The organism is Salarchaeum japonicum (assembly GCF_020614395.1).
Classification (GTDB): Archaea; Halobacteriota; Halobacteria; order Halobacteriales; family Halobacteriaceae; genus Salarchaeum; species Salarchaeum japonicum.
In genome coordinates, this window is the sequence record NZ_CP085324.1 from 1,788,078 (window position 1) to 1,842,370 (window position 54,293).

At 68.8% G+C, this 54,293-nt stretch carries 58 protein-coding genes (2 of these 58 cut by a window edge); 37 read left to right on the top strand and 21 right to left on the bottom strand.

Annotation, left to right across the window (positions count from 1 at the left end; translation table 11 throughout):
• Nucleotides 1-797, top strand: partial view of an ArsA family ATPase gene (locus tag LI334_RS10025; RefSeq protein ID WP_227260680.1) — the 3' portion only. It extends 223 nt beyond the left edge of the window; only the last 797 of its 1,020 coding nucleotides appear in the window; the start codon falls outside the window, past its left edge; the stop codon is at nt 795-797.
• Here LI334_RS10025 and LI334_RS10030 read toward each other — a convergent pair.
• From LI334_RS10030 to LI334_RS10040, 3 genes are read right to left on the bottom strand one after another with little or no spacing between them, the layout of a single operon-like run.
• Nucleotides 794-1,612 (bottom strand): SDR family oxidoreductase, encoded by an 819-nt coding sequence (locus LI334_RS10030; protein WP_227260682.1) that lies wholly within the window; start codon nt 1,610-1,612, stop codon nt 794-796. The two genes, LI334_RS10025 and LI334_RS10030, sit on opposite strands and share 4 nt — an antisense overlap.
• 30 nt (nt 1,613-1,642) lie before the next feature.
• A complete protein-coding gene (locus LI334_RS10035; RefSeq protein ID WP_227260684.1) occupies nt 1,643-2,419 on the bottom strand; it encodes an endonuclease V in 777 nt (258 codons plus the stop codon).
• A gap of 1 nt (nt 2,420) precedes the next feature.
• The gene (locus LI334_RS10040) at nt 2,421-3,392 is read right to left on the bottom strand and encodes a rhomboid family intramembrane serine protease (RefSeq protein WP_227260686.1); all 972 of its coding nucleotides are present in this window, start codon (nt 3,390-3,392) and stop codon (nt 2,421-2,423) included.
• A 160-nt stretch (nt 3,393-3,552) separates the two neighbouring features.
• Here LI334_RS10040 and LI334_RS10045 point away from each other — a divergent pair, with 160 nt between their 5' ends.
• From LI334_RS10045 to LI334_RS10055, 3 genes are read left to right on the top strand one after another with little or no spacing between them, the layout of a single operon-like run.
• Nucleotides 3,553-3,978 carry a DUF5788 family protein gene (locus LI334_RS10045; protein WP_227260688.1) on the top strand — a complete coding sequence of 142 codons (426 nt, stop codon included), beginning with the start codon at nt 3,553-3,555 and terminating at the stop codon, nt 3,976-3,978.
• Nucleotides 3,975-5,726, top strand: a complete 1,752-nt coding sequence (gene polX / locus LI334_RS10050; RefSeq protein ID WP_227260690.1) for a DNA polymerase/3'-5' exonuclease PolX — start codon at nt 3,975-3,977, stop codon at nt 5,724-5,726. The genes LI334_RS10045 and polX overlap by 4 nt, the downstream gene beginning before the upstream one ends.
• The gene (locus tag LI334_RS10055) at nt 5,723-6,157 is read left to right on the top strand and encodes a DUF5615 family PIN-like protein (protein WP_227260691.1); all 435 of its coding nucleotides are present in this window, start codon (nt 5,723-5,725) and stop codon (nt 6,155-6,157) included. The genes polX and LI334_RS10055 overlap by 4 nt, the downstream gene beginning before the upstream one ends.
• Here LI334_RS10055 and LI334_RS10060 read toward each other — a convergent pair.
• The gene (locus tag LI334_RS10060; protein ID WP_227260692.1) at nt 6,154-7,002 is read right to left on the bottom strand and encodes a DUF7139 domain-containing protein; all 849 of its coding nucleotides are present in this window, start codon (nt 7,000-7,002) and stop codon (nt 6,154-6,156) included. The two genes, LI334_RS10055 and LI334_RS10060, sit on opposite strands and share 4 nt — an antisense overlap.
• 136 nt (nt 7,003-7,138) lie before the next feature.
• Between LI334_RS10060 and LI334_RS10065 the strand changes: the two genes are divergently transcribed.
• Together LI334_RS10065 and LI334_RS10070 are read left to right on the top strand one after the other, a co-directional pair.
• On the top strand, nt 7,139-7,426 hold the full coding sequence (locus tag LI334_RS10065) for a DUF5789 family protein (RefSeq protein WP_227260693.1): 288 nt from the start codon (nt 7,139-7,141) through the stop codon (nt 7,424-7,426).
• 33 nt (nt 7,427-7,459) lie between these two features.
• The gene (locus LI334_RS10070) at nt 7,460-7,915 is read left to right on the top strand and encodes a DUF302 domain-containing protein (protein WP_227260694.1); all 456 of its coding nucleotides are present in this window, start codon (nt 7,460-7,462) and stop codon (nt 7,913-7,915) included.
• On the opposite strand, the gene LI334_RS10075 is transcribed toward LI334_RS10070, so the two are convergent.
• On the bottom strand, nt 7,912-8,694 hold the full coding sequence (locus tag LI334_RS10075) for a CPBP family intramembrane glutamic endopeptidase (protein ID WP_227260695.1): 783 nt from the start codon (nt 8,692-8,694) through the stop codon (nt 7,912-7,914). The genes LI334_RS10070 and LI334_RS10075 overlap by 4 nt on opposite strands.
• A 44-nt stretch (nt 8,695-8,738) precedes the next feature.
• Nucleotides 8,739-10,031 carry a DNA repair protein NreA gene (nreA, locus tag LI334_RS10080; protein WP_227260696.1) on the bottom strand — a complete coding sequence of 431 codons (1,293 nt, stop codon included), beginning with the start codon at nt 10,029-10,031 and terminating at the stop codon, nt 8,739-8,741.
• Nucleotides 10,032-10,606: 575 nt separating this feature from the next.
• On the opposite strand from nreA, the gene LI334_RS10085 reads away from it, so the two are divergent.
• Nucleotides 10,607-10,756 (top strand): hypothetical protein, encoded by a 150-nt coding sequence (locus tag LI334_RS10085; protein ID WP_227260697.1) that lies wholly within the window; start codon nt 10,607-10,609, stop codon nt 10,754-10,756.
• 7 nt (nt 10,757-10,763) lie between these two features.
• On the opposite strand, the gene LI334_RS10090 is transcribed toward LI334_RS10085, so the two are convergent.
• Entirely contained in the window at nt 10,764-13,250 is a 2,487-nt protein-coding gene (locus tag LI334_RS10090) for a DNA topoisomerase I (RefSeq protein ID WP_227260698.1), read from the bottom strand.
• Nucleotides 13,251-13,328: 78 nt separating this feature from the next.
• Between LI334_RS10090 and LI334_RS10095 the strand changes: the two genes are divergently transcribed.
• Genes LI334_RS10095 through LI334_RS10105 form a run of 3 tightly spaced genes read left to right on the top strand, consistent with a single transcriptional unit; the run spans nt 13,329 to nt 14,776 of the window.
• Complete coding sequence (locus tag LI334_RS10095; protein ID WP_227260699.1) at nt 13,329-13,700, top strand: hypothetical protein; 372 nt, start codon at nt 13,329-13,331, stop codon at nt 13,698-13,700.
• Nucleotides 13,701-13,739: 39 nt separating this feature from the next.
• Entirely contained in the window at nt 13,740-14,108 is a 369-nt protein-coding gene (locus tag LI334_RS10100) for a hypothetical protein (RefSeq protein ID WP_227260700.1), read from the top strand.
• 59 nt (nt 14,109-14,167) lie between these two features.
• Nucleotides 14,168-14,776, top strand: coding sequence for a nitroreductase family protein (locus tag LI334_RS10105; protein ID WP_227260701.1), 609 nt, complete (start codon nt 14,168-14,170; stop codon nt 14,774-14,776).
• A 1-nt stretch (nt 14,777) separates the two neighbouring features.
• Here the strand turns inward: LI334_RS10105 and LI334_RS10110 are convergent, their stop codons facing one another.
• Both LI334_RS10110 and gatB read right to left on the bottom strand, forming a co-directional pair.
• Nucleotides 14,778-15,182, bottom strand: coding sequence for a GNAT family N-acetyltransferase (locus LI334_RS10110; RefSeq protein WP_227260702.1), 405 nt, complete (start codon nt 15,180-15,182; stop codon nt 14,778-14,780).
• A gap of 38 nt (nt 15,183-15,220) precedes the next feature.
• Nucleotides 15,221-16,699 (bottom strand): Asp-tRNA(Asn)/Glu-tRNA(Gln) amidotransferase subunit GatB, encoded by a 1,479-nt coding sequence (gatB, locus tag LI334_RS10115; protein ID WP_227260703.1) that lies wholly within the window; start codon nt 16,697-16,699, stop codon nt 15,221-15,223.
• 110 nt (nt 16,700-16,809) lie between these two features.
• Between gatB and LI334_RS10120 the strand changes: the two genes are divergently transcribed.
• From LI334_RS10120 to LI334_RS10130, 3 genes are read left to right on the top strand one after another with little or no spacing between them, the layout of a single operon-like run.
• A complete protein-coding gene (locus LI334_RS10120) occupies nt 16,810-17,088 on the top strand; it encodes a DUF7518 family protein (RefSeq protein ID WP_227260704.1) in 279 nt (92 codons plus the stop codon).
• 6 nt (nt 17,089-17,094) lie between these two features.
• Complete coding sequence (smc, locus tag LI334_RS10125) at nt 17,095-20,673, top strand: chromosome segregation protein SMC (protein WP_227260705.1); 3,579 nt, start codon at nt 17,095-17,097, stop codon at nt 20,671-20,673.
• Complete coding sequence (locus LI334_RS10130; protein ID WP_227260706.1) at nt 20,673-21,539, top strand: segregation and condensation protein A; 867 nt, start codon at nt 20,673-20,675, stop codon at nt 21,537-21,539. Before smc ends, LI334_RS10130 begins: the two co-directional genes overlap by 1 nt.
• Here the strand turns inward: LI334_RS10130 and LI334_RS10135 are convergent.
• The 3 genes from LI334_RS10135 to LI334_RS10145 are packed head-to-tail and all read right to left on the bottom strand — an operon-like array spanning nt 21,526 to nt 24,093.
• Nucleotides 21,526-22,242 carry a DUF7504 family protein gene (locus LI334_RS10135; protein WP_227260707.1) on the bottom strand — a complete coding sequence of 239 codons (717 nt, stop codon included), beginning with the start codon at nt 22,240-22,242 and terminating at the stop codon, nt 21,526-21,528. The genes LI334_RS10130 and LI334_RS10135 overlap by 14 nt on opposite strands.
• Nucleotides 22,243-22,299: 57 nt before the next feature.
• Complete coding sequence (gene mtnP / locus LI334_RS10140) at nt 22,300-23,154, bottom strand: S-methyl-5'-thioadenosine phosphorylase (protein ID WP_227260708.1); 855 nt, start codon at nt 23,152-23,154, stop codon at nt 22,300-22,302.
• 45 nt (nt 23,155-23,199) lie between these two features.
• The gene (locus tag LI334_RS10145) at nt 23,200-24,093 is read right to left on the bottom strand and encodes a hypothetical protein (protein ID WP_227260709.1); all 894 of its coding nucleotides are present in this window, start codon (nt 24,091-24,093) and stop codon (nt 23,200-23,202) included.
• A gap of 98 nt (nt 24,094-24,191) precedes the next feature.
• On the opposite strand from LI334_RS10145, the gene LI334_RS10150 reads away from it, so the two are divergent.
• Complete coding sequence (locus tag LI334_RS10150) at nt 24,192-24,581, top strand: CopG family ribbon-helix-helix protein (RefSeq protein WP_227260710.1); 390 nt, start codon at nt 24,192-24,194, stop codon at nt 24,579-24,581.
• Here the strand turns inward: LI334_RS10150 and LI334_RS10155 are convergent.
• Nucleotides 24,578-25,279: a phosphoribosyltransferase gene (locus tag LI334_RS10155; RefSeq protein ID WP_227260711.1), complete on the bottom strand. Its 702-nt coding sequence runs from the start codon at nt 25,277-25,279 to the stop codon at nt 24,578-24,580. The genes LI334_RS10150 and LI334_RS10155 overlap by 4 nt on opposite strands.
• Nucleotides 25,280-25,353: 74 nt before the next feature.
• Nucleotides 25,354-25,737 carry a DUF7522 family protein gene (locus LI334_RS10160; protein ID WP_227260712.1) on the bottom strand — a complete coding sequence of 128 codons (384 nt, stop codon included), beginning with the start codon at nt 25,735-25,737 and terminating at the stop codon, nt 25,354-25,356.
• Between the two features lie 81 nt (nt 25,738-25,818).
• Here LI334_RS10160 and LI334_RS10165 point away from each other — a divergent pair, with 81 nt between their 5' ends.
• Both LI334_RS10165 and LI334_RS10170 read left to right on the top strand, forming a co-directional pair.
• Nucleotides 25,819-27,219, top strand: a complete 1,401-nt coding sequence (locus tag LI334_RS10165) for a DUF3887 domain-containing protein (protein WP_227260713.1) — start codon at nt 25,819-25,821, stop codon at nt 27,217-27,219.
• The gene (locus LI334_RS10170; RefSeq protein ID WP_227260714.1) at nt 27,216-28,160 is read left to right on the top strand and encodes a PhzF family phenazine biosynthesis protein; all 945 of its coding nucleotides are present in this window, start codon (nt 27,216-27,218) and stop codon (nt 28,158-28,160) included. Before LI334_RS10165 ends, LI334_RS10170 begins: the two co-directional genes overlap by 4 nt.
• Here LI334_RS10170 and LI334_RS10175 read toward each other — a convergent pair.
• Nucleotides 28,157-28,564 (bottom strand): hypothetical protein, encoded by a 408-nt coding sequence (locus tag LI334_RS10175; protein WP_227260715.1) that lies wholly within the window; start codon nt 28,562-28,564, stop codon nt 28,157-28,159. The genes LI334_RS10170 and LI334_RS10175 overlap by 4 nt on opposite strands.
• A gap of 101 nt (nt 28,565-28,665) precedes the next feature.
• Between LI334_RS10175 and ppsA the strand changes: the two genes are divergently transcribed.
• The 5 genes from ppsA to metG all read left to right on the top strand — a co-directional run bounded on the left by ppsA (nt 28,666) and on the right by metG (nt 35,651).
• Nucleotides 28,666-30,915: a pyruvate, water dikinase gene (gene ppsA, locus LI334_RS10180; RefSeq protein WP_227260716.1), complete on the top strand. Its 2,250-nt coding sequence runs from the start codon at nt 28,666-28,668 to the stop codon at nt 30,913-30,915.
• 40 nt (nt 30,916-30,955) lie between these two features.
• Nucleotides 30,956-32,038 (top strand): tyrosine decarboxylase MfnA, encoded by a 1,083-nt coding sequence (gene mfnA / locus LI334_RS10185; protein ID WP_227260717.1) that lies wholly within the window; start codon nt 30,956-30,958, stop codon nt 32,036-32,038.
• The gene (locus LI334_RS10190) at nt 32,032-32,595 is read left to right on the top strand and encodes a YqaA family protein (RefSeq protein WP_227260718.1); all 564 of its coding nucleotides are present in this window, start codon (nt 32,032-32,034) and stop codon (nt 32,593-32,595) included. Before mfnA ends, LI334_RS10190 begins: the two co-directional genes overlap by 7 nt.
• Nucleotides 32,596-32,634: 39 nt before the next feature.
• The gene (locus tag LI334_RS10195) at nt 32,635-33,309 is read left to right on the top strand and encodes a LiaF transmembrane domain-containing protein (protein WP_227260719.1); all 675 of its coding nucleotides are present in this window, start codon (nt 32,635-32,637) and stop codon (nt 33,307-33,309) included.
• A gap of 302 nt (nt 33,310-33,611) precedes the next feature.
• Nucleotides 33,612-35,651: a methionine--tRNA ligase gene (gene metG, locus LI334_RS10200; protein WP_227260720.1), complete on the top strand. Its 2,040-nt coding sequence runs from the start codon at nt 33,612-33,614 to the stop codon at nt 35,649-35,651.
• Nucleotides 35,652-35,711: 60 nt separating this feature from the next.
• Here metG and LI334_RS10205 read toward each other — a convergent pair whose 3' ends face one another.
• The gene (locus LI334_RS10205; protein ID WP_227260721.1) at nt 35,712-36,041 is read right to left on the bottom strand and encodes a hypothetical protein; all 330 of its coding nucleotides are present in this window, start codon (nt 36,039-36,041) and stop codon (nt 35,712-35,714) included.
• A 186-nt stretch (nt 36,042-36,227) separates the two neighbouring features.
• On the opposite strand from LI334_RS10205, the gene pyk reads away from it, so the two are divergent.
• The 6 genes from pyk to LI334_RS10235 are packed head-to-tail and all read left to right on the top strand — an operon-like array spanning nt 36,228 to nt 41,967.
• Nucleotides 36,228-37,961 (top strand): pyruvate kinase, encoded by a 1,734-nt coding sequence (gene pyk, locus LI334_RS10210; RefSeq protein ID WP_227260722.1) that lies wholly within the window; start codon nt 36,228-36,230, stop codon nt 37,959-37,961.
• 40 nt (nt 37,962-38,001) lie between these two features.
• Nucleotides 38,002-38,145: a DUF7312 domain-containing protein gene (locus tag LI334_RS10215; protein ID WP_227260723.1), complete on the top strand. Its 144-nt coding sequence runs from the start codon at nt 38,002-38,004 to the stop codon at nt 38,143-38,145.
• A gap of 38 nt (nt 38,146-38,183) precedes the next feature.
• Nucleotides 38,184-38,717: an NfeD family protein gene (locus tag LI334_RS10220; RefSeq protein WP_227260724.1), complete on the top strand. Its 534-nt coding sequence runs from the start codon at nt 38,184-38,186 to the stop codon at nt 38,715-38,717.
• A 40-nt stretch (nt 38,718-38,757) separates the two neighbouring features.
• Nucleotides 38,758-39,927, top strand: coding sequence for an SPFH domain-containing protein (locus LI334_RS10225; protein ID WP_227260725.1), 1,170 nt, complete (start codon nt 38,758-38,760; stop codon nt 39,925-39,927).
• Between the two features lie 39 nt (nt 39,928-39,966).
• Entirely contained in the window at nt 39,967-40,560 is a 594-nt protein-coding gene (locus LI334_RS10230) for a winged helix-turn-helix transcriptional regulator (RefSeq protein ID WP_227260726.1), read from the top strand.
• 42 nt (nt 40,561-40,602) lie between these two features.
• On the top strand, nt 40,603-41,967 hold the full coding sequence (locus LI334_RS10235; protein WP_227260727.1) for a lamin tail domain-containing protein: 1,365 nt from the start codon (nt 40,603-40,605) through the stop codon (nt 41,965-41,967).
• Here LI334_RS10235 and LI334_RS10240 read toward each other — a convergent pair.
• A complete protein-coding gene (locus tag LI334_RS10240; RefSeq protein ID WP_227260728.1) occupies nt 41,964-42,215 on the bottom strand; it encodes a DUF7123 family protein in 252 nt (83 codons plus the stop codon). The two genes, LI334_RS10235 and LI334_RS10240, sit on opposite strands and share 4 nt — an antisense overlap.
• Before the next feature lie 195 nt (nt 42,216-42,410).
• Between LI334_RS10240 and LI334_RS10245 the strand changes: the two genes are divergently transcribed.
• Entirely contained in the window at nt 42,411-44,249 is a 1,839-nt protein-coding gene (locus LI334_RS10245; RefSeq protein WP_227260729.1) for a flippase-like domain-containing protein, read from the top strand.
• Here the strand turns inward: LI334_RS10245 and yjjX are convergent.
• The gene (yjjX, locus tag LI334_RS10250; RefSeq protein WP_227260730.1) at nt 44,233-44,739 is read right to left on the bottom strand and encodes an inosine/xanthosine triphosphatase; all 507 of its coding nucleotides are present in this window, start codon (nt 44,737-44,739) and stop codon (nt 44,233-44,235) included. The genes LI334_RS10245 and yjjX overlap by 17 nt on opposite strands.
• 141 nt (nt 44,740-44,880) lie before the next feature.
• Between yjjX and LI334_RS10255 the strand changes: the two genes are divergently transcribed.
• From LI334_RS10255 to LI334_RS10270, 4 genes are read left to right on the top strand one after another with little or no spacing between them, the layout of a single operon-like run.
• On the top strand, nt 44,881-45,843 hold the full coding sequence (locus LI334_RS10255) for a transcription initiation factor IIB (protein WP_227260731.1): 963 nt from the start codon (nt 44,881-44,883) through the stop codon (nt 45,841-45,843).
• A gap of 30 nt (nt 45,844-45,873) precedes the next feature.
• Nucleotides 45,874-46,233 (top strand): hypothetical protein, encoded by a 360-nt coding sequence (locus tag LI334_RS10260; protein ID WP_227260732.1) that lies wholly within the window; start codon nt 45,874-45,876, stop codon nt 46,231-46,233.
• A gap of 24 nt (nt 46,234-46,257) precedes the next feature.
• On the top strand, nt 46,258-46,929 hold the full coding sequence (locus tag LI334_RS10265; RefSeq protein ID WP_227260733.1) for a type I 3-dehydroquinate dehydratase: 672 nt from the start codon (nt 46,258-46,260) through the stop codon (nt 46,927-46,929).
• A 54-nt stretch (nt 46,930-46,983) separates the two neighbouring features.
• Nucleotides 46,984-48,183, top strand: a complete 1,200-nt coding sequence (locus LI334_RS10270; protein WP_227260734.1) for a sensor histidine kinase — start codon at nt 46,984-46,986, stop codon at nt 48,181-48,183.
• Here LI334_RS10270 and LI334_RS10275 read toward each other — a convergent pair whose 3' ends face one another.
• On the bottom strand, nt 48,184-48,636 hold the full coding sequence (locus LI334_RS10275) for an MGMT family protein (RefSeq protein WP_227260735.1): 453 nt from the start codon (nt 48,634-48,636) through the stop codon (nt 48,184-48,186). It abuts the gene before it with no gap.
• A gap of 93 nt (nt 48,637-48,729) precedes the next feature.
• Here LI334_RS10275 and trpC point away from each other — a divergent pair, with 93 nt between their 5' ends.
• Genes trpC through LI334_RS10300 form a run of 5 tightly spaced genes read left to right on the top strand, consistent with a single transcriptional unit; the run spans nt 48,730 to nt 53,640 of the window.
• Nucleotides 48,730-49,482, top strand: coding sequence for an indole-3-glycerol phosphate synthase (gene trpC / locus LI334_RS10280; protein WP_227260736.1), 753 nt, complete (start codon nt 48,730-48,732; stop codon nt 49,480-49,482).
• Nucleotides 49,479-50,738 (top strand): tryptophan synthase subunit beta, encoded by a 1,260-nt coding sequence (trpB, locus tag LI334_RS10285; protein ID WP_227260737.1) that lies wholly within the window; start codon nt 49,479-49,481, stop codon nt 50,736-50,738. The genes trpC and trpB overlap by 4 nt, the downstream gene beginning before the upstream one ends.
• Nucleotides 50,735-51,613, top strand: a complete 879-nt coding sequence (gene trpA, locus LI334_RS10290; RefSeq protein WP_227260738.1) for a tryptophan synthase subunit alpha — start codon at nt 50,735-50,737, stop codon at nt 51,611-51,613. The genes trpB and trpA overlap by 4 nt, the downstream gene beginning before the upstream one ends.
• Nucleotides 51,614-51,637: 24 nt before the next feature.
• Nucleotides 51,638-52,423 (top strand): 2-amino-3,7-dideoxy-D-threo-hept-6-ulosonate synthase, encoded by a 786-nt coding sequence (locus LI334_RS10295; protein WP_227260739.1) that lies wholly within the window; start codon nt 51,638-51,640, stop codon nt 52,421-52,423.
• A gap of 50 nt (nt 52,424-52,473) precedes the next feature.
• Nucleotides 52,474-53,640, top strand: a complete 1,167-nt coding sequence (locus tag LI334_RS10300) for a 3-dehydroquinate synthase II (RefSeq protein WP_227260740.1) — start codon at nt 52,474-52,476, stop codon at nt 53,638-53,640.
• On the opposite strand, the gene LI334_RS10305 is transcribed toward LI334_RS10300, so the two are convergent.
• A complete protein-coding gene (locus LI334_RS10305) occupies nt 53,641-54,111 on the bottom strand; it encodes a universal stress protein (protein WP_227260741.1) in 471 nt (156 codons plus the stop codon).
• A gap of 30 nt (nt 54,112-54,141) precedes the next feature.
• A protein-coding gene (locus LI334_RS10310) for a zinc ribbon domain-containing protein (protein WP_227260742.1) crosses the window boundary here: on the bottom strand, nt 54,142-54,293 show its end. 310 nt of this gene lie beyond the right edge of the window; only the last 152 of its 462 coding nucleotides appear in the window; its start codon lies off the right edge, out of view — the gene reads right to left on this strand; its stop codon occupies nt 54,142-54,144.

Below are 54,293 nucleotides of genomic sequence, written 5' to 3' on the forward strand. Positions count from 1 at the left end.
CCCAGCGGATTCGGGACGACGTGCCGCTGTACGCGGTGGAGATCGACCCCGAGGACGCATTGGAGCGCGCGGGCGTGTTCGGCGGCGGGGGCGAGAACCCGCTCGGCGGGATGGACGCGATGCTCCCCGGCGGCGACGGGGACGACGGACTGGAGGGGATGATGCCGGGCGCGGACGAGGCGGCGGCGATGCAGTTGCTCCTCCGGTACATGGACGACGACCGGTTCGAGCGCGTGGTCGTGGACACCGCGCCGACCGGGCACACGCTCCGCCTGCTCGAACTCCCGGACGTGCTCGACTCGATGATGGGGCGCGTGATGAAGCTCCGCCAGCAGTTCTCGGGGATGATGGAGAACCTGAAGGGCATGATGGGCGGCGACGCGGAGGACGTGGGCGCGAACCTGGACGAACTCGCGGCGCGCGTCGAGCGCCTCCGGCGGGTGCTCCGCGACCCGGCGCGCACGGACTTCCGTATCGTGATGGTGCCCGAGGAGATGAGCGTGTTCGAGTCGAAACGCCTCCGCAGTCAGCTCGAATCCCAGGAGATTCCGGTCGGAACCGTGGTGGTGAACCGCGTGATGGAGCCGCTCGCGGAGGTGACGGACGCGCCCGAGGACGCGTTCGTCACGCCCGACCTCGACTCGTGTGAGTTCTGTCAGCGCCGGTGGAGCGTCCAGCAGGACGCGCTCGCGGAGGCCCAAGACCTCTTCCGGGGGACGGACGTGAAGCGCGTGCCGCTGTTCGCGGAGGAAGTGCGGGGAGAGCGGATGCTGCGGGTCGTCGCGTCCTGCCTCTAGGCGAACTTGGCGGCGAGTCCGAACAGTTTGTCGCGGACGCGGTCGGGGACGAAGCGCGCGAGGACGCCGAGGCGGCCGGCGCGCCCGACGGGGTAGCGCGCGGGCGGGTCGGGGCTGACGGCGGCGTCCACGATGCAGTCCGCGACCTCGCTCGGGTCGCTCGCGCCCGCGCCGCTCACCAGCACGTAGTCCTCGTAGAGCGAGTACACGTGGTCGTAGACGCCCGTCGCGTCGATGTCGTCGAGTTCCGCGGTCGCGCGCTCGCCGAACCCGGTGTCCACGGGCCCGGGTTCCACGACGCAGACGTCGATGTCGAACGCCTCGACCTCCCCGCGGAGCGCGTCGCTCATCGCTTCGAGCGCGAACTTCGAGCCGGAGTACGCGCCCATCCCGGGCGTGCTGACGCGGCCGGAGACGGAGGAGACGTTCACGACGGTGCCGTCCTCGCGCTCGCGCATGTGCGGGAGCGCCGCCCGAATCAGCCGGTGGGGGCCGTAGACGTTCACGTCGAACTGCCGGTGGAGCTTGCGCGTCGGGAGGTCTTCGAGCGCTCCTATCTGTCCGAACCCCGCGTTGTTCACGAGGCAGTCGAGGCGGCCCTCGGTTTCGACCACGTCGTCCACGACGGTCTTGCACTGCGCGGGCTTCGTCACGTCCAACTCCTGGGCGTGACAGCCGTCATGTTCCGCGAGGTCGGCCACGTCGTCGGTGTCGCGCGCCGTCGCGTACACCGTCCACTCCTCGTCGAGGAACAACTCGGCGGTCGCGCGGCCGATGCCCGAGGACGCGCCCGTGATGAGAACGACCTTCGTCATACCCGACTCCTGGGACGGCTCCGAGTTAAGTCATTTCACCCGGTCGGCAGCCGCGTCCGCGAGCCGCGTCGGCTCCGGGAGCTTGTAGCCCGCGCAGAGCGCCTCCACGAAGTCCACGGTCGTCTCCGCGCTCACGCGATGGCCGGGACTGACGATGAGGGGGTTGACGTGCCGCTTTTCGGGGTTCGGGTACTGGCGGGACTGGAAGGCGTGCCCGATGACGGTTCCGATGGGCGCGCTCACGCGGTCGGTCGCCTCGATGGGGATGCGCGTGCCTTCCCGGTAGTAGTCGTCGAGGGAGCGACGAGGGGTGCCGCAGAGGAGGTTCTTCGCGACGCCGAGCGCGGGCGCGTCGAAGACGACGCCGACGTGCGTCGCGATGCCGGCCTGCCGGAAGTGGATGCGGCCGCTCCCGTCCAGCACGAGCAAATCCGCGGGCACGGAGAGCGAGTCGAGCGCGGTCACGATGGAGCGGCCCTCGCGGAACGCGAGCAACCCCGGAACGTAGGGGATTTCGAGGGGCGCGCGCCCCGTCTCGCGCGCCACCACGCGGCCGTCCTGGATGGCGACGACGGCGCTCACGGACTCGTCGTCGGTGAACGCCTGGTCTACGCCCACGACGACCGGCCCGCCGTCCGGGTCGTAGTCGCCCTCGTCCTCGACGGTGTCGGTGAGTCGGAGCGCGTCGGGGTCGATGCCGTGGTCGTCCGCGAACGCCGCGTCCGCCGCGATATCGTCCTGCAGGGCCTCCATCTCCTCGCGCGAGAACGACGGGTCGGGGACGTACTCCGGACGCGCGACCTCCATGTTATCGCCGCCGCCGGCCGCCCATGCCGCCCATGCCGCCGCCCCCGCCGCCGAACCGGAGTTCCTGCGGCGCGCGCTCGCCCTCCCGCTTGAGCTTCACGCCGTACAGCAGTCCGAGCGCGAGCCCGGCGAGGTGCGCGAGCTGCGCGACGCCGCCCGCGCCGATACCGCCCACGCTACTCATCAACACCGAGTATCCAGCGAACAGCAGGGTCGCGACCCAGAGCGGCATCGGAATCACGAAGTACAGCAGGATGCGCAGGTTCGGATTCAGCACCGTGAGCACGCCCATCAAGGCCGCGATAGCGCCGCTCGCGCCGAGCACGGCAGTGGCGTTCGTCAGCCGATAGGTCGTGCCGTCCTGCACGAACAGCATCTCCCGGCCGTACACCTCGGGGTGCTGGAGGAGCGTCGAGCCGACCTGCGCGAACCCCGCGAGCGCGCCCGCCGCGAGGAACAGCGCGACGAGCTTCCGCGAGCCGATGCGGCGTTCCACCACCGGCCCGAAGAAGTACAGCACGATGCTGTTGAACACGATGTGGGTCAAGCCGCCGTGCGCGAACACCGACGTCACCCACGTCCAGACGTACAACGGATGACTCGTGTTCAGCGTGAACAAGTCCAGCCACGCCTGCGTCCCCTGCTCGATACCGAACACGTACGGCGCGACCACGTACTGCACGAGGAACATCAGCCACATCACGCCGAGCAGGATGTACGTCGCGTTCCCCCGGAAGTACGCGAGCACGCCGCCCGGCCCCGTATCCAGACCGAGGACGGACGACGACGCCGACGACCCGCTCACGCTGTCGTCGAACCCCGAATCGAACACGCCGTTCGGGTCGTTCCAACTCTCCAACCCAGCGCAGTCGTGGTTCTCCGGAAGCCGGTGCTCAGAACAGAACGTCCCCCCACACAGCCGACACTGGTAGGGCATCCCCTCTTCCGCTCCGCACCGGTCACACCGAGCCATTACCCGGGATTCGAGCGGCGGGCCGTTAAGCGTTCCGCGGCTAGCACGAGCTGTCTGCGAATACGAGCGGTCGAACCGCGGCGACGAGACCCGAACGCCCGCGGCGGTCTCGGCTCTCGCGGGCCGAAGCGCTTTCCGGAGCGCGTTCGTACGCGGGGGTATGAAGCCGTACGAGCGCAAGCAACTCCTCGAACGCGTGGAGCGTGAGGGGGCGACAGTCGGGGCGTCCATTCCCGAGGAAATCGAGGTGCAGGGCGAGCCGTTCGCGTTGCGGTCGTTCGTGTTCGAGGTGAAGGAGGCGGAGACGGGCGAGCGCGAGCGCGTGCAGGAGGCGAAGAAGCTCCTGCGCCGGGAGCGCCTCGAACGCCTGGAACGCCTGGAGGAGGGCGACATCTCCGTGGCGGAGGGCGAGGCGTTGGTGAACGCCATCGTGGGACTGGACAGGGCGTTGAACGCGCTGGAGTCGCTCGGGTCGAAGAGCGTCGAACAGGAGATGGAGGTGCAGGAGCGCATGGACACGAAGCGCTGGTACTCCTTCCTCTCGGAGGCGCTGGGCTGGGACGACGACCGGGGGATTCGTCGATGAGTCGGAACGCCGAGGTCGCCGAGCGACTGGAGGAGTACGCCGACCTCCTGGAGGCCCAGGACGTGGGGTACAAGCCGACGACGTACCGGCGCGCCGCCTCGAACGTCCGCGACCACCCGGACGCCATCGAAGACCTCGTCGCGGACGGCCAGGACGCCGTCGAGGAGATAGACGGCGTCGGGGAGGCCATCGCGTCGAAAATCGTGGAGTACGTCGAGACCGGGAGCATCGCGGAACTCGAAGACGAACGCGAGAAACTGCCCGTGGACATGGCGGCGCTCACGCGCGTCGAGGGCGTCGGCCCGAAGACCGTCGGGAAGCTCTACGACGCGCTCGGCGTCCAGGACTTGGACGACCTCCAGGAGGCGGCGGAGAACGGCGAGATTCGGGAGGTCGAGGGGTTCGGCGCGAAGACGGAGGAGAACATCCGCGACCACATCGCGTTCGCGCGGCAGGCGGGCGAACGCGACCTCCTCGGGGACGGCAGACCCGTCGCGGACGACATCGTCGCGTTCCTCGAAGGCCTCTCGGACGTGGAGCGCGCGGAGGCCGCGGGGTCGACGCGGCGGTGGCGCGAGACCATCGGGGACATCGACGTGCTCGCGGCGAGCGACGCCGGCGAGGACGTGGGGGAAGCGCTCACCGAGTGGGCGCGCGCGGACGAGACCATCGAGGTCGGGCCGACGAAGACCAGCGTGCGAAGCGACGGCCTGCGCGTCGACCTCCGAGTGGTGACGCCGAGCGAGTTCGGCGCGGCGCTCCAGTACTTCACGGGGTCGAAAGACCACAACATCACGCTCCGCAACCACGCCATCGGCCAGGGGAAGAAGGTGAACGAGTACGGCGTGTTCGACATCTCCGACATCGACGACCCGGATTCCGGCCAGCGCGTCGGCGACCTGCTCGCGAGCGAGACCGAGGAGGGCGTGTACGACGCGCTCGGCTGCGCGTGGATTCCGCCCGAACTGCGCGAAGACCGCGGCGAGGTCGCGGCGGCGGCGAACGACGACCTCCCCGACCTCGTCACGGAGAGCGGCGTTCGCGGCGACCTGCACACGCACACGGACTGGTCGGACGGCGCGAACACCATCGAGGAGATGCTGGCGGCGGCCGAGGAGCGCGGCTACGACTACTACGCGATAACCGACCACGGCGAGGGCCCGGGCGTGTTCGGGGACTCCGGGCTCTCCGGGAGCGACCTCCGCGAGCAGATGGACGAAATCGACGGCGTGCGCGACGACTACGACCTCACCGTCCTGCACGGCGTGGAGGCGAACGTGGACGCGGACGGGAACGTCGTGGACGTCCCGGACGACGTGCTCGCGGAACTGGACATCGTCGTCGCGAGCCCGCACTCCGGACTCGGGGACGACGGCGGCGACCGGACCGACCGCCTCGTCGCGGCCGTCGCGCACGAGCACGTGGACGTGCTCGGCCACCCGTCGGGCCGCCTCATCAACGACCGGCCCGCCATGGAGTATGACGCTGAGCGCCTCGGGGAGGCCGCCGCGGCCGCCGGCACCGCGCTGGAGGTGAACGCGAACTACCACCGCCTCGACCTCCCCGGAAGCGCCGTCAAAACCGCCATCGACGCGGGCGCGACCGTCGTGGTGAACACGGACGCGCACAGCCCGAGCGAACTCGACCAACTGGCGTACGGCGTCCACACCGCCCGCCGCGGCTGGGCCGAACCCGCTGACGTGCTGAACACGTGGACGACGGAGGACGTGCTGGAGTTCCTGGAATGACGCCCGACGACACCCGCCTGATGCTGGACGTGATGTGCGGCGACCTCGCGCGACTCCTCCGGGTGTGCGGGTACGACGCCGCGTACGCGCCCGACCGCGGCCTCCTCGAAGACCCAGAAATCGCGGACGCGGCGCGCCGCGAGAACCGCGTGCTCGTCACGCGGGACGTGGACTTCGCCGACTCGTACGGGGAGAGCGTGCTCCTCGACAGCGTGGACACCGACGAGCAACTGGACGAACTCCGCGACGCCGGCCTCGAACTCGAACTCACCGAGGGCGCGCGGTGCTCACGGTGCAACGGCGAACTCGCGGAAACCGCGGAACGCCCCGAGCACGCGCCCGACGGCGTGGACACGGTCTGGGAGTGCGCGGACTGCGAGCAGTACTACTGGCAGGGCAGTCACTGGCGGCACGTCGAGGAGCGCCTCTAGTTGTTCGGCGTCCACTCCGCGCAGGCCTCCATGTCGTCCATGACCTCGTCGTGGAGGCCGCAGTAGGGCTTGAGGCCGTCGTCCGTGCGGACGTAATCGAAGTGCTCGCAACTCCCGCAGTACTTGTCCTGGGGGTCGTCGAGCGGCGACGTGAGGTCGGCGGTCGCGCCGCCGTCGCTCGCCGACCCGGACGGCGACGCGTCCGTGGTCTGCGTCGGGTGGTCGTCCGTCGGCGTCTCCATGTCGCCGAACACGCCGACGCCGCCGAACGACCCGCCGCCGGAGAGCGCTTCGCGCGCGGAGTCGAGTTGGTCTTCGGGCACCTCGACCGTCCGCGTCTCGCCGTCCCGCGTGATGGTCATCGTCACCGTGCCGCCGGGGTCGTTCCGCGTCTTGAACGTCGCGACGGCCGTGAACAGACACCAGAGCGTCGTCATCACGCCCGCCGAGTAGACGACCACGAGCAGGAAGACCGACGTGCTCGGGACGCCCGGACTCGAATACCAGTTCTCGGGGTACGTCGAGGCGAACAGGAACACGCCGACGGCGGCGAGCACCGCGCCGCCGACCGCCGCCGCGCGCTGGAACCGATTCGCCGGCAGGACGGTGACGATGCCCGTGAACACCGCCGGCAGGCCGAGGCCGACGAAGATACCGGCGAGTTCGCGCGTGCCGAGCACGTCCGCCGCCGAGGGGTTCTCGCCGAGGAGGAGCGGCGTGGTTCCGGCGATAACGCCGAAGACGACCATGAGCGCGCCGACCGCGAACACGGCCGTTCCCGCGTACACGCGACGGCGGCTCACGTCACCCGCTCGCCGCTCGTACGCGTCCGCGAGACTCGTCATGCGCGAGGTATGGACGAGGAACACCAAAAGCACTGCGCCACCCCGTCACGCGCCGCGTCCCCGACCCAGCGTCGGGAGCGGGCGTCCGAGCGGGTCTATCGAAAGAACTACCCACGCGTCCGCCGCAGGGACGCGTATGGCTGACGACGAGGAAGACGAGGGACCCGCCGTCGAACTCGGCGAGGGCGAACCCGTCGAGGGCGCGCCGCTCGCCCGCGTGTCCGCGCGACTCACGTGGGGCGTCGAGAAGAGCGAAATCGTCCGCCGCGAGGGCGACACCACGATTCGGACGCCGGACGGCCCGCGCGAACTCGCGAGCGTCCTGGACGAGGTCGATTCGACGTACTTCTCCTCGCGCAACGACTTCGAGACCGCGGTTCGCGGCGTCACCGGGACGGGCGTCGTGCCGACCGCCGAAGAGTAGACGTTTTTCCCGCTCCCGCCCGAACCACGGGGTATGTCGCTTCCCATCGACCCGTCGCGCATCGACCCCGAGGACATCGGCGAGGAGACCGCGACCCTCCACATGGAACACGCGGAGGCCGTCGAACACGTCCGCGAGGCGTTCAGCGACGCCGGGTTCGGGTTCCCCGCGGAGTTCTCGCCGTCCGACCTGTTGAACGAGAAGGTCGAGGCCGACCGCGACCCCTACTACGTGCTCGGCGCGTGCAACCCCGCGATGGCCGACCGCGCGCTCGACGCGAGCGAGAAGCAAATCGGGGGGTTGTTCCCGTGTAACGTCGTCGTCTGGCAGGAGGAACCGGGCGTCCAGCGAGTGTACCACGTCTCCATCATGCGCATCGCGCGACTCGTCGGTCTCGCGCCGGACGACGACGAGTGGGCGGACATCGTCGCCGACACGGGCGAGTACGTCGCGGACGCGATGGCGAACCTGGAGGCCGTAGACGCCTAGAGACCGAGGAGGCCCGTCGACTCCGGCGCGTACTTCACAGCGAGGTACATGATGCCGAACAGCGTTGCGTTGTAGAGGCCGTGTGCGAGCGCGGGAACGACGAGGTTGTCGGTCTTCTCGTAGGCGTACCCGAACGCGAGACTCGGGATGAACAGGACGGCGATGGTGACGAGGCCGGCCTGGAGGTCGCCGATGAGCGCGGTGATGTGGAGCGGGGCGAACGCGCCGCTCGCGAGGAGGATGGCGGCGGGCGCGGAGAAGTGTTTTCGGAGCGTGCCCTGGATGACGCCGCGGAACAGCAGTTCCTCGCCGGGCCCGATGAGGAGGAAGGACGCGAGAATCAGGAAGGGGACGATTTCGGGGTTCGCGCTCGCGGTCTCGCCGGCGGTGTTCGACGCGGCTTCGAGGCCGAGCGTCTGGATGACGAGGCCGGCGACGATGATGAGCGCGATGGTGCCGATGAACGTCAGGAGCGTCTGCCCGAGTTCGCGCAGGGACGGTAGCTCGTACTGCAGGAAGTCGAGGCCGAGGCCGCGCCGGTGGAGGTAGGTCAGCGAGACGAGCGGGAACGCGAGCCCCTGGAGCGCGATGAGGCTCATGCCGAGCGACGCGACGGCGGATATCTGGTCGGAGCCGGTGGCCGAGAGGTACACGACCGCGATGGCGGTGAGGAAGACGACGCCGACGCCGAACGCGAGCACGGCGAGGGCGTACGTGAGGACGACCGCGCGAGCGCGCGGACTCAACCCCCACTTCGTTTCGGGTTCGATGGTGCTCATCACGGGAACGTTCGGCGAGCAGTCGCTTGAGTTCTGCGACCGCGCTACGAGAACGAGGAGAGGTCGGCCTGGATGCCCGAAATCATCGTGGACTTCCGGCGGAGCGCGTTCAGGCTGACGGGGAGGTGGGGCGTGATTTCGCGGACGGCGTCGTGGAAGGTCTCGGCCTCGCCGTGGTCGTCGGGCTGGTCGAGGTAGGCGGCGTCGGGGTCGAAGGCGTTGCGCACGCTCTCGCGAACCTGCCAGACGCCGACGGGCGCCCAGTAGTCGTCGCTGACCTCGCGGAGGACGAGGGCTTTCGCCTGCCGGCCCCTGTCTCGGAGGTGTTCGAGGACGCCGAGGCGGGCGGCGTAGTACGCGCCCGCGGTCTCCTCGACGTAGCCCGTGCGGCCCTCGTATCCCTCACTCGCGCTCGCCATCCAGAGGTCGCCCTGGGGGTCGGGGTTCCAGATGCTCCCCGGAGATTTCATCTCGACGAGTTCGAACTCCCAGGTGCCGGGCGCGAGCACGACCCAGTACCGGTTCCCCATGTACTCGTTGACGTGGACTTCGACGGTGTCGATGCTGCGTTCGTCCCGAATCTGGCCGCGGAGGAACTGGCCGACGGTGTCGTCCACGGCCGTAATCGACCAGCGCGTGGGGACGAGCCGGCGGTTTTCGCCCTGCCCCAATCCGCCGACGGAGAGCACGCGGTTGATGTCGTACACGTCGAGGCCGCGGCGGTAGAGGTAGGTCATCGCGCCCTGCGCCTGCCAGTCGTCGTCTTCGAGCGTTTTCTCGACGGCGCGGGGGACGTGGGGGTTCTCGGCGAGGTCGGCGGATTCGGCGGTGGCGTTCGGGCCGGTGGGGGCGTTCGCGGCGGGGTTGGCGAACGCGTCCGGGTCGAACTGGGGGGTGTCGGAGAGGCCGAGTTCGACGTTCACGGGCCGGTCGGCGAGCGCGACCTCGCGCTGCACGCCGACGAACCCGTCCCAGACGTCGTTGACGTTCACGTCCGCCGACCGACGGGAGTTCAGTAATCCGGTTCGGTACTGGAGGACGTTCTCGACGCCGAGGCCGCGGTCGTACCAGTTCCCGCTCGTCGCGAAGTTCTCGGCGTCCTCCTCGTCGCCGACGGGGGAGAGGATGCCCGCGGAGACGTTCGGGTACGAGGAGCGTCCGACGAACACGGAGGGGGCGGTCGCGCCGTACAGCGAGTCCCCGGACTTCACGGACTCGAAGCGCTCCTTCGCGCCCTCGACGTAGTCCAGGATTTCGTAGGATTTCTCGCCCGCGAGCTGGCGCTTCCGGGCCTCCTCGTCGGGCGAGAGGTCGTCGATGTACTCGTCGAGACGCATCTATCGGTTCTTGGGCGCGCGCGTCCTTGAACGCTTCTCCCGACCACAGCCCCCGTATTCGAGAACGCCAACCTATGTAGCGAAAACACCCATATTTGGACGTATTTAGGACGGTATGCATCGGTACTAGCACGTATATTAGGTGTTTGGTTGTGTTCTGCCAAAGAGTTAAGTTCGTTCGTGGTATGTGTTAGCATGCAATGGGAGTGACGCAACGTCTCGTCGACCGTGTCGCCGCAGCCAGTTCGCAGAACACTCACGAATGTCCCGTCTGCGGCGCACGCTATCAGCGAGAACCGTTGAACTGCGCCGCGTGCGGGAACACGCAGTTCGACAGGACGTGACGCCCGGCGTAACGAGCGACCGCGTTCGTAGCCGGGCGTCCGGGACGTGAGCGACCCCCGCGAACCGCCGCGGTTCGGCCCGTTCTTTTCCGCCGCCTCAGCGCGCTGACCCACGGCTTTCGCCGCCGGTCTCCCCCTCGCGACCGCGTTCCGAGCGATACGTAGCCCACAATAGCAGTCCGTGCTAGTTGGCAACAAGGTTCTTTGTTCGGGGCGTCGTGGAACTACTCGATGGCCCTCCGTGACACACTCGAACGACTGACCGGACGCACGACCGAACACGACCAGCCATACGAGTGCGAGGTGTGCGGGCTGACGTTCAAGCGCCGGCGCGTCAACTGTCCCGCATGCGGGAGCACGGGCGTGAAGAAGCGAGCGTGAAGAAGCGCTAGTCGGCCTTCGCCTGCCACTCGCGCACGCGGTCGGCGGACACGCCGTCCACCTCGTCCGCGAGCGCCTCCGGCTCCACGTCCGCCAGGTCGCCCACGGAGGAGACGCCGGCGGCTTCCAGTTTCTCCGCGGTCTTCGCGCCCACGCCGTCGAGCGCCTCCAGCCCGCGGTTCTGTTGGCGTTCCTGGTACTCCGCGAAGTTACAGATGGGACACCCGAGCTCCCAGGGATCGTCGCCCTCGTCGTGCACGACGAGCTTCGGGAGGCCGTGCTCGTCGCAGGACTCGTCCGTGATTTCGATGTCGCCGTGCCGGGGGAGTGGGAGCGAGTACTCGCAGTCCGGATACCGCGAACATCCGACGAGACGGTTCCCGTTCCGGAGCGTCTTGATGCGGAGTTCGCCGTCGTGCTCGTGTCCGCACTCGGGACACGGGCCGAGCACGGGCTCGTCGGCGTCGTCGGCCTCCTCGGCGCGGCAGAGCGGACAGCCGTGGACGAACGTGTTCCGGCCGGCGAGCATCTTCACCTCGTGCAGGCCGTGGTCGTCGCACTCCGAATCGAGAACGACGGGTTCGCCCGTGTCCGGGAGGGGGAGCGTGAACTCGCAGTCCGGGTAGCCGTCGCACCCGACGAAGAAGGAGCCCTGACGGCTCTTCCGAATCAGGAGCGTCTCCCCGCAGTCGGGACACGGCCCGAGCGTCTTGTCCGCTTTCAGCGACTCCTGGAGGTGGGTGCCGACCTCCTCGCGGGACTCGCCGAGCGAGTCGAAGATGCGGTCGAGGAGGTCGCGTGACTCCTGGGTGACCTCGTCGTACGTCTTCTCGCCGGACGCGATGGCGGCCATGTCGGCTTCGAGTTCGGCCGTCATCTCCTCGGAGACGAGCATGTCCGCGTACTCCTCGGCGGCCTCGACGACCGCCATCGCGAGCCGCGTGGGTTTCGGCGGGTCGTCCTCGATGTACCCGCGGTCGTAGAGCTTCTCGATGGTGTTGTGCCGGGTCGCCTTCGTCCCGATGCCCATGTCCTCCATCGTCTCGATGAGCCGGCTCTGCCCGTACCGGCGGGGCGGCTGGGTCTGCTTCGCCTCGATGCGGGCGTCGCTCACGTCCAACACGTCGCCCTCCTCGACGGCGGGCACGTGGTTCTCGTCCGTCCCGAAGTAGGGATAGACGGCGTGGTAGCCCTCGTCGAGGAGACGGCGGCCGTTCGCCTTCAATTGGAGGCCCTCGCAGTCGGCGACGACGCGCAGGTGCGCCCACTCGGCGGGGTCGGCGAGCGTCGCGAAGAAGCGCCGCACGACGAGTTCGTACACCTCCCACTCGTCCTCCGAGAGGTCGCCCCTATCGGGCATATCCGCGGTCGGGTGGATGGGCGGGTGGTCGGTCGTCTCCTCGTCGCCCTCCGTCGGCGTGAGGTCGTCCGCGTCGAGGAGCGTCTCCGCGTCGTCCCCGAAGTGGGGGTTCGCGGAGAGCGTGTCCAGCAGTTCCGCGGGGTCGAGGTCGTCCGGGTAGACGGTGTTATCAGTCCGAGGGTACGTGATGTAGCCCGCGGTGTAGAGGTCTTCCGCGATGCTCATCGCGCGCCCCGCGGCGTACCCGAGACTGCTCGCCGCGCGGATGTACTGGGTGGTGTTGAACGGCGCGGGCGGGTCGTCCGTCCGCGTGCGGCGGCGAACAGACTCCACGACGGCGTCCGCGGCGTCCCGGAGCACGTCGAACGCCGCCTCGGCGTCCGCCTCGTTCCAGACGCGCTCGGCCTCGTTGCCCTCGTCGTCGAGGTAGAAGTACTGGGCTTCGAACTCCGCGTCATCCTTCGCGAGGTCGGCGAACAGCTCCCAGTAGTCGTCGGGCTCGAACGCCTCGATTTCGCGTTCCTTGTCCACGATGAGCTTCAGCGTCGGCGTCTGCACCCGACCGACGGAGATGAAGTCGCCGCCGGTCTGGCGGGCGGAGAGCGAGAGGAAGCGCGTGAGCGCCGCGCCCCAGACAAGGTCGATAGTCTGGCGTGCCTCGCCGGCGGCGGCGAGGTCGAAGTCGAGGTCGTCGGGGTCGGCGAACGCCGTCTTCACCTCGTTCTCGGTGATGGAGGAAAAGCGCACGCGCTTGATGGGCGCGTCCTCGTTGACCTCGCGGACGAGCTCGTAGGCTTCCTTTCCGATGAGTTCGCCCTCGCGGTCGTAGTCCGTCGCGATGACCACGTCGTCCGCGCGCTCGGCGAGCCGCTGGAGGACGTTCACGATGTCCTCCTTCGTCGCGGTCTTCGTCACGTCAGCGTGCACGAGCTCGGCGGGTTCCACGTCCCGCCAGTCCGAGTACTCGGCGGGGAAGTCCACGCCGACGACGTGCCCCGAGAGGCCGACGCAGCGCTTTCCGCCCCACTCGTAGACGTTCACGCCGGCGTCGCGCTCCGTCGACGCGCCGCCGTCGCTCAGGATGTCGGCGATGCGGCGGGCCGCGTTGTTCTTCTCGGTGATGATGAGTTCCACTACTGTCGTCGGCTAGGCTGGAATCCCGCCTAAAGGTTTCGTCGCAAAACCTAACCCGGAGAGCGACGATTCACGCGTATGCACGTGTCTTCTCGATGGTTCTCGCTCCTCGGCGGATTCATCCTCGCGGGGGGCGTTCTCGGCCTGCTCTCGGAGACCGGACTGGCGCGCGTCCAGTACGCCTTCCTCGCCGCCGGCGGCCTCCTGTTCATCGTCGGCGGCACCGAAAACCCGATTCGCGAACGCGTCCCCTGGTACCAGCTCGTCGGGCTCGGCGACGTCGCGGTCGGCCTCGGCCTGGTGACGAGCGCGTTCGGCGACCCCTCCGGAACGGTCACGCTCACCCTCCAAACCACGCTCCTCGCCGCCGCCGGCATCGCGCTCGCCGTCCTCGGCGCGGACTACTTCCTCGGCGGCGCGTACCTCGAAGTCCCCGAGGAAGCGCCGTAGGCCGGAACCGTTATCCTCGCGCCGCCGGGAGTTCCGCGCATGCAGTGGCCCGCTCGGTGGTTCGCCGTCGTGGGCGGCGTTCTCGCCGTCGCCGGCGTCGGCCTGCTCGTCGCGTTCACGCCGTCCGGCATCGCTGCCCTCCAGCCACTCGCGCTCGCGCTCGCCGGCGTTCTCATGGTGCTCGTGGGCGTGCCGAATCCCGTCCGCGACGCCGTCGGCTGGCACCGACTCGTCGGCCTGGCGGACATCGCACTCGGCGCGACGCTCGTTCTCGGCTCCCTCCTGAGTGACCCCGTGAACCTGTGGTACGTCGCCATCTCCGCCATTGGGGGCGGGTCGCTCGCGCTCATCGGGTTCGACTACATCCGCGGCGGCCACTGGTTCGACATCTCGACGGACGCCCCGTGAGTCAGCTGACGCCGCCGCGTTCGAAGCCTGTATAGCCGCCCGCGCGCTATCGACAGTCAATGCAGGAAGTGGAATCCGAGCGGTCGCTCCGCGAGGAGGTCGCGGCGAACCGCACGCCGACGCGCGACGTGGATCCGTTGTTCGTGAACCGCTGGTCCGGGTACGCGATGACCGGCGAGCCAGTACCCGAACGGGACTACCTGCCGGTGTTCGAGGCGGCGCGCTGGGCGCCGTCGTCGCGGAACACGCAGCCGTGGCGGTTCGCGTACGCCGACCGGCGGGACGACGAGTGGGAGACGTTCGTCTCGCTCCCGAACGACTGGAACCGTCAGTGGGCGGAGAACGCGGCCGTGCTCGTCGTATTGTTCTCGGAGACGACGGACGAGGAGGGCCGCGAGCGGTCCGCGCACTCGTTCGACGCGGGGGCGGCGTGGGAGAACCTCGCGCTCGAAGCGACCCGACGCGGCCTCGTCGCGCACCCGATGGGCGGGTTCGACCACGACGCCGCGAAGGAAGAACTCGGCGCGCCCGACGACTACGACGCGGAGGCGATGATAGCAATCGGCGACCCCGCCCCCACCGACACGCTCCCCGAAGACCTCCGGGGCGGCGACGAACCGAACGGCCGGAAACCCCTCGACGAAATCGTCTCCCGCGGCGGGTTCTAAGTCACGGCCGATACATTCCCTTCGTCTCGGGCGCGGTGCGCTCGAATCCCCACTGTTCGTAGAAGCCGTCCACGTCCGCGAGGAGGTTCACGTACGCCGTCTCCGACGCGTGCTCGTCGAGGTAGTCGGCGACGGCGTCCATCAGCCGCGACCCGAGGCCGCGGCGCTGGTGGTCGGGGTGGACGGCCATGTCGCAGACGTGGAACACCGTCGCTCCATCACCCACGACGCGCGCCATCCCGACCGTCTCACCGCTGGGTTCGTGCACCATCGTAACGCCGTACAGGCTGTTCGATAGGCCTCGGCGGGCGTCCACGACGGTTCGCGGAGCCATCCCGGCGACCTCGCGGAGTTCGCAGAAGCGCTCCGGCGTCGGCAGTTCCTCCCGGAGACTGTAGTCGCTCATACCCGGGAGAACGAGCGCGAGGACGAAGGCGTGTCGCTCTAGAGGCGCTCGCGGAGGAGTTCGTTCACCTGGCCGGGGTCGGCGCTCCCGCCGGTCTTCTGCATCACCTGGCCGACGAGGAAGTTGAGCGCGCCCTCGTCGCCGGACTCGTAGTCCTCGACCGCGTCCGGGTTCTCCTCGATGGCCTCCTCGACCGCGGCCTCGACCTCGCTCCCCGAGGTCTTCCCGAGGTCGTGTTCCTCGACGACGGTGTCGGGGTCGTGCGCCTCGTCCAGCATCTCGCGCAACACGACCTCGCGCGCGTTCTTCTCCGTAATCTCGTCCTCGGCGACGAGTTCGACGAGGCGCGTGAACTCGTCGAACCGGCCCTCGATTTCCGTGATGGCCATGTCGCGGTAGTTGAGTTCGCCGAGGAGGTTGTCCGCGACCCAGGTCGCGGCGAGCGCGGGGTCGTACTCGGTCGCCACGTCCTCGAAGAAGTCCGCGACCTGCTTCGTGGACGTGAGCTTCGACGCCGCCTCTTCCGACAGTCCGTATTCCTCGCGGAAGCGCTCGCGCCGCGCGTCCGGCAACTCAGGGATGTCGAGTTCCTCCTTCCAGTCCGAGACCTCCAGGGGAGGGATGTCGGCCTCGCGGAAGTACCGGTAGTCCTTCTCTTCTTCCTTCGAGCGCATCGACACCGTCGACCCCGAGCCTTCGTTCCACGCCCGGGTCTCCTGTTCGACCGCGCGTCCGCGCTTCAGGAGGTTGCGCTGGCGGGCGATTTCGTAGGACAGCGCGGACTCCGCGCCCCGGTGGCTGGAGATGTTCTTCACCTCGGTGCGGTTCGCGGCCGCGAGCGCCTCCTCGCTCGGCCGGCCGTCGGCGTCGAACTCGGCGGACTCCATCATCGAGATGTTCGCGTCCACGCGGAGGCTGCCGTCCCGGCCGGAGTCGTAGATGCCGAGGTACTCCAGGACTTCTTCGAGTTTCGCGAGGAACGCCCGCGCCTCGCCGGGTTCCCGGAAGTCCGGTTTGGTGACGATTTCCATCAGGGGCGTGCCGGCGCGGTTGTAGTCTACCTTCGTGTAGTCCGCGGTCTCGATGCTCCCACCGACGTGCTGGAGGCTCCCCGGGTCTTCTTCGAGGTGCGCGCGTTCGAGTTCGATGGTGCGCCGACTGCCCTCGTGGTTGATTTCGAGTTCGCCGCCGTCGCAGATGGGGGCGTCGTACTGCGTTATCTGGAAGCCCTTCGGGAGGTCGGGGTAGAAGTAGTTCTTCCGGTGGAACCGGGTGCGTTCGGGGATGTCCGAGTGGAGGGCTTTTCCGAGTCGGACGGCGGACTCGACGGCCGCCTCGTTGAGGACGGGGAGCGCGCCCGGGAGTCCGAGGCAGACGGGACACGTGTGGGTGTTCGGCTCCGCGTCCGCGGTGTCCGTCGAACACGAACAGAAGATCTTGGTGTCCGTTTCGAGTTGGACGTGGACTTCCAGCCCGATGACGGACTGGAGGTCCGTTTCGGCGGCCTGCGTACTCATTACGCCACGTTTCTGGGTCGCGCGGCTTAGAACTGACGAACGGAGACGTAGCTAGTACTTGATAATTGTCTGACGCCGGTTTTATACAGTCACATGCGGTTCATTGGGGTATGAGTGACGAACGCGTCGAAGAACTCGAAGGCCGCGTGAAGGAACTGGAAGCGACGGTTCGCGGCCTGACGGAGGAACTCGTGGACACGACAGAGCGAGTGCGGGAACTCGAAGAGGAACTCGGCCTGAACGAACCCGCGGAGCGCGCCCGCGACGAGCGCCGGGACGCGGAAGCCGCGGCGGCCGCGGAAGAAGCCGACGCGGAGGCGGAGGCAGACGCCGACACCGAGGACGACCAAGACGAGTCCGGCTTGGGCGACGACATCATCGTCGCATAGGCCACGATGTACATCGACGAAATCGTCCTGGAGAACTTCAAGAGCTTCGGACGCACCACCCGAATCCCGTTCTACGAGGACTTCACCACCATCAGCGGGCCGAACGGCAGTGGGAAGTCGAACATCATCGACGCCGTGCTGTTCGCGCTCGGTCTCGCCCGGACGCGCGGGATGCGCGCGGAGAAGCTCACCGACCTCATCTACAACCCGAGCCACGACGGCGACGAGGACGCCGGCGGGCCGCGGGAGGCGAGCGTCGAAGTCGTGCTGAACAACGAGGAGCGCACGCTCTCGCGCTCGCAGGTCGTGAACGCCGCCGGGAGCGACGACGTGGGCGACGTGGACACGGTGTCCATCCGGCGGCGCGTGAAGCGCACCGAGGACAACTACTACTCGTACTACTACTTGAACGGCCGCTCGGTGAACCTCTCCGACATCCAGGACTTGCTCGCGCAGGCGGGCGTCACCCCGGAGGGGTACAACGTCGTGATGCAGGGCGACGTGACGGGCATCATCAACATGACCGCGGGCGAGCGCCGCGAAATCATCGACGAAATCGCGGGCGTCGCGGAGTTCGACGCGAAGAAGGCGGACGCGTACGAGGAACTCGACGTCGTCGAGGAGCGCATCGACGAGGCCGACCTCCGCATCGAGGAGAAGGAGAACCGTCTGGAACAGCTCTCCGAGGAGCGCGAGACGGCGCTCGAATACCAGGAGCTCCGCGAGGAGAAGTCCGAGTACGAGGGGTACGTGCAGGCCGCCGAGCTGGCGGAGAAACGCGAGTCGCTCGCGGACGCGGCGGACGAGGTCGAGACGTGGACGGAGCGCCGCGACACGCTCCAGGACGAACTCGACAGCCGCCGCGGGCGTGTCGCGCGCCTCGAAGACGAACTCGCGGAGCTGAACGCGGAAATCGAGCGGAAGGGCGAGGACGAACAGCTCGAACTCAAACGCGAAATCGAGGAGGTGAAGGGCGAAATCGGCCGCCTGGAAGACCAGATCGAGGCCGCAGAAGAGCGCGTCGAGGAGGCGGAGTCGGCGCGCCGGCAGGCGTTCGTCGAAATCGACCGGAAGCAAGAGCAGATAGACGACCTCGACGGGGAGATTCGCGACATCAAGGTCGAGAAGGCGTCGCTGAAGACGGACGTACAAGGAAAGCAGGAGGAACTCGCGGCCGTCGAGGACGAAATCGCGTCCGTGGACACGGAGTTCGACGAGCTCAAGGCGGAGTTAGAGGAGAAGAAGGCCGCGCTGGAGGACGCGAAGTCGGCGCGCAACGACCTCCAGCGGGAGAAAGACCGATTGCTGGACGAGGCGCGCCGGCGGTCGAACGAGGTCTCGGAGGTGGAGACGGAGTTGGACGAGGCGCGCGAGTCGCTGCCGGAGTTCGACGCGAAGCTCGACGACCTCCAGTCGGAGCTGGAGAAGGCGAAGAAGAACGCCGCGCAGATAGAGGACGTGGTCGCCGACCTGAAACAGGAGAAATCCGAGTTGCAGGACGACCTCGCGGACGTGGAGGACGACCTCTCCGCGGCCCAAGAGGAGTACGCGCGCCTCGAAGCGCAGGCGGACGAGTCCGGGGACTCCTCGTACGGCCGCGCGGTATCGACTATTCTGAACGCCGACCGGGAGGGCGTGCACGGGACGGTCGCCCAGTTGGGCGGCGTGTCCGGCGAGTACGCGACCGCCGCGGAGACCGCCGCTGGCGGACGGTTGGCGAACGTCGTGGTGGACGACGACAGCGTCGGCCAGCAGTGCATCGAGTTCCTGAAGTCGCGGAACGCGGGACGGGCGACCTTCCTCCCCATCACGAAGATGCAGAACCGCTCGCTCCCCCGGAAACCGAGCGACCCGGGCGTGGTGGACTTCGCGTACAACCTCGTGGAGTTCGACCAGCAGTACGCGCCCATCTTCTCGTACGTGCTCGGGAGCACGCTCGTCGTGGAGGACATGGAGACCGCCCGCGAGTTCATGGGCGACTACCGGATGGTCACGCTGGACGGCGACCTCGTGGAGAAGTCGGGCGCGATGACCGGCGGCAGTCGCTCCGGCAGCCGGTACTCCTTCTCCAAGACGGGGAAGGGCCAGCTGGAGCGGGTCGCCACCCGAATCAACAAACTGGAGGACGAACGCCGGAGCATCCGGGAAGACGTGCGCGACGTGGAGGAGCGCCTCGACGCGGCGCGCGACCGGCAGTCCGACGCGAACGACCAGGTGCGCTCCATCGAGTCCGACATCGAGCGCGTCGAGCGCGAGCGCGAGGAGACCGAAGAACGCATCGACAGCCTCGAAGCCCGCATCGCGGAAATCGAGGACGAGCGCGAGGAGGTGGACGCGCGGATGCAGGAACTCGACGGCGAGTTGGACGAGACGAACGAGGAGATCGCGGCCATCGAGGCCGACATCGACGAACTCGAAGCCGAACTCGCGGACTCCCGCATCCCCGAACTCACCGCGGAGAAGGAGGACATCGAGGCCGACATCGACGAGTTGGAGGACGAAATCGACGACCTCGACGGCGAACTGAACAGCCTCCAATTGGAGAAGCAGTACGCGGAGGAGGCCATCGAAGACCGGCACGACGACATCGAGGCCGCGCAGAACAAGAAGGCCGAGCAGGAAGAGCGCATCCGCGAGTTGGAGGAGAAGATCGACGACCAGCGCGACCTCCTCGAAGAGAAGGAGGCCGCCGTCGAGGACTTGGAGGACGAACTCGCCGACCTCAAGTCCGAGCGCGAGGACTTGCAGGCGGAGTTGACGGAGGCGCAGTCCGACCGCGACGAGTACGCGTCGAAGGTCGAGAACGCGAAGGGCGAACTGGAGCGCGCGGAGAGTACGGTCGCGCGACTGGAAGCCGAAATCGAGGAGCTCGAAGCCGTCGTCGGCGAGTTCGACCCCGAGGACGTGCCCGACCTGGACGAGGTCGAGGCGCGCATCAGCGACCTGGAAGCCGAGATGGAGGCGCTGGAGCCGGTGAACATGCTCGCCATCGAGGAGTACGACGAGGTCGAGGCCGACCTGGACGACCTCCGGGAGAAGCGCGAGACGCTCGTCGCGGAGGCAGACGGCATCCGCGAGCGCATCGAGTCCTACGAGTCCCAGAAGCGCGAGACGTTCATGGACGCGTACGAGGAGATAGACGAGCAGTTCCAGCGCATCTTCAGCCGGCTCTCCGACGGGTCGGGCGAACTCGTGCTCGAAGACGAGGACGACCCGTTCGAGGGCGGATTGACGATGAAAGCCCAGCCCGGGGACAAGCCCGTCCAGCGGCTGGACGCGATGAGCGGCGGGGAGAAGTCCTTGACGGCGCTCGCGTTCATCTTCGCCATCCAGCGGTACAACCCCGCGCCGTTCTACGCGCTGGACGAGGTTGACGCGTTCCTCGACGCCGTGAACGCCGACCGGGTCGGGGAGATGGTGGACGAACTCGCGGGCGACGCGCAGTTCATCGTCGTCAGCCACCGCTCCGCGATGCTCGAACGCTCCGAGCGCGCCATCGGCGTGACGATGCAGGAGAACAACGTCTCCGCCGTCACGGGAATCGACCTCACCGGCCAGCACGCGGAAGCGAGCGGTGACGACTGATGAGTGAGAACCCCGAGGACGCGCTCGCTATCGCCGGCCACGAGGAAAGGGAGCCGCCATCGGGCGCGAACGCGGACGCGACCGACCTGTTCGACGCCGACGAGAGCGACGACGACGAAGTGGAGCCGGTCGAACTGCTCGTGCAGTTGGCGAAAGAGGGCGAGATAGAGCCGTGGGACATCGACATCGTGGACGTGACGGACGCGTTCCTCGAACGCCTCGACGAGGCCGACCTCCGCACGTCCGGCCGCGCGCTGTTCTACGCGAGCGTCCTCCTCCGCATGAAGTCGGACGCGCTCCTGGAGCCGGACGAGCCCGACGAACCCGAGGAGCCGGAGCCCGCGCCGTGGGACGCGCCCGAAGCGACGGACGACGGGATGCCCGGGTTCGACCCCGTGGACGCGCTGGAGGCCGAGATGGATCGGCGGCTCGAACGCAAGGACGCCCGCGGGACGCCCGAGACGCTGGACGAACTCGTGCGGAGCCTCCGGGAGGCCGAGCGCGGGTCGTGGTGGAAGGAATCCCGGACGTACGACACGGACTCCTCCCCGCAGGGGTTCCGGCGGGGGACGCAGACGCTCGACTACCACACGGGCGACGACATGCGGCTGGACGACGAGCCGACCGAGGCGGAGGCGCTCGGCACCGCGCACGAGGAGGACATCGAGGCGACCATCGAGGACGTAAACGACGCGCTCGGCGAGCGGTTTGACCGCGGGCGGGACGAAGTCCTCTACGAGGAAATCGCGGACGCGGGCGGGACGCGGGTGGAGACGTTCCTCGCGCTCCTCTTCCTCGCGCACCGCGGGAGCGTCTACTTAGAACAGGACGAGTTGTTCGACGACCTCTGGGTCAGTCGAGCGTGAGCCACGCGGACTCCAGTCCGGAGTCGTGGAGTCGCCACTTCTGCCGGACGCCGCCGCCCGGCCGGGATTCGGCGTCGATAGTCGCGTCGAACAGGGGTTCGTAGACCGCGAGATGGCGTTCCGGGATGCCGGCGGCGACGTGCGCGTGGAGGATGCCGTCGCTCTCGCGGACGCGCGCCGTCAGGAGTTGGAGGAACCGGAACAAGTCTTCTTCCGTGGTTTCGCCGCCGTCCACCGCGTCGAGGAGCGCGTCGAGCGTGTGGAGGCAGACGCGGAGTTCGCCCGCGCCCGGGTCGCGGGGGAAGAGGCGGTCGATGTGGTCGTCGATGGCCGCGAGCACGTCGGGGAACGCGGTGCGGTCGTCCACGGTGGTGCGCCACGTCTGCGCGGCGTCGGGTTCCGGGAGCGCGGCCGTCGAGCCGCTGGCCGCGACCGCGGAGCGCGTGTACTCGCCGCCGGACGCGTCGACGACGCCGAACTGGTCGCTTGAGAGGTCGCGGCCGTCGCGGACGGTGAGCGCGCGGTCGGCGTCGCTCGTGGAGACGACGACGCTCCGGCGGTCGAGCGAGGGGTCGCCGAGGAGGCGGTCACAGACGCCGTTCGTCCCGCGCGTGTCACCGCGAACGAGAACCGCACAGCCCGTTCGCTTGAGGTCTGCGAGACGGGCGGCGAACGATTCGGCGCGGGTCGCGTCTGATTCCATGACTACCCTAGTGGACGAACGCCACCTATTTAGTTTTTCTGAGCGATTCGGTGAAGATTAGAGGTAGTCGCCGACGAAGATGTCCACGCGCTCCCGGGTCTCCGCGGGGATGGCGTCCGTCGGCGTGTTCACCGTCCCTTCGAGGCTGTGCCCGCAGTCACACTCCCGCGCGTCGGGGAGCGTCTCGATGGCGTGCTCGATTGTCTGCTTGATCGCCGTCTCGTTCGCGGCGGCGTTCTCCAGAACCTCTTCGAGCGTGACCTCGCTGTCCTCCTTCCACACGTCGTAGTCGGTGACGCCGGCGACGGTCGCGTAACACATCTCGGCCTCGCGCGCGAGCTTCGCCTCCGGAATAGCGGTCATGCCGACGAGATCCCATCCCTGCGCGCGGTAGAACTCGGATTCGGCCTTCGTGGAGTACTGCGGGCCCTCGATGCAGACGTACGTCCCGCCCTTCTCCGCGTCGGCGTCCGTCGCCTCGCTCGCGGCGTCGTGCAGGTGGTCGACCATGTGCGGACAGTACGGTTCCGCGAACGGCTGGTGGACGACGATACCGTCCCCGAAAAAGGAGGAGTCGCGGTGCTTGGTGCGGTCGAAAATCTGGTCGGGAACCACGAGCGTCTGCGGCGGCAAGTCCTCGCGGAGGCTCCCCACCGCGTTCGACGCGAGCACGCGCTCGACGCCGAGTTCCTTCAGCGCGTAGATGTTCGCGCGGTAGGGGAGGTTCGTCGGTTCGCGCTGGTGGTCGGGGCCGTGCCGCGGCAGGAACGCGACCTCGGTTCCGGTGTCGCCGAACTCGCCGACGGTGACGGGCGCGCTCGGGTCGCCGTACGGCGTCGATACCTCGTGTTCCGTGACGTTCGACAGGGGGAGGGCCTCGTAGATACCGCTCCCGCCGATGAAGCCTATCATGCTGGGTTCTCGCGCCGGCGCGGACTTAAGCCGTCCGTCATCGCCCTAGAGCACGCCGAGCACGAACCCCGCCCCCATCGCGACGAGCACCACCGCCGAGAACACGGGCAGGTAGGGCGCGTACGCCTCGACGCGCGCCTCGTAGCGCTCGTAGCCCGCGACGAGCAGCATCGTCAGCGTGACGATGCCGACGATGACCGTGAGCGCGTACGCCGTCATCAGTTCGAGGCAGTACGTCGAGCCCGCGCACAGCCCGATGATTTCGAACTCCTCCTCGTGCGCGAACCCGAGCAGGAACGCGAACCACGCGATACCCCACAGCCCCCGGTCGGCCTCCTCCCCGAACCCGTGGTCGTGCGAGTGCCCGCCGCCAACGAACACGCCCCGCACCCGCGACCACACCCGCGACGCCAGCGACCCCGACCCGCCGTCGTCGTGCGAGTGGTCGTGGTGGTCGTGCGAGTGCCCGTGGCCGTCGTGGCCATCCCCGTGCGAGTGACCGTGGTCGTGGTCGTCGTGTGACTGGCCGTCGTGTCCGGGTTCGTCGTGGCTGTGGCCGTGTTCGTGGCCGGCTCCGTGCGAATGGTCGTGGCTGTGTCCGTGGCCGGTGTATTCGCGGACGCCGAGGAGGACGAGGAGGACGCCGGCGACGACGCTGACGGGGCCGCCGATGGAGAACCCGAGGACGGTGAGCGGCTCGTTGACCTGGGTGAGGGAGAAGTAGGACTTGGCGTAGAAGAAGACGGCGACCATGGCGATGCTGGAGACGAGGTGGCCGACGCCGAGGAGGACGCTGGCGGCGAGGCCGTGCAGCCACTTGTTCGAGCGGTCGAGCGCGTAGGACGCGGCGACGGGCCAGCCGTGGCCGGGTTCGATGCCGTGAATCGCGCCGAGCGCGACCGCGCCGACGAGCAGGCCGAGCGCGTCACCGTGGAGCATACGCGAGTCGAGCGACCTCCGAGAGGTAAGGGTTGTTAATACCCGTCGCGGGGTGTCGTCATACGGAGGTTCTTGTGGCGGGCGACCCGACTCCGGGTATGCGGACGAGTTTCAACATCCCGGACGAGGTGGTCGCGGAGTTCGACCGCGTCTGGCAGGACGAGGGGTTGGCGAACCGCTCGCGGGCGGTCAGGGAGGCGATGCAGGAGTACGTGGAGGCGCACGACCGACTGGAGGCGATGACGGGCGAGGTGGTGGCGCTCGTCGGATTCGACTACCGCCACCACGAGGTCATCGAGGAACTGCACGGCGTCCAGCACGAGTACCAGGACGTGATACTGAACACGAGCCACACCCATCAGGGCGAGTGGTGTCTCGAATCCCTGTTCTGTCGGGGGGACGTGGCGCGCGTCCGCGAACTCACCTATCGCTTGCGGGACTTCGACGGCGTGCGCCGCGTGAAACACATGCTGATTCGCGCCGACTAGGCGTCCGCGCGCCGCATCCACTCGTCGTCGCTCGTCTTCACGAGCGCGTCCCGCCGCACCATCTCCTCCAGGACTTCGTCCAGTCGGTCGGGCTGGGCGATCTCCATCTCGATGCGTTCGATGTCGTGGTACTCGGAGAGGTAGTGGCGGATGTCGGCGCGGGAGAACGTGGCGGTGTCGGCGCGCTCCATCACGCCCTCGATGATGTCTATCATGTCCTCGATGAAGTTCCAGGGGTAGACGATCCACGCCCAGTCTTCGAGGCGTTCGCCGACGAAGTCGGGGTCGTACTCGCTCGTCCCGAGGAGCTGGAGGGTCGCGGTACGAACCTCGTTGGCGTTGCGCTCGTCCACGTACTCGTGGGCGCGCTCGATGGAGCCGCCGGTGTCCGCGATGTCGTCGATGATGAGGACGTCCTTGTCCTCGACGGAGCCTTCCGGCATCGGATAGCGGACTTCGGGTTCGCCCGACTTCTGGGCGGTGCCGACGTAGTGTTCCATCTTCAGGCTCGTGAGGTCGTTCAGTCCGAGGAAGTCACAGAGACAGCGACCGGCGAACCAGCCGCCGCGCGCGAGCGCGACGACCACGTCCGGTTCGAACTCGTCGCGCTTGACCTGGTCGCTGACGTCCCGGCAGAGACCGTAGATGTACTCCCAGTTCGTGATAGTGCACTTGAAATCGTCCGGGAGGTCGCTCATTCCGCTCGACTCTCGGTGTCGTCGCCACTTAACGGTTTACAGGCGTAGTCAGGGGCGTGGCGCGTCCGGCGCGGTCAGTCGCGCTCCTGTTCGATGTGGGCGGTCGCGGTGTTCATGAATCCGACGACGCTCGGCGTCACGTCGGTGTCGACGCTGACGCCGTAGCCCGCGTCGTCGGCGACGGGGAGTTGGACGAGGACGGCGTTCGAGAACACGCGGACGGTGCCCGAGAAGTCCCCGAAGAGGCCGAGGTCGTTCGCGGCGTGTTCGCGGCGCGCAAGTTCCACGAGGTCGGGGAGGTCGGCGCGGACGTTACTGCGCCAGGCGTCGTCCTCCTTGAGGTCGGCGCGGAGGTAGTGAACCTCGAACTCGCTTCCGTGGTAGGAGAGGACGCCGCGGAGCGCGCTCCCGACGTCCTCCCGGAGCCATCGCACGAACCGTTGGTCGTTCGGATCCATGCGTAAAATATCACGATTAGAGATGATTAATCTATGGGACGAGGAGAAGCGTTCATTTCGCTGGCAGTCGAGAGAGGACGTATGAGACGACCGACGCGGCGGGACGCGCTCCGCGCGGGCGCGGCGGGACTACTCGCGCTCGCCGGCTGCCAGGGCGACAGCGCGACGACGGCGACGACGACCGACCCGACGGCGACGACCGGGACGAGCGCAACCACGACGGGCGCGACCACGACGACCGACCCCGAGCGCCAGCGCGAGACGGCGGTGCGGTTCGTCAGCCTGCTCGCGGACGGCGCGTACGAGGACGCGCACGGCATGCTGTCGGCGTCGGTGCGCGAGCAACTGTCCGCGGCGGGCCTGCGGTCGGCGTGGGAGCAGACCACCGCCGCGGACGGCGCGTTCGTCGGCGTGGCGGGCGTGACGCGCACGACGAGCCAGGGGTACGACGTGTTGGTGGTGCGCGCGCAGTTCGAGGCCGGCGTCGTCGCGGTGCAGGTGACGTTCGACGCGGCCGACATCGTCGGTCTCTACTTCGTGCCGGTCGCGGGCGAGTACACGCCGCCGGAGTACGCGGACGAGTCGGCGTTCGCGGAGCGCGAGGTCGCGCTCGACAGCCCCGCGTGCTCGCTCGGCGCGACGGTGACGGTGCCGAACGGGGGCGCGGACGCCGGCGTCGTGCTCGTCCACGGGTCCGGCCCGCACGACCGCGACGAGACCATCGGCCCGAACAAGCCGTTCAGAGACCTCGCGTGGGGGCTGGCGTCCCGCGGCGTCGCCGTGCTCCGGTACGAGAAACGGACGTACGCGTGCGACGCCGCGGCGACCGACCTCGACTTCGAGGCGCTCGTCGTCGCGGACGCGCTGACGGCGCTCTCGCGGCTCCGCGCGGAAACCGACGTGTCGCGGACGGCCGTGGTCGGGCACAGCCTCGGCGCGTACGCCGCGCCCCGAATCGCCGCCCGGGACGGGGACGCGGACGCGTTCCTGCTCGCCGCGCCGTCCCGACCGCTCTACGAACTCGTCCCCGCCCAGGTCGCGTACCTCGCGGAGCTCGACGGCACCGTCACGGACGCCGAGCGCGAGCAACTGACCGCGGCCCGCGAGACCGCCGACCGCCTCGCCGCCGGCGACTACGCGGGCGGCGGGTTCTCGTGGAGCGCCGACTTCTGGCGCGCGGTCGCGGACTACGACCCCGTCGAAACCGCGAGCGGCCTCGACGCCGACGTGTACGCGCTCCAGGGCGGCCGGGACTACCAGGTGAGCGCGACCGCGGACTTTCCCGCGTGGCGGGACGCCCTCCCCGAGAACCGCGCCCGGCTCTACGACGCCCTGAACCACCTGTTCATGCCGGGGGAGGGCCCGCCGAACCCCGGCGAGTACGTCGCGGAGGGACACGTCGCGGCGTCCGTGGTCACCGACCTCGCGGGCTGGCTCGGAGGGAAAGACGGAACACGCGCCCGGCGGAACGGACGGGTATGAGTGAGAGCGTGCGGGCGTTCCTCGTGGACGCGTTCGCGGACGAACCCTGCGCGGGGAACCCCGCGGGAGTCGTGCCGGACGCCGACGGGCTGAGTGCGGAGCAGATGCTCGCGGTCGCGTCCGAGTTGGGGGCGAGCGAGACGGCGTTCGTCCGGGAGAGCGAGACGGCAGACCGCCGCGTCCGGTACTTCTCCCCGACGACCGAGGTGGACTTGTGCGGGCACGCGACGATTGCGAGCCACGCCCGGCTCTTCGAGAGCGACCGCATCGACGCGGGGACGCACACGCTGGAGACGAACGTCGGCACGCTCGACATCGAACTCACGGAGTCGGGGACGGTGTGGATGACGCAGAACCCGCCCGAAGTTCGGCAGGTCGCGCTCGACGGCGAGCGGGTCGCGTCGGCGCTCGGCGTCCCGGCGTCGGCGCTCGTGGCCGACCTGCCGTTCGCGGTCGCCTCCACGGGCCTGCCGTTCCTCGTCGTCGGCGTGGAGTTCCTCTCCGATTTGGGGGACGCCAGCCCCGACTTCGACGCGCTCGAAGCGCTCTGCGAGGACGTGGACGCGGAGGGCGTGTACGCGTTCACGTTCGACACGCTGAGCGGCGGCGCGGACGTGCACGGCCGCGCGTTCTGCCCCCTGCTCGGCATCGACGAAGACCCCGTGACGGGCACGGCGAGCGGCGCGACCGCGGCCTACCTCGACCACGTCGGCGCGTTCCGCGGCGGCGGCGAGAGCCCCGCCGCGACGGACGTGTCGCTGGAGGGAGACGGGTTCCCGGACGAACTCGTGTTCGAGCAGGGCCACTTCCTCGACCGCCCCGGCACCGTTCGCGCGACCGTGGACGGCGCGACGGTTCGCGTCGGCGGCACCGCGACCACCGCGCTCGACGGCACGCTCCGCGTGCCGGACGACGAGAGCGACGAGATACTGGAAGCCTAGAACTCGTCGTCCTCGGTCTTGAGGTCGCGGAGTTCGCGGTTCACGGACTGGAGGTCGTGTTGCATGTCGCTGAGCCGGTCGTCGAGCACGGCGACGATGTCGCTCTTCACGTGTTCCGTGTCGAACGTCTCCCCGACCTCCTCCTCGGTCGCGGCGGTGAGCGTCTTGAAGAACGCCCACGCCTTCCCGAGTCGGTAGACGACGAGGCCGACGAGCGCGACGACGAAGCCGGGCGCGCCCGCGGCGAGCGACGACGTGTAGGACTCGGTCGATTCGTAGGCGGCGAACCCCTCCTGGAGGCCGTAGTAGCCGCCAACGGCGATGAGCGCGAACCCGACGACGGCGAACAGCGACGTGAGCGCGAAGTACTTCCCCGCCCAGACGAAGGCCCGTTTTGCGTCCATGGCCGGGCGGAGACGACCGAGCGGCTAAAGTCCTGCGTCACGCGTGACGCGCGCCGCGCGGTCCGGAACCTTCTTTATCGTATTCTCGGACTAGCCACTCGATGGCTGTACGCTGGCTGGCGGACGTACGGGCCGACGACATCGAGAGTGTCGGCGGCAAGGGCGCGTCTCTCGGCGAACTCACGGACGCCGGGCTCCCGGTTCCGCCGGGGTTCGTGGTGACGGCGGACACGTACCGCGCGTTCATCGAGGAGACGGGCATCGAGGAGGAACTGTTCGAGGCGGTGGACGTCGACCCGGAGGATTCGGCGGCGCTCGCGGAGGCGGAGTCCCGCGCGAAGGAACTCGTCCTCGACACGGAACTCCCCGCGGACATCCGCGAGGAGGTGCTGGCGGCGTACGGCGACCTGGACGACGGGGCGGCGTTCGTCGCGGTGCGGTCGTCCGCCACGGCGGAGGACTTGCCGGACGCGAGTTTCGCGGGCCAGCAGGAGACGTTCCTGAACGTCACGCGCGACGACCTCGTGGACAGGGTGAAGCGGTGCTGGGCGTCGCTGTTCACGCAGCGCGCCATCTACTACCGGCAGGAGCAGGGGTTCGAGCACTCGAAGGTGAACATCGCGGTTGTCGTCCAGCGGATGGTGGACGCGGAGAAGTCGGGCGTGATGTTCACGAGCCATCCCTCGACGGGCGCGGAGAAGGTCATCGTCGAGGCCGCGTGGGGGCTCGGTGAGGCCGTCGTCTCCGGGTCGGTGAGTCCGGACAACTACGTCGTCGACCGCGCGACCGGCGAGGTCGAGGACGTGACCGTCGCGGACAAGAAGGTGATGCACGTGAAAGACCCGGAGACGGGCGAGACCGTCGAGCGCGCGGTGCCCGACGAGAAGCGCACCGAGCGCGTGCTGTCGGACGACGAGATTCAGGAGCTCGTGACGCTCGGCGAGCGCGTCGAAGACCACTACGACAGCCCGCAGGACGTGGAGTGGGCGATGGCGGGCGGCGAGACGTACATGCTCCAGTCCCGCCCCATCACGACCATCGACGAGGACGCGGAACCCGAGGCGGCGGCGTCCGGGGACGGCGAGAGCCTCGTCTCGGGACTGGGCGCGAGCCCGGGTATCGCGTCGGGCGCGGTGCGCGTGGTCGGGAAGCTCGACCAGCTCGACAAGGTCGGAGAGGGCGACGTCATCGTGACGGAGATGACGACGCCGGACATGGTGCCGGCGATGAAGCGCGCGGCCGGCATCGTGACGGACGAGGGCGGGATGACGAGTCACGCCGCCATCGTCAGCCGCGAACTCGGCTGTCCCGCGGTCGTCGGCACCGGGAACGGCACGGACGTGTTGGCGGACGACCAAATCGTGACCATCGACGGCGACAAGGGCACCGTCCGCGAGGGCCGCCCCGAGAAGGAGGAGGAGACGGAGCCCATCGAGGAGGCGCGCCCGAAGACGCCCGTGAAGCCGATGACGGCGACGGAGGTGAAGGTGAACGTCTCCATCCCGGAAGCGGCGGAGCGCGCGGCCGCGACGGGCGCTGACGGCGTCGGCCTCCTGCGGATGGAGCACATGATTCTCTCCACGAACAAGACGCCCGATAAGTACGTCGCAGACCACGGCGTCCGCGCGTACGTGGACGAAATCGTGGAGGGCGTGCGCGGCGTCGCGGAGGAGTTCTACCCGCGGCCCGTCCGGGTGCGGACGCTCGACGCGCCGACGGACGAGTTCCGGCAACTGGAGGGCGGCCAGGACGAACCGCACGAGCACAATCCCATGCTCGGCTATCGCGGGATTCGACGGAGTCTCGACGAGCCGGACGTGTTCGAGCACGAACTGGAGGCGTTCAAGCGACTGTACGAGCAGGGGTACGACAACGTCGAAATCATGTTCCCGCTCGTGAACGACGCGAGCGACGTGTACGGCGCGAAGCGCCTGATGGAGAAGGTCGGCATCGACACCGGGAAGCGAACGTGGGGCGTGATGGTGGAGACGCCGGCGTCCGCGCTCACCATCGACGAGATGGCGGACACGGGCATCGACTTCGCGTCGTTCGGCACGAACGACCTCACCCAGTACACGCTCGCCGTGGACAGGAACAACGAGAACGTCGCCGACCGGTTCGACGAACTCCACCCCGCGGTGTTGAAGCTCATCGGACAGACCATCGAGACCTGCCGCGAGCACGACATCGAGACGAGCATCTGCGGGCAGGCGGGGTCGAAGCCGGAGATGGTGAACTTCCTCGTGGAGAAGGGCGTGTCGAGCATCTCCGCGAACATCGACGCGGTGCGGGACGTCCAGCACGAAGTGAAGCGCACCGAACAGCGCCTCATCCTCGATTCGGTGCGCTGAGAACGACACCGCTAAACCACGCGCCCTACTTCTCGAACGTATGGACGCCGCGCCGCAGGACTTCACTCGCGTCCTCTCCTCGATGTGCACGGTTCCGCATCCGGACGCGCGCGACGCGGCAGCGACATTTCTCGCGGACAACCCCGGCGACCCCGCGACCTATCCCGCAGTGTCCGAACTGGAGGACGAGGTCGTGGGGATGCTGGGTGAGATTACGAACCTCGACGACCCCCAGGGGTACGTCGCGTCCGGGGGGACGGAGGCGAACATGCAGGCGGTGCGGGCGGCGCGCGACCTCGCCGACACCGACAGCCCGAACGTCGTCGCGCCGGAGAGCGCGCACTTCAGCTTCCCGAAGGCGGCGGACGTGCTCGGCGTCGAACTCCGCCTCGTGCCCGTGGACGACGACCGGCGCGCGAACCTCGACGCCGTGCAGGCCGCGGTCGATTCCGACACCGCGATGGTCGTCGGCGTCGCCGGGACGACGGAGTTCGGCCGCGTGGACCCGATTCCCGCGCTCGGGGACGTGGCGGCGGATGCGGACGCGCTGTTCCACGTGGACGCCGCCTGGGGCGGATTCTGCCTTCCCTTCGCCGAGTACGACTGGGACTTCGCGGACGCGCCCGTTGACACGATGACCATCGACCCGCACAAGATGGGGCGCGCACCGATTCCCGCCGGCGGGTTCCTCGCCCGCGACGCGTCGGTGCTGGACGCGCTCGCGGTGGACACGCCCTACCTCGAAACAACGGGCCAGGCGACCCTGACGGGCACGCGGAGCGGCGCGGGCGTCGCGGGCGCGCACGCCGCCATCAGCGCGCTCTGGCCGCAGGGCTACCGGGAGAACTACGAGCGCGGAATGGAGAACGCGCGCTGGCTGGTGAGCGAACTCCGCTCGCGGGACTACGACGCGATAGACCCGACGCTCCCCCTGGTGGCGTTCGACCTCCCGCCCGGCGAGTTCGACGCGCTCCGCGAACGCGACTGGCGGATCTCCCGAACCGCATCGGGGGAGACCCGCGTCGTCTGCATGCCCCACGTCACCCGGGAGATGCTCACCGACTTCCTCGCCGCGCTCGACGACGTACGCGCCGGAACCACGGTGAGTGCCCGGGAATGCTAGCGCTGTTCGGCCTGGACTTCGGATGGTTCCAGCACGCCGTCGAAGCCGCGACCGGCTGGGGCGGCATCTTCCTCATCGTCGTCTACTCCTTCCTCATCGCGTTCGTCCTCCCGCTCCCCTCCGAGGTCGTGCTCGTCCCCGTCTGCACCGGCGCGGCGGTCTGCACGGGCACGCTCCAACTCGGCTTCCCGCAACCGGTCGAACTCGCCATCGTCATCGTCGCGTCCGGCGTCGGCAAATCCCTGGGAAGCGTCATCGCCCTCGAAGTCGGACACGGCGCGAGCCACTCCGGCCCCGTCGTCAACACCCTCAAGCGGATGGGGTACGACCCGATGGAGTGGTCGAAACAGCGCGTCGTCGCGCTCGTCCGAAAGTGGGGGTACGCCGGCCTCGCCGTCGGCCTCACCGTCCCCGGGTTCCCGGACACCCTCTCCATCTACGCGTTCAGCGTCATCGAGAAGGACGAACTCAAGTTCGCGCTCGCCACCTTCGCCGGGAGCGTCGGCCGCCTCGTCGTCACCGTCATCTTCCTCAAGGGCTTCACCGCCGCCGTCTGAGACTCAACGCTTATCCGCTCGGACGCGAAACCGCCGCGCATGGCACGCACGTCACGCCGCTGGGGGTCGGCCGGGTTCTTCGTCCTCCTCGGTGCCGTCCTCCTGTTGTTCACCACCGACGCCGTCGAATCCATCGACCTCTGGACGTGGTTTCCCGGCCTGTTCGTCCTGCTCGGCGCGTGGTCGCTCGTCGCGTCCCGCGGCCGCAACCTCACCGGGCCCGTCCTCGTCATCGCCGTCGCCGGCGCGTTCCTCCTCCGGAACCTCGACTACCTCCCCGAGGACACCATCGCCACCTACTGGCCCGCCGTCTTCGTCCTGCTCGGCGTCCTCATCCTCCTCAACCGCGGCCGCCGACACCGCGGACACACCGCGAGCGCGAACGGCGAGTTCACGTCCGTCTCCATCTTCGGCGGCGACTCCCAGCGCATCGGGAGCGACGACTTCCGGGGCGGCGACGTGGTCGCCATCTTCGGCGGCCCCACCATCGACCTCCGGGACGCCACGCCCGCCGAGAAACCCGCCGTCCTCGAAATCGTCTCCGTCTTCGGCGGCGCGGAAATCCGCGTCCCCGAGGACTGGACCGTCAAAACGGAGAGCGTCAACGTCTTCGGCGGCCTCGAAGACAGCCGTCGAACCCCCGGCACCGCCGACGAACCCGACCTCGTCCTCACCGGCGTCAGCGTCTTCGGCGGCGTCGAACTCACCGACTAAGCTCGACTACCCCCCGCTCGCTCCGCTCGCGGGGATGGTCGTCAGACTCGTCGTGTCTGACTGAAAGGTTTTTGCGCGGGGCGCTCCGAGAGGGGAGTGTGACACGAGTGGCGTCGCTGGTGCGGTCTATGCGTCCGCGGTAGCGACGCCGTCGGGCGAACCGGGCGCGGATTCGGCCCTCATACGGCCATGGCGTCCGCGAAACCCACGCCTCCGTTCTCGCTTCGACACGAAACCATATCTTCGAGAGAGATGATTCGGAATCCACGGGCTTTAGGCCCACACGGCGAGGTGTATCACGCATGAGTCACGAGGACTTTCCGACGGAGAACCCCGCGGTGGTGACGTGCGGGCTTCCCTACCCGACGGGCGACCTGCACGTCGGCCACCTGCGGACGTACGTGAACGGGGACGCGTTCAGCCGCGGCCTCCGAAAGCTCGGCCAGGACACCGCGTTGGTCTCCGGGACGGACATGCACGGCACGCCAATCGCCGTGCAGGCCCTTGAGGAGGGCGTCAGCCCGCTCGAACTCGGTCTGGAGCGCCACGAGCAGTACGCGGAGACGTTCCCGGACTTCAACATCGAGTTCGACAACTACGGCCACACCGACGAGGAGACGAACGTCGAACTCACGAAGGAGTTCGTGCGGGCGTGGGAGGAGAACGACCACGTCTACGAGAAGGAGATTCAGGTCGCGTACGACCCCGACGCCGACCAGTGGCTTCCCGACCGGTACGTCGAGGGGACGTGTCCGTACTGCGGCGAGCACGCCCGCGGCGACGAGTGCGACGACGGCTGTCAGCGCCACCTCGAACCGGGCGAAATCGAGAACCCCACGAGCGCCATCACGGGCAACGACGCGGAGTACCGCGAACGCGCGCACAAGTTCCTCCGCCTCTCCGACTTCCAGGAGTACCTGGAGGGGTTCATCAACCGCATGGAGGGGACGAACAACGCGAAGAACCAGCCCCGCGAGTGGATAGAGGGCGGCCTGGAGGACTTCTGCATCACGCGCGACCTCGACTGGGGTATCGACTACCCCGGGGAGGGCGGCGACGACCTCGTGCTGTACGTCTGGGTGGACGCGCCCATCGAGTACGTCGCGTCCACGAAGCAGTACTCGGAGCGCGTCGGCACGGACGAGTTCGACTGGGCGGAGCCGTGGCGGGACGGCGACGGCGAAATCGTCCACGTCATCGGCCGCGACATCATCCAGCACCACACCGTCTTCTGGCCGTCGATGCTCAAGGGCGCGGGCTACAACGAACCGCGCGCGGTCTGCGCGACCGGGTTCGTGAACCTCAACGGCAAGGCGTTGAGCACGTCGAAGAACCGCGCTATCTGGGCGCGCGAGTACCTCGACGAGGGCTTCCACCCCGACCTCTTCCGGTACTACATCGCGACGGCGAGCGGGTTCGAGCGCGACGTGAACTTCTCCTGGGAGCGCTTCCAGGAGACCGTCAACTCCGAGCTGGCGGACGTGGTCGGGAACTTCGCGTACCGCGCGCTGTTGTTCGCGGAGCGGAACTTCGACGGCACGCCCGACGTGGCGCTGTCGGACGACGTGGAGACCGAAATCGCGTCCGCGATGGACGACTACGAGGACGCGCTCAACGACTACGACCTCCGGAGCGCGGGCGAGGTCGCCGTCGGACTCGCGCGGTACGGGAACGAGTACATCCAGTCCGCGGAACCGTGGAAGCTCGACGACGACGAGGCCGCGCCCGTCATCCGGGACTGCGTCCAGCTCACGAAGGCCGTCGCCGTGCTCCTCCAGCCGTTCACGCCCGAGAAGGCCGACGACCTCTGGAGCCAGCTCGGCGAGGACGGGTCGGCGGCGGACGCCACTATCGCGGACTGCCTCCAGGAGCCGCCGGCAGAGTTCGACGAACCCGAGGCGCTGTTCGAGAAGATCGAGGACGAGCGCGTCGCGGAACTGAACGAGAAACTCGAAGCCAGTATCGAAGAAGCGAGTAGCGACGAGGACGAATCGGAGAGCGTGGACGTAGAAGACCTCACCGAGGAACGCATCAGCTTCGACGACTTCCAGGAACTCGACCTGCGGGTCGGCCGCATCGAGAGCGCGGAGGGCGTGGAGGGCGCGGACAAGCTCGTGAAACTCACCGTGGACATCGGCGTCGAGACCCGCCAGATCGTCGCGGGCCTCAAGCAACTCCACGACACCGACGACCTCGAAGGCCAGACGGTCGTGGTCGTCGCGAACCTCGAACAGGCCGAGCTGTTCGGCGTGGAGTCGAACGGCATGGTGCTCGCCGCGGGCGAGCAGGCCGACCTCCTCACGACCCACGGCGACGCCGAACCCGGCACGAAAATCAAGTAACCCCGCCCGGATTTTTCTTCGCCGCCGACCCGGCGGCCACCGAGCGCGTTTCGAGCGCGTTCAGCCGAGGATGTCGTAGACGGTGACGAGGATGAGGGCGCTCCACAGGAAGACGCCGCCCCCGTAGAAGAGGAGGGGAACGCTGACCGGGGTGTCGATACCGGTGTCCGTCCAGCCGCCCTGGGCGTCGAGGCCCTCGGCGTTCTCGAAGCTCCCGCCGTCCACCGGCCCGGTGTTGCCGACGCTGAGGATGACGGCGGTCATCCCGCCCATAGCGGTGAACAGAACGAGGACGCCCGAGTCGGTCGCGACGTACACCGCGCCGACCGTGAGCGCGGCGAGCACGCCCGCGTAGAGGACGAGCGGTTTCGAGAGGCCTGCGACGTTCATGACTGCGCGCTAGAACGACGTGGGCCGCCACGTATGAACGTTTTCCAGGCGACCCGCCGACTTCTACTGGCTCCCATGGTCGGGGCGCGAGCGCTCCGGAGGACTCGATGGACGTACATACGACACGTTCGTTCGTGAGCGACTGACGGCGAGGGTTTTTGCGCCGTCACGCCCAACCGTCTCGTAATGAGGAACGCGAAGATAGTGTGCACGCTCGGCCCGGCGACGAACGACCGGGCGTCGGTGCGTGCGCTCGCGGACGCGGGGATGACGGTGGCGCGCGTGAATTCGAGTCACGGCGAGCGCGACGACCGCCGCGCGCTCGTGGAGACCGTGCGGGAGGTGGACGAGGCGACGGAGAACCCGGTCGCGGCGATGGTGGACCTCCAGGGCCCGGAGGTGCGAACCGCGCCCATCGAGGGCACCATCGACCTCGAAGCGGGGCGGACGGTGCGGTTCGAACCGGGGACGACCGCGGATTCGGAGCGCGTCGGCCTCTCGACGAGCATCGCGGCCGCGGAACCGGGCGACCGGGTGTTGCTCGACGACGGACGCATCGAGACCACGGTCGAGGACGTCGAGGGGGACGCCGTCGTCGCGCGCGTCGAGTCCGGCGGCGAACTCGGGAGTCGGAAGGGCGTGAACGTCCCGGGCGTGAGCCTCGGCCTCGACGTCGTAACGGAGAAAGACCGGAACGACCTGGAGATGGCGGCGGAGCTGGGCGTGGACTTCGTCGCGGCGAGTTTCGTGCGGGACGGCGACGACGTGCTCGACGTGAGTAGCGTGCTGGAGGAGTTCGGCGCGGACATCCCCATCATCGCGAAGGTGGAGCGCGCGGACGCCGTGGAGAACCTCGACAGCATCGTGGAGGCCGCGCACGGCGTGATGGTCGCCCGCGGCGACCTCGGCGTCGAACTCCCGATGGAGGACGTGCCCGTCATCCAGAAGCGCATCATCCGGAAGTGCCGGAACGCGGGGTCGCCAGTCATCACGGCGACGGAGATGCTGGACTCGATGATTCACAACCGCCGGCCGACGCGCGCGGAAGCGTCCGACGTGGCGAACGCCGTGCTCGACGGGACGGACGCCGTGATGCTGTCCGCGGAGACCGCCATCGGCGACCACCCGACGCGGGTCGTGGAGTCGATGGACCGCATCATACGGGAGGCCGAGCGAAGCGAGGAGTACGCCGAACTCCGCGAGCAACGCGTCCCGAACGCGGACGAGGGGCGGACGGACGCGCTCGCGCGGTCGGCGCGCTACCTCGCGCGGGACGTGGACGCGACGGCGGTCGTCGTCGCGTCCGAGTCCGGGTACACGGCGCGGAAGGTCGCGAAGTTCCGGCCCGCGATGCCCGTGGTCGCGACGACGCCGAACGACCGCGTGCGCCGCCAGCTCGCGCTCTCCTGGGGCGTGAACGCGCAGTACGCGGACATCGCGTCCGGGGACGCCTCGGACGTCATCGACTCCTCCGTCAGCGCGGCGCTCGACGCCGGCGTCGCGGACAGCGGCGACACCGTCGTCGTGCTCTCCGGGATGATGACGGAACTCGAAGGCACGGACACCGCGAACACGCTCAAGGTGCACGTCGCCGCGGAGACGCTCGCGGTCGGGCGCGCCGTCGTGGACGGCCGCGTCACCGGGCCGTTCGTCCGCGCGCCCGACGGCGACCTCACTGACGTGCCGGCGGGCGCGGTCATCGGACTTCCCGCCGCGTTCGACGGCGAGTTCGACGGCGACCTCTCCGCCATCGGCGGCATCGTCAGCGAGCGCGCCGGCATGACCGGCTACCCCGCGATGATAGCGCGCGAACTCGACGTGCCGATGGTGAGCGGCGTTACGCTCCCCGACGACCTCGCGGACGGCGACTCCGTCACGCTTGACGGCGAACGCGGCGTCGTCTACGGCGGCCGCCTGTAGCGACCCGCGGGCTTTTGTCGCGCGAACCCCCAGCAGACGTATGAGCGAGTCCGAGGAGTACGACGACCCCGAGATACCGCGCCCGCCGCCGATAGACGTGGAGTCCCCCGACCCAGAGAACGTCGCGTTCTTCCTGCTCGGCGTCGCGCTCGCGGCGCTCGTCATCGCGCAGGTCGCGCTGTAGCGGACAACCGTTTTGGTGCTCCGCGTTCGAGAACCAGTATGGCAGTTGAGACGCTCCCGCTGTTGCTCGTGATCGGCGGCGTCGCCCTGATGGTGATGGAGGCGTTCGCGCCGGGCGCGCACTTCGTCGTCATCGGCACCGCACTCACGGTCGCCGGCGTGCTCGGCATCCTGCTCCCCACCGTGTTCGCCGCGCCCATCGCGCTCGCCGTCGTCGTCCTCGTCGTCGGCGGCGTCTCCCTCTGGGTGTACCGCCACTTCGACATCTACGAGGGCACGGACGAGGGGCAGACCGAGGGGTCGGCCGGCCTCCGCGGGAAGACCGGGTACGTCGTGGAGCGCGTGACCGAACGGGACGGCCGCGTGAAAATCGAGGGCGGCGGGTTCAGTTCGCGGTACGCCGCCCGCACCCGGAACGGCGCTATCGAGGAGGGCACGGAGATCATCGTCACCGACCCCGGCGGCGGGAACGTCCTCACCGTCGAACCGCTCGACGGCCGGGACGATATCGACCGCGAACTCGAACGCGAACGCGATGATGAAGGCGACGACGAACGGGACGGCGAAGCGTAGGGAGGCGAACCTTTATCCGGGAACCGGGAGCAGATAGCGTATGGACATCTCCCCCCTCCAATCGCTCGGCGGGAGTCCCGTCTTCACCGCGGTGGCGCTCCTGCTGCTCGGACTGGCAGTCGTCATCGTCTACCAGATGGTGGAGATCGTGGACGCCTACGAGAAGAAGGCGCTCACGGTGTTCGGCGAGTACCGAGGACTGCTCGAACCCGGTATCAGCTTCATCCCACCGTTCGTCTCCCGCACGTACCCGTTCGACATGCGGACGCAGACAATCGACGTGCCCCGGCAGGAAGCCATCACGCGCGACAACTCGCCCGTGACGGCAGACGCCGTCGTCTACATCCGCGTGATGGACGCGAAGCGCGCGTTCCTCGAAGTCGATAACTACGAGCGCGCGGTCTCCAACCTCGCGCAGACGACGCTGCGCGCGGTGCTCGGCGACATGGAACTCGACGACACCCTGAACAAGCGCCAGGAGATCAACGCCCGCATCCGCGAGGAGCTCGACGAACCCACGGACGAGTGGGGAATCCGCGTGGAGAGCGTGGAGGTTCGGGAAGTGAATCCGTCGCAGGACGTCCAGCAGGCGATGGAGCAACAGACGAGTGCGGAGCGCAAGCGCCGCGCGATGATTCTCGAAGCGCAGGGCGAACGCCAGTCCGCCATCGAGACCGCGCAGGGTGAGAAGCAGTCCGACATCATCCGCGCGCAGGGGAAAAAGCAGTCCCAGATTCTCGAAGCGCAGGGTGACGCAATCTCGACCGTGCTCCGCGCGAAGTCCGCGGAGTCGATGGGCGAGCGCGCCATCGTCGAGAAGGGCATGGAGACCCTGGAAGCCATCGGGCAGAACGAGTCCACGACGTTCGTCCTCCCGCAGGAGCTCACGAGCCTGGTGGGGCGGTACGGCAAGCACCTCACCGGGAGCGACGTGGAGTCCGCGACCGAGTCCCTGGACAGCCTCGACTTCGACGAGGAGACCCGGGAACTCCTCGGGCTGGACGACATCGACCAGATTCTGAGCCAGCTCGACGAGGAGGCCGACATCGACACGGAGAAACTCGAAGAGAAGGCGGAGGAAGTGATGGCGGGCACGGACGCCGGTATGCAGGACGCCGAGTCCGTCATCGAGGAGATGGACCAGGAGTTCGAGTCCGCGAACGACTCCACGAGCGGGTCGGCGGACGAGAACGACGAGCAGACGAAGTAAGGCAACCCTTTTCTCGGTCTGTTACGTACTCACACGTAGATGGTCGACGAGGACAAGCGTTCGACGCTCCGGCGGTTCGCGGCCGTCGGAGCGGCCGGCCCGCTGTCGCAACTCCCGTCGAGCGACGACGGCGGGAGCGAGACGCGGGACGCTATCGCGGGCTACGTCGCGTCGACGCCGGGCGCGCACTTCTCGAAGCTCCGCGACGACCTGAAACTCGGAACCGGGGAGGCCCAGCACCACCTGCGGCGGCTCGTGGAGGACGGCGTGGTGGAAGCCCACCGGGACGGCGACTACCGGCGGTTCTTCCCGGCGGGCCGGTTCTCGGACTTCGAGCGGGTGGCGTTGAGTTACCTGCGGCGGGAGACGCCGCGCGGGATGCTGCGCGAACTCCTCCGCGACCCGGACGCGTCCGGCGGCGCGCTCGCGGAGTCGCTGGGCGTGTCGCGGCCGACCGTGAGCAAGTACGCGAGCGAACTCGAACGCGCGGGCGTGCTCTCCCGGGAGGACGGGTACGCGGTGGAGGAACCGGAGTCGGTGTTGATGTTGCTCGTGCGGTACGCGGAGTCCTTCGACGCGGACACGGCCGCGTTCGCGGCTGACGCGGCCGACCTCGTCTCCTACGACCCCTGAGTCGGCGATAAGGCCTTTCCGTGCGTCCCGGCTAGTTCTGGTATGAGCAAGGAGCGACTGCCGAACCTGTCGCGGCGCGAGTACCTCGCGGGCGCGGCGACGCTCGGCGCGCTGGGGGCGGGGGGCGTGGTGTACAACGGCGACAGTCTCTTCTCGGAGTCGGAGATGCCGACGTACGTCGCCCAGCAGGGCTACCTCCGCTGGGAGCTGGAGCCGCTGTCGTACGAGAACCAGACGGTGAAGGAGTTCTACGGGTACGGCGACGGCGGGGACGCCGGCGCGAACCCGTCCGCGCCCCTCGCGGCGGACGACGCGGCGAGCCGCGTGTTCGCGTACACGGGCCCCGTGAACGACAGCCTCGGGTTCCTGCACGGCGGCCCGAACGGCCCCGCGGGCGAGGCTGACTTCGCGTTCTCCGGACTGAGCCGGTCGAAGGGCGAATGGGTAGTGCGCGACGACCCCCTCGACGCGGACGACGACTACGAGCCGTGGGCGGGCGGGAACCAGCGCGTGGACTGGCAGTGGCCCGCGGGCGGGACTGACGGCGGCGCGTTCTGGAACGCGTTCGACAGCACGGTGACGGTGACGCCGAAGACGCTGTCCGGCGTGGACTCCTGGCGGTTGCTCTCCGGGTCGAACCCCGCGGACGCGACCGTGCACGAACTCTCCCCGGAGAAACCCCTGAAGGTTCGCGAGGCGAAGCGGCCGGTGAAGACGATGAACGTGGACGTGATGCCGGACTCGGCGGACAACGTCTTCGACCCGTACTCCCAGGACACGCTCGACGTAGCCGTGAAACCCGGCGGGGAGGTCGGGCCGGACGACCTCGACCCCGGGAACTACTCGCTCTACTTCGGCTCCCGGGAGTACCTCGCCGGCCAGAACGGCGCGTCTCCCCAGAAGAGCATGACGGTAGAGGGCGACCTCCTCCTGAAGTACAAGATTTCCGCGGCGAACTTCAGCCTGAGCGACCGCACCGCCTACCTCGTCGGGAAGTCGAAGTCGGGCGCGTGGGTGCGCGGCACCGACGCCATCCACCCCGGCGGGTTCGGAACCGGCGACCCCTCGGGAGACCTCGTGGTCTCCGACCTGCACGTGGACGCCGCGGGCGCGGACGAACAGAACCTGAACGGCGAGTGGGTGGAGTTCCAGAACGCCGGGGACGCGACGCTCGACCTCACCGGCTATACCGTCCGGGACGAGGAGGGCTGGGAGTTCCACATGCCGGACGGCTTCGCGCTCGACCCGCAGGAGACGGTTCGCCTCCACACGGGGAGCGGCGAGTACGGCCCGCACAACCTCTACTGGGGCGTCGAGTCCGAGGTCTGGGAGAACGGCGGCGGCACGGTCGTCGTCGAGGACGACACCGGCACGCCGGTTATCGAGTACGAGTACCCGCGGAACTAGGCGGTGACCTTCCAGGTGGTGCTGGAGGAGTACCCCCACTTCTCGACGTCGAGTTCGATGTCGGCCTGCTGGAGCGCGGGCATGTTCGTGCCGACTTCCTTCGCGGACAGCCCGAGTTCGTCGCCGATGGCGCGGGACTTGAAGTAGGTCTTCGTCGCGGCGTGTTCGCGGAGGAACCCGAGGATGGCTTCCTGCTTCTCGGTGAGGGTCGGAGCCTGAACGGCCTGTGCCTGGGACGCGGCGCTCATACCAGAGGGGAAGACAGGTACCTCAAAAGGGGCTTTGGTACGCTAAGTAAAACAGACTTCTTAGACCTTCTTTATGGCGTTTTAGGCGTTTTTGACATTCTCTTTGGGGGTGTGGTGGGGGCGGTGGTGGGGTGGTTGGTACGGGAGGCTAAGAGTCCAGAAAGTTCTTACGCGAAACCGCCCCCCATTAGGGCAATGAGCGATGCGTCCGTCGAGGTGAGCGTCGTCCTCCCGGCGTACAACGAGGAGGACACCATCCGGGAGACCGTGGAGACGACGCTCGCGACGCTCGACGGCTTCCTGCCGGCGGGGAGTTTCGAGGTCGTGGTGGCGGAGGACGGCTGTGACGACCGCACGCCCGAGATCGCGGACGAACTCGCGGCCGCGGACTCCCGGGTGCGGCACTTCCACTCGGACGAACGCCTCGGACGGGGTGGCGCGCTGGACTTCGCGTTCGAGCGCGCGGCGGGCGACGTGCTCGTCTACTTCGACACCGACCTCGCGACCGACATGCGTCACCTGGAGGAACTCGTGGAGAGCGTGCGGTCGGGCGAGTACGACGTGGCGACGGGGTCGCGGTGGATGCCGGAGAACGTCGCAGACCGGCCCGCGAAGCGCGGCGTCCCCTCCCGGGGGTTCAACTTCGCGACGCGGCTCCTGCTCGGCTCCGACCTGCGCGACCACCAGTGCGGGTTCAAGGCGTTCAGCCGGGAGGCGTTCGACGCCCTGCACGGCGAAGTCGAGGACAAACACTGGTTCTGGGACACGGAGATGCTCGTGCGCGCCCAGCGCCGGGGGTTCCGCGTGAAGGAGTTCGCGGTGGACTGGACGCCGAAGGGCGATTCGAAGGTCGACCTCGTCCGGGACGTGTTCGGGATGGGGTCGCAGATTCTCCGGTGTTTCTGGGAGTTCCGGGTGTCGCCGTACGCCAACAGGCGAACCGGGATGGCGGTCGGCGTCCTCCTGTCGGTTCTGGCGTTCGCGTTGATGTTCGTCTACATCGACGTGGACACGTTCGTGGAGTCGGTGTCGGACGCCGACCCGGCGCTGGTCGCGGCGGGCGCGGCGGTGTACGTCGCGTCCTGGCCGCTGCGCGGCCTCCGGTACCGCGACATCCTCGCTGAACTCGGATACGACGGGAGCGTGGGGTTCCTCACGGGCGCGGTGTTCATCAGTCAGACGGGGAACCTCGTGATACCGGCGCGGGCGGGCGACGCCATCCGCGCGTACATCGTGAAGGCGCGCCGGGGCGTACCGTACACGACGGGGTTCGCGTCGCTCGCGGTCGAGCGCGTGTTCGACCTCCTCACCATCACGGTGCTCGCGGGGAGCGTCCTGGTGGGGCTCGCGCTGTTCGCGCCGGGAACGCTCGCCGACCTCGCGACCACCGCGTCCGGCGTCGGCGTTGCGGGGAACGCCGCGGCCGTCCAGCAGGCCGTCGTCGTCGCCACCGCCGTCGGACTGCTCGCCATCGGCTCCGTCGCCCTCATCGTCTGGTCGGCGCGCTCCGACTCGAACTACGTCCGCCGCGTCGTGAACTGGGCGAGCGACGACTCCTACACGGAGTACGTCGCGAGCGTCTTCGAGGACTTCGTGACGGACGTCCAGCGCGTCGCCGGCACCGCGGGCGGGTTCGCTCGCGTCGGCGGGACGAGCGTGCTCGTCTGGACTATCGACGTGGCGACGGCGCTGCTCGTGTTCCGCGCGTTCGGCCTCAGCCTCCCGCTCGTCGACCTCGTCGCGGTCGGGTTCTTCGCGGTGAGCGTCGGAAACCTCTCGAAGGTGATTCCGGGGCCGCCGGGCGGTATCGGCATCTACGAGGCCGCGTTCGCCGCCATCGTCTCCACGCTCCTCCCCGTGACGTTCGCGACCGCGGTCGGCATCGCCATCGTCGACCACATCGTGAAGAACGTCGTCACGGTCGCGGGCGGCGCGGCGTCGATGATTCGGCTGAACGTCTCGCTGACGGAGGCCGTGGACGGCACCGTCGAACCGGACGCGGAGGAGGAGACGGCGGTCAGTAGTAGTCGGTGACGAACGGGCCGAGCGCGCCGGCGAGCGCGTGCCGGAGCGCGGATTCTCTGTCCACGAGGTCGCCGGTGAGAACGCCCGCCGCGCCCTCGGAGCGCGCGACGTTCTCCGCGCCGACCACGTCGTCCATCACGGGCCCGAGCTCCTCGCCGTCCCGGACGCGTCTCGCGATTTCGGCGGGGAGGACGAACCGCGGGCCGCCGCCCAATCCCATCGTGTCGCCGTCCGTCACGGCCGCCCACATGGTGAGCAGGAGGGCGTCGTCCGCGGGTGCGACGCCGCCTTCGAGGCCGACGCCGAGGTCGTAGTCGCCGGCGGCGAGCGCGCGCTCCGCGCGAGTTCGCGCGCCCTCCCGGGTTTCGTCGTCAGTCATCGGCTGTTCCGACACGCCCGAGTCCACGCCCTCGGCGGCGACGGTGGCGTTCAGCGCGGCGGTCGCGCGCTCGGTCGCTTCGCGCTTCACGGGGTTCTCGCTCCCGACTGCGATTCGCATACAGGCCCGTGGCGAGCGCGCGGTGAAAGCGTTCCGGCGTCCCTGTGAGTGCGTGACGAACCCGACGCGAAGGGGAACGCTTATGCGCGTTTTGGGCTAACCCTGTTTCCACGACCCCCTCCGAGTTTTCGGAGTTTACGCATGACTAACCAGCGCATACAATCCCGAAGGCAAGAGACGACCGAAGCGGAAACCGAGAGTGAAGAGTCGAACGAATGCCCCGAGTGCGGCGGTCTCGTCATCCAGGACGAGGAGCACGGCGAGTCCGTCTGCATGGACTGCGGCCTCGTCGTGGAGGAGGACGGTATCGACCGCGGCCCCGAGTGGCGCGCGTTCGACTCCGCCGAAAAAGACGAGAAGTCCCGCGTGGGTGCCCCGACGACGAACACGATGCACGACAAGGGCCTCTCCACGAACATCGACTGGCGGGACAAGGACGCCTACGGCAACAGCCTGAGTTCGAATCAGCGCCAGAAGATGCAGCGACTGCGCAAGTGGAACGAGCGCTTCCGCACGCGCGACGCGAAGGAGCGCAACCTCAAGCAGGCGCTCGGCGAAATCGACCGGATGGCGTCGGCGCTCGGCCTCCCGGACAACGTCCGCGAGACGGCGTCCGTCATCTACCGTCGTGCGCTTGAGGAAGACCTCCTGCCCGGCCGGAGCATCGAGGGCGTCTCCACGTCCTGCGTGTACGCCGCCGCGCGGCAGGCCGGCGTCCCCCGGAGTCTCGACGAAATCGCGGACGTCTCCCGCGTCGAGAAGGCCGAAATCGCCCGCACCTACCGGTACGTCGTGCGCGAACTCGGCCTGGAAGTCCGGCCCGCCGACCCCGAGAGCTACGTGCCGCGGTTCGCGTCCAGTCTGGAACTCTCGGACGAGGCCGAACACCGCGCCCGCGAACTCCTCCAGACCGCGAAGGACAAGGGCGTGCACTCCGGGAAGTCCCCGGTCGGTCTCGCCGCCGCCGCGGTCTACGCGGCCGCGCTCCTGACGAACGAGAAGACCACGCAGGCGAAGGTCAGCGAGGTCGCGGACATCAGCGAGGTCACCATCCGCAACCGCTACCACGAGCTCCTCGAAGCCGAGGACTCGATTCCCGTCTAGGTTTTTCACGCTCGCAGGCCACGCATCGGTATGCGAGTCCCCGATTCCGCTCCCGGCCGCGCGGGCGTCGTCGTGCTCGGCGCGCTCGTCGGCGGCGCGCTCGCCGCGCTCGTCAGCACCGTCCTCCCGAACCCGTACCCGCTCGCGGTCGGTATCGCGGTCGCCGTCCCCGTGATGGACGTCGGCATCTATCCCGAGAACGTCCCCGATAATTCGGGGGTGGCCGCGCAGGTCGGCGTCGGGGCGGCGGTCGGCGGCGCGCTCGCCGGCTGTCTCGTCGGCTGGGCGTGGCTGTCGTTCTCCCTGCCGTACGCGACGGTGTTCGCGGTCGCGACCGCGTACCTCGCGGCGGAAGTCGGTGGGTACGCGGCGCTGTCCCGCCTCACCTAAGTCGGCGGCGCGAAAGTACGAGATATGGAGTTCACGGAGTTCACGCTCGCCGCCTCGACGGACACGCTCGCGGACGAACCCGCGGCGCGCGAACACGCGGACTGCCTGGAGTTCCGGCTGGACCTCGCGAGCGACCCGCTCGCCGCGCTCGACGACTACGACGGCGCGCTCCCCGTGCTCGCGACGAACCGCGCCGACTGGGAGGGCGGCGCGGCCGCGGACGACGACGCCCGCCTCGACGCGCTCTGTGAGGCAGTCGGGCACGACGCGGTCGAAGCCGTGGATATCGAGTTGGAGTCGATGCTGGACGGCGACGGCAAGCGCGTGCGGGACGCCGCGTGGGACGCGGACGCGTCGGTGGTCGTGTCGGTGCACGACTTCGAGGGGACGCCGCTCCGCCAGGACATGCGGGGCCTGCTCGGGAACGCCGTCGAGTACGGCGACGTGGGGAAGCTCGCGGTCACCGCCCAGGACAGACAGGACGCGCTCGACCTCCTCACGGTGACGCACGAGTACGCGATGGCGGACGAGCCGGTGGCGACGATGGCGATGGGGGAAGCGGGCCGGCACACGCGCGCGGTCGCGCCCGTCTACGGGTCGAAAATCGGGTACGCGCCCGTGCGGGCCGCGGACGCGACCGCGCCCGGCCAGTACGACCTCGAAACCCTCCGCGAACTCGTGGGAGAACTGTCGTGAACGGTTTGAACTGACGCTACGGTTATCCCCCGTCCGCGCGACTACCGACGTAGAATGTCGGCTTTCGGAACGCCCGCGAACACCGTCGAGACGCGCCCCCGCGAGGCGTCCCGTTTGGCGCGCGCCGTCCCCGCCGCCCTCGTCGGTCTCGGCGTGCTCTCGCTCGTCTCGTGGGCGGTCGAGTTCGCGGTGTTCGACCTCCCCGCGGGCGCGCCCGCCGGCCAGTTCGTCGGGGAGGCCGCGCTCTCGCTCGCGGTCTGCGGCGGGTTCGCGTTCGCGGCGTACTGGCTCCGCGAGAGCGACGTGCACGCCGCGCGCTACCCCCGCATCCTCCAGTGGTGTGCGGGCGTGAGCGTCGGCTTCCTCGTTCTGAACCTCGTGGTGATGGCGGTCGCGCCCGCGGCCACGCTCGAAGCGAACGTCGGGTGGGCGCGGGGGACGCTCGTGTTCGGCGCGCTCGGCGGCCTGGTTCTCGGCGTCGTGGAGGCGCGGTCTATCGAACGCGCGGAGCGAGCGGAGCGCGCGACCGTTCGCGCGGAGTACGCGGACGCCCAGCGGCAGTGGCTCGACTACCTGAACGGCCTGCTACGTCACGAAATCCTGAACAAGGCGACCATCGTGGACGGGCACGCGGCCCTCATCGAGGAGTCGGTGGACGACCCGGACGCGCTCGCGAACGTGGACGTCATCCGGCGGAAGACCGACCAGATGACGGACGTCATCGAGGACGTGCGCGTGCTCATCGAGTCCGCGGAGTCCCCGGAGGCGTTCGAGCCCGTGAACGTGTCCGCGGTCGTGCGCGCGGAGACGACCGACCTCCGGGACGCGCGGCGGTCGGTGACCGTGAACCTCGACGTCCCGAACGACGTGTACGTGTCGGCGGACGCCCTCCTCTCCCGCGTCTTCTCGAACCTCCTGCGGAACGCCGTCGAGCACAACGACAGCGACCACCCCCTGGTGTCGGTGTCGGTGACGGAGCGCGCCGACAGCGTGGTCGTCGAGGTGTCGGACGACGGTTCCGGGGTGCCCGCGGACGTGCGGGACTGCCTGTTCGAGCGCGGCGAGAACACGGGGGACAGGCACGGACTCGGTCTCTACCTCGTCGCGCGCCTCGTGGAGCGCTACGACGGCGATATCGAACTGACGGAGACCGGGCCGGCGGGGAGTACGTTCACGGTCACGCTCCCGCGCGCCGACCCGCCCGCGGGCGCGACCGAGGAGCGGGAGGCGGTCTCCGGGCCGCTCGCGGCGTAGCTAGAGGTCTTCGAGCGCGCGGAGTTTCTGTTCGACTTCGGGCGGGGCGGCGCTGGGGCCGTCGCGGACGCGGTGGTCGGGGACGACGAGCGGGAGCGGGTTCTCGGCGAGCGCCGTCCGTACCTCGTCGAGGTCGTCGGGGTCGTCGGGGTCGAGGCCGGGCGTGATGCGGGCGAGGGCTTCGACGGAGAGCTGGTCGCCGTAGGGGATTTCTCTGACCTGTTCGAGGACGTTCCGGTGGGTGGTGGGGACGGTGAGGCCGATTTCGACCTCGCGGAAGTCGTCCTCGACGCCTTCGAGGTACGCGAAGAGTCGGTCGAGGAGGGCGTGGTCGCCGTCGGCGTCCGCGTCGGGAGAGGTGGGGAAGGAGACGCTGATGAGTCGGTCGCCGGCGAGGCCGAGTTGGACGTAGCGGTCGAGGTAGTCGGAGTGGCGTGCGTAGAGGCCGCTCATGGGCGTGTGGTGGCGCGTCGTCGGTTTATACCTCCCGGGCACGGCGGAAGAGACGAAAGCCTAATGTACAAAAGAGTGCATTGACGTACAACAATGGACGAGTCCGAGTTGGCGCCGGCGGTGCGGTCGATTCTCGACGCCGCGCGCGCGAGAACACACGACGGCGAGCGGCTCTCGGTCGAACCGCGGTCGCTCACCGACGCGTTCGCGGCCGCGGAGGCCGACGGCCGCGTCCCGCTCATCGCGGAAGTGAAACCCACGAGCCCCACCACCGACGGCACGCGCGAGGTCGACCCGGTCGCGGCGGCGGAGGCGATGGTCGCGGGCGGCGCGGCCGCGCTCTCCGTGCTCACGGAACCCGCGCACTTCGGCGGGAGCACGGAGACGCTCGAACGCGTGCGGGAGGCGGTGGACGTGCCAGTCCTCCGGAAGGATTTCGTCGTGCGCGAGGAGCAACTGGACGCCGTCGAGGCGGACGTGGTGTTGCTCATCGCGCGGTTCGTGGACGACCTCGACGGCCTGCTCGCGGCGGCGCGCGACCGCGGGTTCCAGGTGCTCGTGGAGACGCACACCCGCCAGGAGGTCGCGCGGGCGCTCGCCGCCGGCGCGGACGTCGTCGGCGTGAACAACCGCGACCTCGGGAAGCTCGAAGTCGACCTCGAAACGTTCGAGTCGGTGGCCCCCGAGGTACCTGATAGCGTGACGACGGTCGCGGAGAGCGGAATCAGCACGCGAGACGACGTGCGGCGGATGCGGGCGGCGGGCGCGGACGCCCTGCTCGTCGGCTCGGCCGTGATGGACGACACGCCCGACGCAATCCGGGAGAACACGCGAGACCTAACATGAGTCAGAAAACGTTCGGCGACTACGGCGGACAGTACGTCCCCGAGGCCCTGATGCCCGCGCTGACGGAACTCGAGGACGCCTACCAGCGCTACGTGCTGGAGAACGAGGACGGCTTCGTCGACGAGTTCGAGGAGCGCCTCCGCGACTTCGGCGGCCGCCCGACGCCGCTCCAGCGCGCGGACAACCTCTCCGAGCGCTACGGCTTCGACGTGTACCTCAAGCGCGAAGACCTGGTGCACGGCGGCGCGCACAAGCTCAACAACGCGCTCGGGCAGGCCCTGCTCGCGAAGTACATGGGGAAAGAACGCGTCATCGCGGAGACGGGCGCGGGCCAGCACGGCACCGCGACGGCGATGGCGTGCGCCAGCCTCGATTTGGACTGCGAGATTTACATGGGCCGCACGGACATCAACCGCCAGCGGCCGAACGTCTACCGGATGCGCATCCACGGCGCGGACGTGAACCCCGTAGACATCGGGTCGGGGACGCTGAAGGAGGCGACGAACGAGGCGATGCGGGACTGGTCGCGCACGGTCGAGGACACGCACTACGTCATCGGGAGCGTGGTCGGCCCGCACCCGTTCCCGACGATGGTGCGGGACTTCCAGTCCGTCATCAGCGAGGAGGCGCGCGAGCAGTTCAGAGCGCAGGTCGGCCGGCTCCCCGAGGCCGTTATCGCGTGTGCGGGCGGTGGGTCGAACACGATGGGCGCGTTCCACCACTTCGTGGACGACGAGGACGTGGACCTCTACGCGGTCGAGGCGGGCGGAAGCGGCCTCGGCGTCGATAACGAGGAGTCGTACGCGCCGAACTCCGCGAGCCTCGGCACGGGCACGGAGGGCGTGTTGCACGGCGCGCGAACCAAGCTCCTCCAGACGCCGGAGGGCCAGATCGTGGAGTCCCATTCGGTCTCCGCCGGCCTCGACTACGCCGGCGTCGGCCCCGAACTCGCCTACCTCGTGGACGAGGGCCGCGTCACGCCCGTGAACGTGGACGACGACGCGGCGCTGAACGCGTTCCACCGGCTCGCCACCCGTGAGGGAATCATCCCCGCGCTCGAATCCAGTCACGCGCTCGCGTACCTGGAGGAGTACGCCGAGCAACGCTCCGCGGAACACGCGAGCGGCGATGCGCCGCGAGCGGGGCCGGTGATGGTGAACGTCTCCGGTCGCGGGGACAAAGACCTCGACACGGTCATCGAGGAGTCCACGGAGCGCGACATCGCGAACGCGCCCGACATGGAGGTGTACCAGTGAGCGACCTCGCGTCGGCGTTCGACGGCGAACCCGCGCTCGTCTCGTACATCGCCGCCGGCGACCCCAGCGCCGAGCAGACGAAAGAGTACGTGCACGCGCTCGTCGAGGGCGGGAGCGACGTCATCGAACTCGGCCTGCCCTTCTCGGAGCCTATCGCGGAGGGCCCGACGATTCAGAGGGCCGTGAAGCGCGCGCTCGACGCCGGGATGACGCCCGAGCGCTACCTCGACCTCGTGCGCGAACTCCGCGAGGAGGGCGTCGAGGTGCCGCTCGTCTGCATGACGTACTACAACCTCCTGCTCCAGCACGGGCAGGCGTCGCGGAGCGACGACGACCGAGCGAGCGCGGCGGGATGCGACGCGCGAGCGTCCCCCGAGGCGTTCGTCGCGGACGCCGCCGACGCGGGTATCGACGGCTTCGTCATCCCGGACTTGCCGGTGGACGAGGCGGACGACCTGAAGGCGGCGTGCGACGAGCACGGCCTCGACCTGGTGTTCATCGTCGCGCCGACGACGACGGACGACCGGCTCGAACGGATGCTGTCGAAGGCGTCCGGGTTCGTGTACGTGCAGGGCCGGATGGGGACGACGGGCGCGCGCGACGACGTGAGCGAGGACGCGCACGGGAGCCTCGACCGGCTCCGGAAATCGACTATTCCGAAGGCGGTCGGGTTCGGTATCAGCGCGGGCGAGCACGCCCGGGAAATCGTCGCGGGCGGCGCGGACGGCATCATCGTCGGGAGCGCGTTCGTCGACCTCATCGCCGAGCACGCCGCGGACGGGACGGCGGCGGAGCGGTTGCGGGAGAAGGCGCGGGAGTTGAAGGACGGAGCGGTCGCGGGCGCGAAAGAGACGCCGGAATCACAATCGACATAGCCACCCCTTTGCTACACAGTATCAATGAATTCTACCGGGAAATCCGCACGACTCGACCGAATCAGCACAGGAGAGAAGCTCGTGACGATTCCGATGGACCACGGCATCACGCTCGGGGCCGTAGACGGCCTGAAGGACATCGAATCCACCATCGACGCCGTCACCAGGGGCGGCGCTGACGCCGTGCTCACGCAGAAGGGTATCGCGCCGCGCGTCCACCCGAACAAGAACGGAAAGGGCTACATCGTCCACCTGAACGCCTCGACGACCATCGGCCCGGACGCGAACGACAAACGCCGCACGGGCACGGTGGAGGAAGCGGTGCGGGCGGGCGCGGACGCCGTCTCCTTCCACATCAACGTCGGGAGCGACCACGAACCCGACCAGCTCGCCGACCTCGCGCGCGTGACGGACGAGGCCGACCGGCTCGGCATCCCCGTGCTGGCGATGGCGTACGCGCGCGGCCCCGGCGTGGACGAACACGACGCGCGCAACCTCGGGCACGCCGTCCGACTCGCGGAGGAAGCGGGCGCGGACGTGGTGAAGACGGCGTACTCGGGCGACAGCGAGAGCTTCGAGCACGTCGTGGAGTCCACCGCGCGGCCGGTCATCATCGCGGGCGGCAGTCCGCAGGGCGACCTCGCGACCCTCGAAGCCGTGCGCGGCGCGATGGACGCCGGCGCGAAGGGCGTCTCGATGGGACGCACGGTGTTCCAGCACGACGACCCGAAAGCCATCTCGGAGGCCGTCGCGGCGGTCGTGCACGACGACGCAGCGCCCGCGGACGCGCTCGACGCGGCCGGCCTGTAGGACTGCCGGTATCCGCCACGTTCAAGCACGCCGGCCGAGAGGAGTCGAGTATGACCGAACGCGCCGTCTGGCTGAAGGCGGACGACTCCGTCGGGGACTGGGAGACGCGGAAACGACGCATCACCGCGGGCCTGGAAGCCGGCGTGGACTGGGTGCTCGTGGACGAATCGGACGTGGAGCGCGTCCGCGAACTCGGGAGCGTGAACGTCGCCGCGTTCGAGCGCGACGACGTGGACGTCATCGGGCAGGCCGAGGAGGAGACGGAAGCGGACTGTTACGTCGTCGGGAAGGACGGCGAGGGCGACGGCACGGTCGACCTCCCCAGCGATTTCTCGGGGAGCGCCGACCTCTCCGCGCTCCGCCGGAAGGACGACGTGGGCGGCGCGTACGTCCGCATCCTCGGGAAGGACTACGAGTCGTTCGCGGAGGCCGCGGCCGAGGAGGCCGCGTACACCATCGTCGTCGGCGAGGACTGGACCATCATTCCCCTCGAAAACCTCATCGCGCGCATCGGCGACGAGACGACGCTCGTCGCGGGCGTCACCACCGCCGAGGAGGCCGAGACGGCGTTCGAGACGCTGGACATCGGCGCGGACGCCGTGCTCCTCGACTCCGACGACCCGGACGAGATTCGCCGCACGGTGCAGGTTCGGGACGCCGCTCGCCGCGAGACCCTCGACCTCGAATGGGCGACCGTCACCGCGGTGGAGGAGGCCGGGAGCGCCGACCGCGTCTGCGTCGATACGGGGACGCTGATGGACGACGACGAGGGGATGCTCGTCGGCTCCATGTCCAGGGGTCTGTTCTTCGTGCACGCCGAGACCGCGGACTCGCCGTACGTCGCAAGCCGGCCGTTCCGCGTGAACGCCGGCGCGGTGCACGCGTACGTCCGCACGGCCGACGGCGGCACGAAGTACCTCGCGGAACTCGGGAGCGGCGACGACGTGCAGATAGTGGACACGGACGGCCACACCCGCGAGGGCGTCGTGGGGCGCGCGAAAATCGAACGCCGCCCGATGTTCCGCGTCGAAGCGGAGACGGCGGCGGGCGACCGCATCGAGACGCTCCTCCAGAACGCGGAGACCATCAAGGTCGCCACTCGCGAGGGCCGGACGGCGGTCACCGACCTCGAAGCGGGCGACGAGGTGAAGGTCTACCTCGAAGACGGCGGCCGGCACTTCGGCGAAGCCATCGAGGAGCGAATCATCGAACAGTAGTCAGCGGTACTCTTCTGCGGGCTGTGCGCCCGCGCCGGGTTCGGTGTGCCGGACGATGAACACGTCGTAGTAGTCGTCGGCGGCGACGCTACTCCCGACGCTACTCACCGAGGAGACGAGGTTGCCGGCGTTCTCGCTACCGACGAAGACGATGTTCGCGTCCTCCTCGCGCGCCATGCTCCGGACGTGCCGGGCGACCGCGCCGGCGGACGCGCGCCGCCCGAGGAGTTCGTGCCGGAAGTCGGCCTCGGGCGCGAGTTCCGCGACCGCCTCGTGAATCGCGCCAACGACCCGGTCGGCGTCGAACTCCTCCTCGTCGTCGAGCCAGCCGCGCTCCCGGGCACGCTCCGCGTTGCGTTCGACGACGGTGACGGCGACGAGTCGCTCGTCGAGCACGGACTGGAACTGGCGCGCGCGCCTGAGCGCCGCTCGGGACAACTCGGAGCCGTCGAACGGGACGACAATCGACATACGGACAACACGACGGCGACGACAATAGGCCTACTCGTTCTCGAACTCGTACGTACACCACGGACAGAAGTCGAGTTCCTCGTCGATTTCGCGCCCGCAGTTCGGGCAGGTCGCGGCGTCGTCCTCGCTCGCCGCGGCGTCCGCCCCGGGTTCCGCGTCCGCGCTACCGGGAGTGGGGACGG

Bases quoted from the DNA above. Each gene is read 5' to 3' on its own strand.
- LI334_RS10240 (WP_227260728.1), bottom strand. From the start codon at position 42,215: ATGAGCGCCGCGTCCCAGGCACAGGCCGTTCAGGCTCCGACCCTCACC.
- LI334_RS10235 (WP_227260727.1), top strand. From the start codon at position 40,603: ATGAGCAAGGAGCGACTGCCGAACCTGTCGCGGCGCGAGTACCTCGCG.
- polX (WP_227260690.1), top strand. From the start codon at position 3,975: ATGAGTCGGAACGCCGAGGTCGCCGAGCGACTGGAGGAGTACGCCGAC.
- LI334_RS10160 (WP_227260712.1), bottom strand. From the start codon at position 25,737: ATGGATCCGAACGACCAACGGTTCGTGCGATGGCTCCGGGAGGACGTC.
- LI334_RS10035 (WP_227260684.1), bottom strand. From the start codon at position 2,419: ATGGAGGTCGCGCGTCCGGAGTACGTCCCCGACCCGTCGTTCTCGCGC.
- LI334_RS10245 (WP_227260729.1), top strand. From the start codon at position 42,411: ATGAGCGATGCGTCCGTCGAGGTGAGCGTCGTCCTCCCGGCGTACAAC.
- LI334_RS10270 (WP_227260734.1), top strand. From the start codon at position 46,984: ATGTCGGCTTTCGGAACGCCCGCGAACACCGTCGAGACGCGCCCCCGC.
- mtnP (WP_227260708.1), bottom strand. From the start codon at position 23,154: ATGATAGGCTTCATCGGCGGGAGCGGTATCTACGAGGCCCTCCCCCTG.
- LI334_RS10135 (WP_227260707.1), bottom strand. From the start codon at position 22,242: ATGGAATCAGACGCGACCCGCGCCGAATCGTTCGCCGCCCGTCTCGCA.
- LI334_RS10205 (WP_227260721.1), bottom strand. From the start codon at position 36,041: ATGAACGTCGCAGGCCTCTCGAAACCGCTCGTCCTCTACGCGGGCGTG.
- LI334_RS10100 (WP_227260700.1), top strand. From the start codon at position 13,740: ATGCAGTGGCCCGCTCGGTGGTTCGCCGTCGTGGGCGGCGTTCTCGCC.
- LI334_RS10225 (WP_227260725.1), top strand. From the start codon at position 38,758: ATGGACATCTCCCCCCTCCAATCGCTCGGCGGGAGTCCCGTCTTCACC.
- LI334_RS10150 (WP_227260710.1), top strand. From the start codon at position 24,192: ATGCGGACGAGTTTCAACATCCCGGACGAGGTGGTCGCGGAGTTCGAC.
- LI334_RS10190 (WP_227260718.1), top strand. From the start codon at position 32,032: ATGCTAGCGCTGTTCGGCCTGGACTTCGGATGGTTCCAGCACGCCGTC.
- LI334_RS10105 (WP_227260701.1), top strand. From the start codon at position 14,168: ATGCAGGAAGTGGAATCCGAGCGGTCGCTCCGCGAGGAGGTCGCGGCG.
- LI334_RS10070 (WP_227260694.1), top strand. From the start codon at position 7,460: ATGTCGCTTCCCATCGACCCGTCGCGCATCGACCCCGAGGACATCGGC.
- LI334_RS10040 (WP_227260686.1), bottom strand. From the start codon at position 3,392: ATGGCTCGGTGTGACCGGTGCGGAGCGGAAGAGGGGATGCCCTACCAG.
- LI334_RS10030 (WP_227260682.1), bottom strand. From the start codon at position 1,612: ATGACGAAGGTCGTTCTCATCACGGGCGCGTCCTCGGGCATCGGCCGC.
- LI334_RS10165 (WP_227260713.1), top strand. From the start codon at position 25,819: ATGAGACGACCGACGCGGCGGGACGCGCTCCGCGCGGGCGCGGCGGGA.
- LI334_RS10265 (WP_227260733.1), top strand. From the start codon at position 46,258: ATGGAGTTCACGGAGTTCACGCTCGCCGCCTCGACGGACACGCTCGCG.
- LI334_RS10255 (WP_227260731.1), top strand. From the start codon at position 44,881: ATGACTAACCAGCGCATACAATCCCGAAGGCAAGAGACGACCGAAGCG.
- metG (WP_227260720.1), top strand. From the start codon at position 33,612: ATGAGTCACGAGGACTTTCCGACGGAGAACCCCGCGGTGGTGACGTGC.
- LI334_RS10120 (WP_227260704.1), top strand. From the start codon at position 16,810: ATGAGTGACGAACGCGTCGAAGAACTCGAAGGCCGCGTGAAGGAACTG.
- LI334_RS10215 (WP_227260723.1), top strand. From the start codon at position 38,002: ATGAGCGAGTCCGAGGAGTACGACGACCCCGAGATACCGCGCCCGCCG.
- LI334_RS10260 (WP_227260732.1), top strand. From the start codon at position 45,874: ATGCGAGTCCCCGATTCCGCTCCCGGCCGCGCGGGCGTCGTCGTGCTC.
- LI334_RS10085 (WP_227260697.1), top strand. From the start codon at position 10,607: ATGGCCCTCCGTGACACACTCGAACGACTGACCGGACGCACGACCGAA.
- trpC (WP_227260736.1), top strand. From the start codon at position 48,730: ATGGACGAGTCCGAGTTGGCGCCGGCGGTGCGGTCGATTCTCGACGCC.
- LI334_RS10275 (WP_227260735.1), bottom strand. From the start codon at position 48,636: ATGAGCGGCCTCTACGCACGCCACTCCGACTACCTCGACCGCTACGTC.
- pyk (WP_227260722.1), top strand. From the start codon at position 36,228: ATGAGGAACGCGAAGATAGTGTGCACGCTCGGCCCGGCGACGAACGAC.
- LI334_RS10230 (WP_227260726.1), top strand. From the start codon at position 39,967: ATGGTCGACGAGGACAAGCGTTCGACGCTCCGGCGGTTCGCGGCCGTC.
- LI334_RS10300 (WP_227260740.1), top strand. From the start codon at position 52,474: ATGACCGAACGCGCCGTCTGGCTGAAGGCGGACGACTCCGTCGGGGAC.
- LI334_RS10195 (WP_227260719.1), top strand. From the start codon at position 32,635: ATGGCACGCACGTCACGCCGCTGGGGGTCGGCCGGGTTCTTCGTCCTC.
- LI334_RS10130 (WP_227260706.1), top strand. From the start codon at position 20,673: ATGAGTGAGAACCCCGAGGACGCGCTCGCTATCGCCGGCCACGAGGAA.
- trpB (WP_227260737.1), top strand. From the start codon at position 49,479: ATGAGTCAGAAAACGTTCGGCGACTACGGCGGACAGTACGTCCCCGAG.
- LI334_RS10045 (WP_227260688.1), top strand. From the start codon at position 3,553: ATGAAGCCGTACGAGCGCAAGCAACTCCTCGAACGCGTGGAGCGTGAG.
- LI334_RS10305 (WP_227260741.1), bottom strand. From the start codon at position 54,111: ATGTCGATTGTCGTCCCGTTCGACGGCTCCGAGTTGTCCCGAGCGGCG.
- gatB (WP_227260703.1), bottom strand. From the start codon at position 16,699: ATGAGTACGCAGGCCGCCGAAACGGACCTCCAGTCCGTCATCGGGCTG.
- LI334_RS10055 (WP_227260691.1), top strand. From the start codon at position 5,723: ATGACGCCCGACGACACCCGCCTGATGCTGGACGTGATGTGCGGCGAC.
- LI334_RS10095 (WP_227260699.1), top strand. From the start codon at position 13,329: ATGCACGTGTCTTCTCGATGGTTCTCGCTCCTCGGCGGATTCATCCTC.
- LI334_RS10170 (WP_227260714.1), top strand. From the start codon at position 27,216: ATGAGTGAGAGCGTGCGGGCGTTCCTCGTGGACGCGTTCGCGGACGAA.
- ppsA (WP_227260716.1), top strand. From the start codon at position 28,666: ATGGCTGTACGCTGGCTGGCGGACGTACGGGCCGACGACATCGAGAGT.
- LI334_RS10075 (WP_227260695.1), bottom strand. From the start codon at position 8,694: ATGAGCACCATCGAACCCGAAACGAAGTGGGGGTTGAGTCCGCGCGCT.
- nreA (WP_227260696.1), bottom strand. From the start codon at position 10,031: ATGCGTCTCGACGAGTACATCGACGACCTCTCGCCCGACGAGGAGGCC.
- smc (WP_227260705.1), top strand. From the start codon at position 17,095: ATGTACATCGACGAAATCGTCCTGGAGAACTTCAAGAGCTTCGGACGC.
- LI334_RS10155 (WP_227260711.1), bottom strand. From the start codon at position 25,279: ATGAGCGACCTCCCGGACGATTTCAAGTGCACTATCACGAACTGGGAG.
- LI334_RS10065 (WP_227260693.1), top strand. From the start codon at position 7,139: ATGGCTGACGACGAGGAAGACGAGGGACCCGCCGTCGAACTCGGCGAG.
- LI334_RS10110 (WP_227260702.1), bottom strand. From the start codon at position 15,182: ATGAGCGACTACAGTCTCCGGGAGGAACTGCCGACGCCGGAGCGCTTC.
- mfnA (WP_227260717.1), top strand. From the start codon at position 30,956: ATGGACGCCGCGCCGCAGGACTTCACTCGCGTCCTCTCCTCGATGTGC.
- LI334_RS10145 (WP_227260709.1), bottom strand. From the start codon at position 24,093: ATGCTCCACGGTGACGCGCTCGGCCTGCTCGTCGGCGCGGTCGCGCTC.
- yjjX (WP_227260730.1), bottom strand. From the start codon at position 44,739: ATGCGAATCGCAGTCGGGAGCGAGAACCCCGTGAAGCGCGAAGCGACC.
- LI334_RS10060 (WP_227260692.1), bottom strand. From the start codon at position 7,002: ATGACGAGTCTCGCGGACGCGTACGAGCGGCGAGCGGGTGACGTGAGC.
- LI334_RS10220 (WP_227260724.1), top strand. From the start codon at position 38,184: ATGGCAGTTGAGACGCTCCCGCTGTTGCTCGTGATCGGCGGCGTCGCC.
- LI334_RS10295 (WP_227260739.1), top strand. From the start codon at position 51,638: ATGAATTCTACCGGGAAATCCGCACGACTCGACCGAATCAGCACAGGA.
- LI334_RS10175 (WP_227260715.1), bottom strand. From the start codon at position 28,564: ATGGACGCAAAACGGGCCTTCGTCTGGGCGGGGAAGTACTTCGCGCTC.